49 protein-coding genes and 1 pseudogene are annotated in these 56,197 nt (G+C 42.6%); 43 read left to right on the forward strand and 7 right to left on the reverse strand.

All coding sequences use genetic code 11. The features are described 5' to 3' along the window. The first annotated feature begins 169 nt into the window (after nucleotides 1-169). From dapB to hemL, 9 genes are all read left to right on the forward strand, one after another. Nucleotides 170-970 (forward strand): 4-hydroxy-tetrahydrodipicolinate reductase, encoded by an 801-nt coding sequence (gene dapB, locus ICN31_RS00005; protein ID WP_216257460.1) that lies wholly within the window; start codon nucleotides 170-172, stop codon nucleotides 968-970. A 49-nt stretch (nucleotides 971-1,019) separates the two neighbouring features. Then, nucleotides 1,020-3,692, forward strand: coding sequence for a leucine--tRNA ligase (gene leuS, locus ICN31_RS00010; protein WP_216257360.1), 2,673 nt, complete (start codon nucleotides 1,020-1,022; stop codon nucleotides 3,690-3,692). A 14-nt stretch (nucleotides 3,693-3,706) separates the two neighbouring features. After that, nucleotides 3,707-4,234 carry an LPS assembly lipoprotein LptE gene (lptE, locus tag ICN31_RS00015; protein ID WP_216257362.1) on the forward strand — a complete coding sequence of 176 codons (528 nt, stop codon included), beginning with the start codon at nucleotides 3,707-3,709 and terminating at the stop codon, nucleotides 4,232-4,234. A 19-nt stretch (nucleotides 4,235-4,253) separates the two neighbouring features. Then, nucleotides 4,254-5,315, forward strand: a complete 1,062-nt coding sequence (gene holA, locus ICN31_RS00020) for a DNA polymerase III subunit delta (RefSeq protein ID WP_216257363.1) — start codon at nucleotides 4,254-4,256, stop codon at nucleotides 5,313-5,315. A 32-nt stretch (nucleotides 5,316-5,347) separates the two neighbouring features. Beyond that, complete coding sequence (locus ICN31_RS00025; RefSeq protein ID WP_216257373.1) at nucleotides 5,348-6,625, forward strand: glutamate-5-semialdehyde dehydrogenase; 1,278 nt, start codon at nucleotides 5,348-5,350, stop codon at nucleotides 6,623-6,625. 5 nt (nucleotides 6,626-6,630) lie between these two features. Beyond that, nucleotides 6,631-7,056: a CopD family protein gene (locus tag ICN31_RS00030; protein WP_216257375.1), complete on the forward strand. Its 426-nt coding sequence runs from the start codon at nucleotides 6,631-6,633 to the stop codon at nucleotides 7,054-7,056. Nucleotides 7,057-7,096: 40 nt separating this feature from the next. Next, nucleotides 7,097-8,560, forward strand: coding sequence for a class I SAM-dependent RNA methyltransferase (locus ICN31_RS00035; RefSeq protein ID WP_216257378.1), 1,464 nt, complete (start codon nucleotides 7,097-7,099; stop codon nucleotides 8,558-8,560). Between the two features lie 62 nt (nucleotides 8,561-8,622). Then, complete coding sequence (locus ICN31_RS00040) at nucleotides 8,623-8,793, forward strand: rubredoxin (protein WP_216257381.1); 171 nt, start codon at nucleotides 8,623-8,625, stop codon at nucleotides 8,791-8,793. A gap of 22 nt (nucleotides 8,794-8,815) precedes the next feature. Beyond that, nucleotides 8,816-10,108, forward strand: coding sequence for a glutamate-1-semialdehyde 2,1-aminomutase (gene hemL / locus ICN31_RS00045; RefSeq protein WP_216257462.1), 1,293 nt, complete (start codon nucleotides 8,816-8,818; stop codon nucleotides 10,106-10,108). 12 nt (nucleotides 10,109-10,120) lie between these two features. Here hemL and ICN31_RS00050 read toward each other — a convergent pair whose 3' ends face one another. Together ICN31_RS00050 and ICN31_RS00055 are read right to left on the reverse strand one after the other, a co-directional pair. Continuing rightward, nucleotides 10,121-10,960, reverse strand: a complete 840-nt coding sequence (locus tag ICN31_RS00050) for a symmetrical bis(5'-nucleosyl)-tetraphosphatase (RefSeq protein WP_216257383.1) — start codon at nucleotides 10,958-10,960, stop codon at nucleotides 10,121-10,123. Between the two features lie 35 nt (nucleotides 10,961-10,995). Next, the gene (locus ICN31_RS00055) at nucleotides 10,996-12,471 is read right to left on the reverse strand and encodes a deoxyribodipyrimidine photo-lyase (RefSeq protein ID WP_216257385.1); all 1,476 of its coding nucleotides are present in this window, start codon (nucleotides 12,469-12,471) and stop codon (nucleotides 10,996-10,998) included. A gap of 75 nt (nucleotides 12,472-12,546) precedes the next feature. Here ICN31_RS00055 and ICN31_RS00060 point away from each other — a divergent pair, with 75 nt between their 5' ends. The 5 genes from ICN31_RS00060 to ICN31_RS00080 all read left to right on the forward strand — a co-directional run bounded on the left by ICN31_RS00060 (nucleotide 12,547) and on the right by ICN31_RS00080 (nucleotide 15,889). Then, complete coding sequence (locus tag ICN31_RS00060; RefSeq protein ID WP_216257389.1) at nucleotides 12,547-13,347, forward strand: YdcF family protein; 801 nt, start codon at nucleotides 12,547-12,549, stop codon at nucleotides 13,345-13,347. A gap of 127 nt (nucleotides 13,348-13,474) precedes the next feature. Beyond that, a complete protein-coding gene (locus tag ICN31_RS00065; protein WP_240553843.1) occupies nucleotides 13,475-14,014 on the forward strand; it encodes a YqgE/AlgH family protein in 540 nt (179 codons plus the stop codon). Further along, on the forward strand, nucleotides 14,007-14,414 hold the full coding sequence (gene ruvX, locus ICN31_RS00070) for a Holliday junction resolvase RuvX (RefSeq protein ID WP_216257392.1): 408 nt from the start codon (nucleotides 14,007-14,009) through the stop codon (nucleotides 14,412-14,414). The genes ICN31_RS00065 and ruvX overlap by 8 nt, the downstream gene beginning before the upstream one ends. Nucleotides 14,415-14,432: 18 nt before the next feature. Then, nucleotides 14,433-14,936 (forward strand): bifunctional pyr operon transcriptional regulator/uracil phosphoribosyltransferase PyrR, encoded by a 504-nt coding sequence (pyrR, locus tag ICN31_RS00075; protein ID WP_216257395.1) that lies wholly within the window; start codon nucleotides 14,433-14,435, stop codon nucleotides 14,934-14,936. Further along, nucleotides 14,933-15,889: an aspartate carbamoyltransferase catalytic subunit gene (locus ICN31_RS00080; RefSeq protein WP_216257397.1), complete on the forward strand. Its 957-nt coding sequence runs from the start codon at nucleotides 14,933-14,935 to the stop codon at nucleotides 15,887-15,889. The genes pyrR and ICN31_RS00080 overlap by 4 nt, the downstream gene beginning before the upstream one ends. Here the strand turns inward: ICN31_RS00080 and ICN31_RS00085 are convergent. Beyond that, complete coding sequence (locus ICN31_RS00085) at nucleotides 15,869-16,792, reverse strand: glycosyltransferase 61 family protein (RefSeq protein ID WP_216257399.1); 924 nt, start codon at nucleotides 16,790-16,792, stop codon at nucleotides 15,869-15,871. The two genes, ICN31_RS00080 and ICN31_RS00085, sit on opposite strands and share 21 nt — an antisense overlap. A 135-nt stretch (nucleotides 16,793-16,927) precedes the next feature. On the opposite strand from ICN31_RS00085, the gene ICN31_RS00090 reads away from it, so the two are divergent. Genes ICN31_RS00090 through ICN31_RS00100 form a run of 3 tightly spaced genes read left to right on the forward strand, consistent with a single transcriptional unit; the run spans nucleotide 16,928 to nucleotide 20,090 of the window. Continuing rightward, a complete protein-coding gene (locus tag ICN31_RS00090; RefSeq protein ID WP_370624246.1) occupies nucleotides 16,928-18,259 on the forward strand; it encodes a hypothetical protein in 1,332 nt (443 codons plus the stop codon). Between the two features lie 11 nt (nucleotides 18,260-18,270). Beyond that, entirely contained in the window at nucleotides 18,271-19,170 is a 900-nt protein-coding gene (locus ICN31_RS00095) for a DUF6492 family protein (protein ID WP_216861377.1), read from the forward strand. After that, a complete protein-coding gene (locus ICN31_RS00100) occupies nucleotides 19,170-20,090 on the forward strand; it encodes a glycosyltransferase (protein ID WP_216257402.1) in 921 nt (306 codons plus the stop codon). The genes ICN31_RS00095 and ICN31_RS00100 overlap by 1 nt, the downstream gene beginning before the upstream one ends. On the opposite strand, the gene ICN31_RS00105 is transcribed toward ICN31_RS00100, so the two are convergent. Further along, nucleotides 20,087-21,115: a hypothetical protein gene (locus ICN31_RS00105; RefSeq protein WP_216257403.1), complete on the reverse strand. Its 1,029-nt coding sequence runs from the start codon at nucleotides 21,113-21,115 to the stop codon at nucleotides 20,087-20,089. The genes ICN31_RS00100 and ICN31_RS00105 overlap by 4 nt on opposite strands. Next, entirely contained in the window at nucleotides 21,112-22,125 is a 1,014-nt protein-coding gene (locus tag ICN31_RS00110) for a glycosyltransferase family 10 domain-containing protein (protein WP_216257405.1), read from the reverse strand. The genes ICN31_RS00105 and ICN31_RS00110 overlap by 4 nt, the downstream gene beginning before the upstream one ends. Before the next feature lie 7 nt (nucleotides 22,126-22,132). Between ICN31_RS00110 and ICN31_RS00115 the strand changes: the two genes are divergently transcribed. The 6 genes from ICN31_RS00115 to waaC are packed head-to-tail and all read left to right on the forward strand — an operon-like array spanning nucleotide 22,133 to nucleotide 27,663. Beyond that, nucleotides 22,133-23,074 carry a hypothetical protein gene (locus ICN31_RS00115; RefSeq protein ID WP_216257407.1) on the forward strand — a complete coding sequence of 314 codons (942 nt, stop codon included), beginning with the start codon at nucleotides 22,133-22,135 and terminating at the stop codon, nucleotides 23,072-23,074. Between the two features lie 24 nt (nucleotides 23,075-23,098). Then, a complete protein-coding gene (gene rfbB, locus ICN31_RS00120) occupies nucleotides 23,099-24,154 on the forward strand; it encodes a dTDP-glucose 4,6-dehydratase (protein WP_216257409.1) in 1,056 nt (351 codons plus the stop codon). A 17-nt stretch (nucleotides 24,155-24,171) separates the two neighbouring features. Next, entirely contained in the window at nucleotides 24,172-25,125 is a 954-nt protein-coding gene (rfbD, locus tag ICN31_RS00125) for a dTDP-4-dehydrorhamnose reductase (RefSeq protein WP_216257411.1), read from the forward strand. Between the two features lie 11 nt (nucleotides 25,126-25,136). Next, a complete protein-coding gene (gene rfbA / locus ICN31_RS00130; RefSeq protein WP_216257413.1) occupies nucleotides 25,137-26,063 on the forward strand; it encodes a glucose-1-phosphate thymidylyltransferase RfbA in 927 nt (308 codons plus the stop codon). Continuing rightward, nucleotides 26,063-26,629 (forward strand): dTDP-4-dehydrorhamnose 3,5-epimerase, encoded by a 567-nt coding sequence (gene rfbC, locus ICN31_RS00135; protein ID WP_216257415.1) that lies wholly within the window; start codon nucleotides 26,063-26,065, stop codon nucleotides 26,627-26,629. Before rfbA ends, rfbC begins: the two co-directional genes overlap by 1 nt. After that, nucleotides 26,629-27,663 (forward strand): lipopolysaccharide heptosyltransferase I, encoded by a 1,035-nt coding sequence (waaC, locus tag ICN31_RS00140; RefSeq protein ID WP_216257417.1) that lies wholly within the window; start codon nucleotides 26,629-26,631, stop codon nucleotides 27,661-27,663. Before rfbC ends, waaC begins: the two co-directional genes overlap by 1 nt. Here waaC and ICN31_RS00145 read toward each other — a convergent pair. Further along, nucleotides 27,655-29,280: a TolC family protein gene (locus ICN31_RS00145; protein ID WP_216257420.1), complete on the reverse strand. Its 1,626-nt coding sequence runs from the start codon at nucleotides 29,278-29,280 to the stop codon at nucleotides 27,655-27,657. The two genes, waaC and ICN31_RS00145, sit on opposite strands and share 9 nt — an antisense overlap. A gap of 120 nt (nucleotides 29,281-29,400) precedes the next feature. Here ICN31_RS00145 and ICN31_RS00150 point away from each other — a divergent pair, with 120 nt between their 5' ends. The 6 genes from ICN31_RS00150 (at nucleotide 29,401) to ICN31_RS00175 (ending at nucleotide 34,785) form a co-directional block, all read left to right on the forward strand. After that, nucleotides 29,401-30,246, forward strand: coding sequence for an undecaprenyl-diphosphate phosphatase (locus tag ICN31_RS00150; protein ID WP_216257423.1), 846 nt, complete (start codon nucleotides 29,401-29,403; stop codon nucleotides 30,244-30,246). Between the two features lie 43 nt (nucleotides 30,247-30,289). Continuing rightward, complete coding sequence (locus tag ICN31_RS00155; protein WP_216257426.1) at nucleotides 30,290-30,748, forward strand: DUF2721 domain-containing protein; 459 nt, start codon at nucleotides 30,290-30,292, stop codon at nucleotides 30,746-30,748. A gap of 36 nt (nucleotides 30,749-30,784) precedes the next feature. Continuing rightward, a complete protein-coding gene (locus ICN31_RS00160) occupies nucleotides 30,785-31,720 on the forward strand; it encodes a UDP-glucuronic acid decarboxylase family protein (RefSeq protein WP_216257427.1) in 936 nt (311 codons plus the stop codon). A 187-nt stretch (nucleotides 31,721-31,907) separates the two neighbouring features. Beyond that, on the forward strand, nucleotides 31,908-32,732 hold the full coding sequence (locus tag ICN31_RS00165) for an ABC transporter permease (RefSeq protein ID WP_216257429.1): 825 nt from the start codon (nucleotides 31,908-31,910) through the stop codon (nucleotides 32,730-32,732). Nucleotides 32,733-32,741: 9 nt separating this feature from the next. Next, a complete protein-coding gene (locus tag ICN31_RS00170; RefSeq protein ID WP_216257431.1) occupies nucleotides 32,742-34,037 on the forward strand; it encodes an ABC transporter ATP-binding protein in 1,296 nt (431 codons plus the stop codon). Continuing rightward, nucleotides 34,030-34,785, forward strand: a complete 756-nt coding sequence (locus tag ICN31_RS00175; protein ID WP_216257433.1) for a hypothetical protein — start codon at nucleotides 34,030-34,032, stop codon at nucleotides 34,783-34,785. Before ICN31_RS00170 ends, ICN31_RS00175 begins: the two co-directional genes overlap by 8 nt. A gap of 1 nt (nucleotide 34,786) precedes the next feature. Here the strand turns inward: ICN31_RS00175 and ICN31_RS00180 are convergent, their stop codons facing one another. After that, entirely contained in the window at nucleotides 34,787-35,578 is a 792-nt protein-coding gene (locus tag ICN31_RS00180) for an FkbM family methyltransferase (RefSeq protein WP_216257435.1), read from the reverse strand. A gap of 99 nt (nucleotides 35,579-35,677) precedes the next feature. Between ICN31_RS00180 and ICN31_RS00185 the strand changes: the two genes are divergently transcribed. The 14 genes and pseudogenes from ICN31_RS00185 to ICN31_RS00250 all read left to right on the forward strand — a co-directional run. Then, complete coding sequence (locus ICN31_RS00185) at nucleotides 35,678-36,862, forward strand: glycosyltransferase (RefSeq protein WP_216257437.1); 1,185 nt, start codon at nucleotides 35,678-35,680, stop codon at nucleotides 36,860-36,862. Then, complete coding sequence (locus tag ICN31_RS00190) at nucleotides 36,846-37,769, forward strand: glycosyltransferase family 2 protein (RefSeq protein ID WP_216257440.1); 924 nt, start codon at nucleotides 36,846-36,848, stop codon at nucleotides 37,767-37,769. Before ICN31_RS00185 ends, ICN31_RS00190 begins: the two co-directional genes overlap by 17 nt. 40 nt (nucleotides 37,770-37,809) lie before the next feature. Continuing rightward, nucleotides 37,810-38,580, forward strand: coding sequence for a class I SAM-dependent methyltransferase (locus tag ICN31_RS00195; protein WP_216257442.1), 771 nt, complete (start codon nucleotides 37,810-37,812; stop codon nucleotides 38,578-38,580). 7 nt (nucleotides 38,581-38,587) lie between these two features. After that, the gene (locus tag ICN31_RS00200; RefSeq protein WP_216257444.1) at nucleotides 38,588-39,748 is read left to right on the forward strand and encodes a glycosyltransferase family 1 protein; all 1,161 of its coding nucleotides are present in this window, start codon (nucleotides 38,588-38,590) and stop codon (nucleotides 39,746-39,748) included. Between the two features lie 152 nt (nucleotides 39,749-39,900). Next, nucleotides 39,901-40,620 carry an FkbM family methyltransferase gene (locus ICN31_RS00205; RefSeq protein WP_216257446.1) on the forward strand — a complete coding sequence of 240 codons (720 nt, stop codon included), beginning with the start codon at nucleotides 39,901-39,903 and terminating at the stop codon, nucleotides 40,618-40,620. A 45-nt stretch (nucleotides 40,621-40,665) separates the two neighbouring features. After that, on the forward strand, nucleotides 40,666-41,421 hold the full coding sequence (locus ICN31_RS00210) for a glycosyltransferase family 2 protein (RefSeq protein WP_255530847.1): 756 nt from the start codon (nucleotides 40,666-40,668) through the stop codon (nucleotides 41,419-41,421). A gap of 343 nt (nucleotides 41,422-41,764) precedes the next feature. Continuing rightward, nucleotides 41,765-42,889: a glycosyltransferase gene (locus ICN31_RS00215; RefSeq protein WP_216257448.1), complete on the forward strand. Its 1,125-nt coding sequence runs from the start codon at nucleotides 41,765-41,767 to the stop codon at nucleotides 42,887-42,889. Between the two features lie 85 nt (nucleotides 42,890-42,974). After that, nucleotides 42,975-44,006 (forward strand): hypothetical protein, encoded by a 1,032-nt coding sequence (locus ICN31_RS00220; protein WP_216257449.1) that lies wholly within the window; start codon nucleotides 42,975-42,977, stop codon nucleotides 44,004-44,006. A gap of 191 nt (nucleotides 44,007-44,197) precedes the next feature. Then, nucleotides 44,198-45,838 (forward strand): calcium-binding protein, encoded by a 1,641-nt coding sequence (locus tag ICN31_RS00225; protein ID WP_216257450.1) that lies wholly within the window; start codon nucleotides 44,198-44,200, stop codon nucleotides 45,836-45,838. Nucleotides 45,839-45,843: 5 nt separating this feature from the next. Continuing rightward, a complete protein-coding gene (locus ICN31_RS00230; protein ID WP_216257452.1) occupies nucleotides 45,844-47,250 on the forward strand; it encodes a tetratricopeptide repeat protein in 1,407 nt (468 codons plus the stop codon). Then, entirely contained in the window at nucleotides 47,243-48,742 is a 1,500-nt protein-coding gene (locus ICN31_RS00235) for a hypothetical protein (protein WP_216257454.1), read from the forward strand. The genes ICN31_RS00230 and ICN31_RS00235 overlap by 8 nt, the downstream gene beginning before the upstream one ends. Further along, nucleotides 48,739-50,181: an HlyD family efflux transporter periplasmic adaptor subunit gene (locus ICN31_RS00240; protein WP_216257456.1), complete on the forward strand. Its 1,443-nt coding sequence runs from the start codon at nucleotides 48,739-48,741 to the stop codon at nucleotides 50,179-50,181. The genes ICN31_RS00235 and ICN31_RS00240 overlap by 4 nt, the downstream gene beginning before the upstream one ends. 31 nt (nucleotides 50,182-50,212) lie before the next feature. Then, nucleotides 50,213-50,509, forward strand: coding sequence for a hypothetical protein (locus ICN31_RS00245; RefSeq protein WP_216257458.1), 297 nt, complete (start codon nucleotides 50,213-50,215; stop codon nucleotides 50,507-50,509). A 187-nt stretch (nucleotides 50,510-50,696) separates the two neighbouring features. Further along, nucleotides 50,697-56,197, forward strand: a pseudogene (locus tag ICN31_RS00250) (hypothetical protein); the annotation flags it as partial.

Raw genomic sequence — 56,197 nt, forward strand, 5'->3', positions numbered from 1 at the left:
CCAAAGTCGTCTGATGGTCAAACCGTAACGCAACCCGAAACCTTAGGACCTGGTGCGATGAATATTCCTCAGCCTACTGGGACTGGGACCAAACAGTAAGAATTAATTTTGTATTAATGACCATATATGTGGCTCTAACTACTTTTAATTAGAAGTGATGAACTAAATGATGAAAATTGCAATCGCTGGAGCAACTGGCCGCATGGGAAAGATGTTGATTGAGGCTGTGCTCAATACCCCTGACGCTCAATTAGCAGGGGCGTTAGAACATTCCTCTTGCCCTCAATTGGGTGAGGATGCTGGTTCTTTTTTGGGCAAAAAAACAGGTGTAATCATTTCATCCGATGTGGCTCAGGTGCTAGCAAATGCAGAGTTTTTAATTGACTTCACAAGGCCTGAAGGCACGATGGCTCATTTGGCTGCTGCAGAGAAGACAGGTACCAAAATGATTATTGGTACAACGGGTTTGAGTGGTGATCAAATTGCTAGCCTCAAAAAGGCCTCTACCAAGTTGGCGATTGTGTTTGCTCCTAATATGAGTGTTGGCGTCAATGCCACATTCAAGTTACTCGAGATTGCGGCAAAGATGCTCAATCAAGGTTATGACATTGAAATTATTGAAGCCCACCATCGTCATAAGGTGGATGCACCTTCGGGAACTGCGCTGAAGATGGGTGAGGTGATAGCCGGAGCTTTGGGTGAAAAATTAGACGACGTTGCTGTATATGCTCGTGAAGGCCATACAGGTGAGCGTAAGGAAGGCTCAATTGGATTTGCAACGATTCGTGGTGGCGATATTGTTGGCGATCACACCGTCCTATTTGCTGGTGATGGTGAGCGTATTGAAATTAGCCACAAGTCTTCTAGCCGCCAATCCTATGCACAAGGTTCATTGCGTGCCGCACGCTTCTTGCAAACCCAAAATTCTGGCCTATATGACATGCAAGATGTTCTGGGTTTGCGTAAATAGCATCCAGCATTCACTAATCACTAAAAATAGAAGAAAAGAGTTGTCTTGAATGAGTAAGGATTACGACTACCGCAAGATTGAAGCGGCAGCGCAGGCTGATTGGGAAAGTGCGCAAGTCTATCGAGTTTTTGAGAACGCTGTAGATATCTCTGGGAAGAAAAAACCAAAGTATTACGCTTGCTCTATGTTGCCTTACCCGTCCGGTAAGTTGCATATGGGACATGTTCGTAACTACACCATCAATGACGTGATGGCACGTCAGCTTCGGATGCAGGGTTATAACGTTTTAATGCCCATGGGTTGGGATGCCTTTGGGATGCCCGCTGAAAATGCAGCGATTCAGAATAAAGTACCACCAGCAAAATGGACTTACGACAACATTGCTTATATGAAAAAGCAAATGACTGCGATGGGTCTAGCCATTGATTGGTCGCGTGAAGTTGCTACTTGCAATCCTGACTACTATCGCTGGAACCAATGGCTCTTTTTAAGGATGCTCGAAAAAGGAATTGCTTACCGTAAAACCCAAGTAGTGAACTGGGATCCGATTGATCAAACAGTGCTAGCAAATGAGCAAGTGATCGATGGTCGTGGTTGGCGCTCTGGCGCGCTGGTTGAGAAGCGCGAAATTCCTGGTTATTACTTCAATATTACTGCGTATGCAGAGCAGCTTCTCTCTGGCTTGGATAACTTGGGCTGGCCTGAGCGTGTCAAAACCATGCAACAAAATTGGATTGGTAAAAGTCGTGGCGTGCGTTTTGCGTTTAAGCATGAGATTGCTGATGACCATGGCAACTTTATTCAAGATGGCCTACTTTATGTATTCACGACCCGTGCTGACACCATCATGGGCGTTACTTTCTGCGCAGTTGCTGTAGAACATCCATTAGCAACAAAAGCCGCTAAAAATAATCCAGCTCTCGCAGCTTTTATTGAGAAATGTAAAACGGGTAGCGTGATTGAAGCTGATCTAGCCACCCAAGAAAAAGAGGGGATATTTACAGGCCTCTACGTCACACATCCTTTAACGAATGAGTCAGTACCTGTTTGGGTTGGTAATTACGTGCTGATGTCTTATGGCGATGGCGCTGTAATGGGCGTGCCTGCCCACGACGAGCGCGATTTTGCTTTTGCACTCAAGTACGATTTGCCGATCAAGCAAGTCATTGCGCTAAAGGGTGAGTCACCAATCTTTAATGCAAGCCGCTGGGAAGATTGGTACGCCCAAAAAGAAGGCGTGATTTGCTTTAATAGCGACAAATATAATGGTCTTTCGCATGAAGAGGCTGTAAGTGCAGTTGCTACAGATTTGGAAAAGATGGGCATTGGCGAAATCAAAACCACCTATCGTTTGCGTGATTGGGGAATTTCTCGTCAGCGCTATTGGGGTACTCCAATTCCAATTATTCATTGTGGTGATGATGCAAATTCAGGCTGTGGTGCTGTACCTGTTCCAGAATCTGATTTGCCAGTGGTATTGCCAGAGGATTGCGTTCCAGACGGTAGCGGCAATCCATTAAACAAGCGCGCAGATTTTCTGAATGTGAAGTGTCCGAAGTGCGGCAAGCCCGCTCGCCGCGAGACTGACACGATGGATACCTTTGTAGATTCTTCTTGGTACTTTATGCGCTATACCGGCCCTAATGCCAAAACGATGGTCGATGAGCGCAATGAGTATTGGATGCCGATGGATCAATACATTGGCGGTATTGAGCATGCTATTTTGCACTTGCTCTATGCGCGCTTCTGGACCAAGGTGATGCGTGACCTCAAGCTTATTAGTTTTGATGAGCCGTTCCAGAATTTGTTAACTCAAGGTATGGTGCTGAACGAAACGTATTACTCTGAAGATGCCTCTGGTAAGAAAACTTGGCTCAATCCTTTAGATGTTGAATTAGATCTCGATGAAAAAGGTCGCCCGAAAGGCGCTAAGTTAAAGGGTGATACATCAAACACCGCTGTGATTATTGGCGGTGTTGAGAAGATGGCTAAAAGTAAGAATAATGGAGTAGATCCTCAAGCCTTGATTGACCAGTATGGTGCTGATACTGCGCGTCTATTTGTGATGTTTGCAGCGCCACCAGAGCAGCAGTTGGAGTGGTCTGGCGCTGGCGTTGATGGTGCTTCACGCTTTTTGAGACGCGTTTGGATGTATTCGAGCAGTCAAGCTGAGGCCATTCGTAACGCGCAAGATTCTGTACCCAATCACTTGAGTGATGCTGAAAAAGAACTGAGACGTGAAGTGCATACCATTTTGAAGCAGGCTAACTTTGACTATCAACGTCGCCAATACAATACTGTAGTGTCTGCGGCGATGAAGATGCTTAATGTGCTTGAGCCAATTAAATTAGGTCAAGATACCGCCATTAATGCTCCAGTGCTACGTGAGTGCTTAGGTATATTGTTGAGAATTCTATATCCAGTAGTGCCGCATTTAACCCATGTGTTATGGAAAGAAATGGGTTATGCCAAGACCTTTGGCCCTCTTCTAGATGCACCTTGGCCTGAGGTGGATGAAGCTGCATTAGTTCAAACTGAAATTACCTTGATGCTGCAAATTAATGGGAAGTTACGCGGTGATATTCGGGTACCAGCAGACGCTGGCAAGGAGCAGATCGAAATCTTGGCATTACAAAGTGAGCCGGCAACGAAGGCTCTCAATGGCGGCGTACCCAAGAAAGTGATTGTTGTTCCAGGTCGCTTGGTTAATATTGTGGCCTAAGTGAAAGCAAATATATGAGCGCAAATCATATTCGACGTGCATTACTCGGCTTAATTATTGCAGCCCCATTGAGTGGGTTAATTGCCTGTGGATATCGCATTCGTGGAATGGTTGATTTACCCTTTAAGGTGATTGCAATTACAGGCAATCCATCACCTCCGTTGCGAGGTGATTTACAAGCTGCCATTTTGACAGGCACGGATGTCAAGGTTGCAATTAATCCTAAAGATGCTGATTTAATTTTAGAGGTCACCAATGAAATTAACGGTCGGGAAATTTTGGCTTACAACTCTAATGGTCAGATCTCTGCATATCGCTTGACCATTCGGGTCTTCTTTAGAGTCTTCGATAATGCTGGCGGAGAGATTGTTCCTGAAAGTGAGCTTTATATGACTAGGGATATGGACTTCTCGAATACTACCGTGTTGGCAACCGATGTTCAACAGCAACAGTTCTTGACATTAATGCGTAAGGATCTGGCTGTGCAGATTTTGCGTCGTATCTCTGCTGCTGCAAAAAGTCCACAAGCAAGATCTTTCTAAAGATAGACAGAGAACTCGTATGGTCAAAGTTGATGCATTGCAAGCGCATCTCAAATCATTTAGTTCTGGCGCTGCTATGTTGCCACTCTATGTTTTTAGTGGCGATGAGCCTCTTTTGATGATGGAGGCAATGGATCAGCTTCGCTCAGCCGCCAAGAAAATGGGCTTTACTGATCGTGAAGTCATGGTGCAAGAGCGCGGGTTTGACTGGGGTGCCCTCATGAATGCTGGCCAAACGATGTCTTTGTTTGGCGACAAGCGCTGGGTAGAGCTCCGCATTCCAGCTGGGAAGCCAGGCCGTGACGGAGCAGACGCTTTAAAACAATTTTCTGCACAAATCGCTTCTCAGCAAGATGGCGCAAATGGTCCTGATACGGTGGTCTGCATTGTGCTGCCAAGATTAGATGGAAAAACCAAAACCTCTGCTTGGTTTGCTGCTTTAGATGATGCTGGGATGGCTATTCAGGTTGATACCTTAGATCGTAGCCATTTACCGCAATGGATTTCCGGCCGACTCAAGAAGCAAAGTCAAGAAGTCGAGGCTGGCCCTGAAGGTCAACGCGCTCTCGAGTTTATTGCCGACCAAGTTGAAGGCAATTTAATCGCTGCACATCAAGAAATTTTAAAATTGGGTTTGTTATACCCTGTAGGTAAGCTAACTGAAGAGCAGATTCGCTCATCTATTTTGAAGGTGGCGCGCTATAACGTTTTTGAATTAACCGAAGCCATGCTAGCTGGCGATTTACCAAGGTTAAATCGTATGTTAGACGGCTTAAAAGGTGAGGGCGAGCCTTTGGTATTGATTTTGTGGAGCGTAACCGAAGAGCTTAGGCTACTATCTAAATTAAAGGCTGCAAGCGATGCTGGGGAGTCAGTTCAGCAGCTCATGCGAGCCAATCGGATTTGGGGCAATAAAGAGCGTTTATATCCGGCTGCTATTAGAAGAGTACAACCCCTCAAGCTGCGCAGAGCAATGCAAGTTGCGGCAGGCTTGGACCGCCAGTCAAAGGGCCTGCATGCTGCGGAATTGCCGGCAGACCCATGGGATGGCTTACGTTTGCTTGGTAATTTATTGCGGTAATGGTTTAGAAAATTAGGAATATAGGTGTAGCGATGAGTTTGAATATTCAAGAGATGATGCAAGATATTGGCAAGCGGGCGCGTAGCGCATCGCAGGCGATGGCACGTGCTTCTGCTGAGCAAAAAAATCAAGCCCTCTTACATATTGCTAAGCTTGTGCGTCAAAAAGCAGCCGAGATTCAGAAAGTGAATTTACAAGATGTAGAGCGCGCAAAAGCAAACGGACAAGATGCTGCATTTGTGGATCGCCTAACGATGACCCCAAAGACAATTGAAACAATGGCTTTAGGTCTTGAGCAAATTTTTTCGCTGGATGATCCGATTGGGAAAATTTCGACTTTTCAAAAGCAAGCTTCTGGAATTGAGATTGGCCAAATGCGTGTTCCACTTGGTGTGATTGGCATCATCTATGAGTCACGTCCCAATGTCACGATTGATGCAGCAGCGCTTTGTCTGAAATCAGGTAATGCTGTGATCTTGCGTGGTGGTTCCGAGGCGATTGATTCCAATACTTTGTTAGCTCAAATTATTCAAGAGGGTTTAGCTGCAGCGAATCTACCTAAAGATGCCGTTCAGGTCGTTACCACGATAGACCGGAGCGCTGTTGGTGAGATGATCACGATGACTCAATATATTGATGTGATCGTGCCACGGGGTGGCAAGAGTTTGATTGCGCGACTCATGGCTGAGGCACGTGTGCCAATGATTAAGCATTTAGATGGCATCTGTCATACCTATATTGATGCAGATGCAGACATTGCGATGGCAGTGAAGGTCTGCGATAACGCTAAGACGCAGCGCTACTCACCATGCAATGCGATGGAAACCCTTTTGGTTAACAAAGAGGTTGCACAAAAAGTGTTACCAACACTTTGCAAAATCTATCAGGACAAAGGTGTGGAATTAAGAGTGGATGATTTGACTCGTAAAACGCTGGAGTCGAATGGTTTTCAGAATCTGGTAGATGCTACAGAAGAAGATTGGCACACAGAATACTTGGCTCCAATTCTATCTATTAAGACAGTCGCTAATATTGATGAGGCTATGAGTCATATCGAGCGCTATGGTAGCAAGCACACTGATGCAATTATTACTAATAACAAAGCTCAAGCAGATCGTTTCTTACGCGAAGTGGATAGTGCTAGCGTGATGGTGAATGCCAGCACTCGTTTTGCAGATGGCTTTGAGTATGGCCTGGGTGCAGAGATTGGTATTTCTAATGACAAGTTACATGCCCGCGGACCTGTTGGCTTGGAGGGTTTAACCTCCCTGAAATACATCGTCATGGGCCATGGCGAGATTCGTAGTTAAAAAATATGACGAACTCTTATCTCTGGATTAAAACTTTCCATATCGTCTTGATTACTTCATGGTTTGCAGGCCTATTTTATCTGCCGCGTATCTTTGTGAACTTGGCTGATGAGAAAAACCCTGATACTTATGCCCGTCTCTTGGGAATGTCTGACCGCCTCTTTCGCTTTATGACTATCTTGGCTGTACCGGCCGTATTGCTTGGGGTAACGCTCTGGCTTTACTTTGGTGTTGGCGCGGGCGATGTTTGGATGCATGCCAAGTTATTTTTTGTTCTTTTAGTCATTGGCTATCACCATGCCTGTTATGGCATCCTCAAGAAGTTTCGCACTGGCGTGAATACAAAGTCTGGCGTTTGGTATCGCTGGTTTAATGAAGTGCCAGTCATTCTGCTAGTGGTCATTGTTGCTCTGGTTCTTTTTAAACCCTAGGCATCCTCTTATTTTTTATCCTTTTTAGACTGTTAGCCCCATGAGATTTTTTGTTGTTTGTCCAGGCGGTTTAGAAGTACCGCTTGCTCAGGAGCTCGCAGAGATTGCTCAGCGCCCCGAGTCCAAAGCATTAGGGGTTTGGGTGATTGATCCAACCCCAACTAGCCCAACGGGTGGGATTGGTCTAGCTGGACCGATTTCTACGGCGATGGCTCTCAATTTACATTCCAGAATTGCTAGTCGTGTTTTGTTGCAGATGGCACAAGCGCCCTATAGGCAAGAAGAAGATCTTTATAAATTGGCTAGTGGCCTAGCTTGGGAAGATTGGTTTACTTCACAGCAAACATTGCGCGTGGATGTAACCGCACACCGATCCCCACTCAAGAGCTTAAATTTCGCCACTCTGAAGATTAAAGATGCCATCGTAGATCGTTTGCGAGATGTTACTGGCGATCGCCCTAGTATTGATACCGCCTTTCCGGATGTGCGAGTTCAGGCGCACTTAACTGCGACCCAAATAACGATTTACTTAGATACTTCTGGTGAGGCCCTTTTTAAGCGTGGTTGGCGCGATGAAAAAGGTGATGCTCCCCTGAAGGAAAATTTAGCTGCAGGTATTTTGTCGATCACTGGTTGGAAGCCAGGGCAGTCATTATTTGATCCGATGTGCGGTAGCGGCACTTTTTTGATCGAGGCTGCTCAGATGGCTTTATCTATCCCTCCTGGAGCGATTCGGGCAGGGATATATGGCGATGATGCTAAGCCCAGCAGACTGGCTTATCGCCCTCTTGTTACTTCTGCAAACGGCTTTGGCTTTCAGAGGCTTAAGCCCTTTAATGAAGCTGCTGAGCAAAAGCGCTGGGGTAATTTAAAAGAGGCTGCCCTTGCGCAAATGTTGGAAAAGCGTAAGCAATATCCAGACGTAGATTCCTTAAGAATCAGCGGTGGCGATATTAATGAAAAATTAGTCTCTATGTTCAGGGCTAATTGGCAGAGAGCACAGCTGCCAGAGCAAGCCCTTGTCCGTCAGGTTGATGCTCTAGCAACTAAGCCTCCAACAAATGCTCAAGAAGGTGTGATGTTGTTAAACCCACCTTATGGTGAGCGTCTTGTCATTAAAGGCGGCAGAGGGGGAGGTGGCCAGGATCATAATTCTCGTGATGTACGTGATGCTGAATATGGGGTTGAGCCAGAAAATCGCTTTGAGATGAATTTAGAGACAGGTCGTCAGAGTGCCAAGCGCTCTAGTCGTGAGTCTTTGAAGAAGCTTCAGGCAGAAGAAGAGCAGGATCCCAAGTTTGTCGAGTTCTTGCGCCAATTTGGCCAACACCTGAAAGATACTTTTGGTGGATGGAATGTTTTTGTATTGACTGCCGATATGGCCTTGCCTGGGCAGTTGCGTATTAAGGAGTCAAAGCGCACCCCATTATTTAATGGTCCTCTAGAGTGTCGTTTATTTAAGTTTGAGATGCATGCTAAGCGTCCTTCCTCCAGCGAAGGCTAAGCCCTTTAAAATAAAGCTACTATTAAAGAAATACATTGAGAAATAAAGCGGAGAGTAAGTAAATGGAATTTAAAACCTATATGTGTCTGATTTGTGGCTGGGTCTATGATGAAGCAGCTGGTCTACCTGACGAGGGTATTGCTCCAGGCACTCTCTGGAAAGATGTACCCATGAACTGGGCTTGTCCAGAATGCGGTGCTCGTAAAGATGATTTTGAAATGATGGCGATTTAATTAGGAGTTGACTGTGGCAAAAGTGAATCAAAACGAAGTTTTATTTGAGCGTGCACAAAAGACAATTCCAGGAGGCGTGAACTCCCCAGTACGAGCTTTTCGTCAGGTGGGTGGTACACCCCGTTTTGTTACAAAAGCCAAGGGTCCCTATTTTTGGGATGCGGAGAATAAGCGTTATATCGATTTGATTATGTCTTGGGGCCCAATGATTGTTGGCCATGCAAATCCAGAGGTAGTCGAGGCGGTACAAAAAGCAGCAGAAACCAGTTTTAGTTATGGTGCCCCAACAGAGGGCGAAATTGAGTTAGCTGAGCGTATTTGCTCCATCATGCCTAGCCTTGAGCAAGTGCGCATGGTCTCGAGTGGCACAGAGGCAACAATGAGCGCCCTCCGTCTTGCACGTGGCTATACCGGGCGAGACTTAATTATTAAATTCGAAGGTTGTTATCACGGTCATGCAGATAGTCTTCTGGTCAAGGCTGGCTCAGGCTTGCTAACCTTTGCTGACTCTACTCAAAACGCACCATCTTCTGGCGGTGTTCCGCAAGACTTGGTCAAGCACACATTGGTATTGCCCTATAACGATGTAGCTGCGATTGAGGAAGTCTTTAAGAAGCAGGGCGATCAGATTGCAGCAGTGATCCTGGAACCCATTGCAGGCAATATGAATTTAATTCAGCCTTCAAAAGAATTTTTATCAGCGATGCGCAATCTTACAAGCAAGTATGGCAGTGTTTTAATTTACGACGAAGTAATGACGGGTTTTAGGGTTGCTTTAGGTGGTGCTCAGTCTTTGCAAGGCATTACCCCTGACCTCACTTGCTTGGGCAAGGTCATGGGCGGTGGTATGCCTATGGCAGCTTTTGGTGGCAAAAAAGAAATCATGTCTAAGCTTGCACCTTTAGGTAGCGTCTACCAAGCGGGCACTTTATCCGGTAATCCAGTGGCTGTGGCAGCAGGCTTAAAGACTTTGGAGATTATTTCTCGGGAAGGTTTTTATGAATGCCTGACTGGTCAAACTAAAAAGCTGATGACGGGCTTAAAGCAGGCCGCCGATAAAGCAGGCGTCCCGTTTGCGGTTGATAACGTGGGCGGCATGTTTGGTTTCTACTTTGCTAATCAGGTGCCCACTTCTTTCGAGGCAGTGACTAAAACTGATATTGAGGCGTTTAAGAAATTCTTTCATTTAATGCTGGATGAGGGTGTGTATCTTGCCCCATCTGCCTATGAGGCTGGTTTTACCTCGATTGCGCATGACGATGAGGTGGTCAATGCCATTATTGCAGCAGCAGATAACTCATTTAAGAAGCTCTAAGCTAGGTTGCGATTACATTCTGAGTGGATGGTCGTAGCCATCCACCTGAATAAGCTCAAGGCTTTTTGAGTCTTTATTAGAGTTGGCGATTTCCAGGGCAGTGAGTTTTCCGCCCCAGACACAACCAGTATCTAGTCCAATCACATTGCTTCGTCGCAGCAGACCCAATGCAGACCAATGACCAAAGTAAACGAGGGTATCTGTGGTTTTACGCTTAGGTACATTAAACCAGGGTATATAACCCTTAGGACCATTCTCTAAACCTTCTTTACTTTCAAATTCCATCTGTCCGCTGGGGGTGCAAAAGCGCATACGGGTGAGTGCATTGGTAATAAGCCGCAAACGCTCATAACCCTTTAGTGAGTTACTCCACTTATTGGGAGTATTGCCGTACATATTAGCCAAGAAATCCTTATAGGATTTGCTACGCAGGGCCTTCTCAACTTCTTGTGCGCATTCAATGGTTTGCTGTAGGTCCCATTGTGGGAGAACGCCGGCATGCACTGTTAATATCTTGCCATTAGTCAGTGCCATGGGTCTTTTACGAATCCAATTGATGAGTTCTTTCCGATCAGGCGCTTTTAGAATTGCATCAACCGTATCTAAACCCTTAGTATTGCGCAGTCCAGCATCAATTGCTAAGAGATGAAGATCATGATTACCAAGAATACATTCAGCGCGACCAGATTCTTGTAGAGATTTAAGTTGCCTTAGGGCGCCAAGGGAATCAGGACCACGGTTCACTAAATCACCTAAAAAAATCAGATTAGATTTTTTAGGAAGTTTTTTGACGAGGGCTTTGAGAGAAGGACCGCATCCTTGGATATCCCCCACAGCATAGATTTTGCTCATACCCTATCTTAGCGGAAAAGAAGCTACCGAGCCTTTTACTCGCTGACTTTTTTGACTACGCTATAGCGCACCAAAGTTTTCTTGCGTGCCTCATCATGATCAACAATAGGCAAAGCGTAGTCTCTACCTAAGACTACGCCGGCAGCTTCAAGTTCAATATGCCCCGCTTTCCAGGGCGCATGAATCGATTTCTTGGAGAGTTTTTCAAGTTGAGGCAGATAGCGTCGAATAAATTTTCCCTCAGAATCAAACTTCTCTGATTGGGTGATGGGATTAAAGATGCGGAAATAGGGCTGGGCATCACAGCCTGAGGAGGAGGCCCATTGCCAACCACCATTATTGGATGAGAGTTCAAAGTCATTGAGGTGTTCAGCGAAATAGGCCTCACCCCAGCGCCAGTCAATACCCAAATCCTTTGTGAGAAAGCTAGCTACAACCATGCGTAGACGATTATGCATATAGCCACTCTGATTGAGTTGATGCATGGCCGCATCGACAAGCGGATAACCGGTTTTACCTTCGCACCAAGCTGCAAAGAGTTTTTTTGCATGAGCGCCACTTTCCCAGGCGATGTTGTCGTAGTCTGGTTTGAATGAGGCTCCTTTTGCAAGTCTTGGATGGTTAGCCAAAATCATGAAATAAAAATCACGCCAAATCAGCTCACTTAACCAAATCGTGGCACCCATGCTTCCGGCCAGCATGCGACGATGTGCTTCGCGAACCAGACCTCTAATAGAAAGCATGCCAAAGCGTAAATGCGTCGATAAATAACTCACACCTTTAATAGCAGGAAAGTCTCTACCGATTTGGTATTGATCAATGCGGGAAAGAAAGTCTTCCAAAAATGCTTGTCCACCCTCAGAGCCTGGCGGCAAATAGGCTTCAATACCAGTGGCACAAAAGCCCATCGATTCTAATGAGGGGAGGGGAGTATCTAGCTTTTTGGGAATGGGAGCAAATTGACCGGCTTTAGGCTTGCATTCATGAGCAGCTAAATCTTTTTCTTGCAGCGTTTTGAGCCAATTGTTTTTATAGGGCGTAAAGATCGAGAAAACAGTATTGGAGTTGGTAAGGATTTCTTTCTTCTCGAAAATCACTTGATCTTTAAAATCTGCAAACTGAATGTCGATTTTCTCCAAGGCTCTTTTGACAGACTCATCACGTGCTATAGCTGATGGCTCATAGTCATGATTGGTAAAGACAGCGTCAACGCCCATTTCTTTAGCAATCTGGGGAATACATTCAATCGGCTTACCAAAGCGAACAATGAGGCCTCCACCCATGGTGCGGAGCTCTTCATCAATTTGTTTTAGACCTTGCCAAATAAAATCAACACGGCGCTCGTGTTTTAAGCCTTTGGCATCTAATTCCCCCTGAATAAGCGGTTTTAGAATATCGGTATCAAAAATGAAGGTGAGCCAGACCTGTTTAGCCTCTTTTAGGGCGTGGGAAAGTGCAGCATTGTCATAAAGACGAAGGTCACGACGGAGCCAGACTAGAGCTTTTTGCATAGCCCCTATATTAGGGCTAATTTGAGTGTGCTGCTGAAGGGAAGATATCCAGACGGGTTAAGATCAATGCTAACCATGGATACGATCTTTTTTATTCTCTCGAAGGTAGTGCAGTTTTGCATTGAACCGCTCAACTGGGTCATTATTTTCGTCTGTCTAAGCTTGCTCTTTTTGGGCTTAAGAAAACCGCATCTTTGTAAACGGTTTTTAGTATTAGCAGTTCTGGATTTACTCATTGTCGGATGGTTGCCTGCTTCCGAGGTTTTTCTAAGACCGCTTGAGGATTCCGTTCCTAAGATAGATATTGGCAAATTAACGGTAGATCAGGTTGGCGGCATCATTATTTTGGGCGGGGCAATAGAAGGCGGAAAAATTGCGGTAGATCGCGGCGAGATTTCGATTTACTCTTCAGCCGAAAGGGTTACTAAGGCTTTTGAGCTCATCCGAAAGTATCCTAACTTGCCTTTCATCTTTAGTGGGTTCTCGGGGCGTATTACACCAAGTGGTATATCCGAAGCTGACGCATTTAAGCAGCTCATTCAAGAGCAAGGCTTGGCAGATAGAGCTGGACATTACGAAAACCAGTCACGCAATACCTATGAGAATGTGGTTTTCATGAAACCCATGATTGCTCAGATTGAGCAAGGAAAGACTGGAAAACCCTGGCTTTTAATTACCTCCGCAAGTCATATGTATCGATCGGTGAAGATTTTTCAAAAGCAGGGGGTAGAGATTATTCCCGTTCTCGTGGATTACCAAACGGCTAATAGTCTTCATTGGACAGCATTTGATTTAGTGGATGGGGCGCAAAACTGGAATAAGCTGATTCACGAAATAATTGGTCTTTTTGCCTACTGGATTACTGGAAAAATCTAGATATTCTGTAAAATAAACCCATATGACCTCGGCTAAAAAAGCACCCCCTGCTTCAGATCTAGCATCTGTGCCAGAGCCTTCAATTTCTTTTTCAGCCAGTCATTTGGCAAATCAATTTCTAATTGCCATGCCTGGCATGGTCGATCCTAATTTTGCGAGATCGGTGATCTATCTCTTTGAGCATACCGAGAGAGGTGCAATGGGTTTGGTTGTGAATCGACCAACTGAATTAGATCTAGCAACCCTATTTGACAAGATTGAGCTCAAATTAGAAATTGCACCTTTATTAGAGCAACCCGTGTATTTTGGCGGTCCGGTTCAAGTGGAGCGGGGTTTTGTCTTGCATGAACCCATCCCCAACCCATCCTATAGTTCTTCATTGATTATTCCCGGCGGCTTAACCATGACCACTTCTAAGGATGTTTTAGAGGCTCTAGCCATTGGAAATGGCCCACGCAAGTTTCTGATGACTTTAGGCTATGCGGGCTGGAGTGCGGGTCAGCTTGAAGAAGAGATCACCTTAAATGGGTGGATGAATGTGCCTCTTTCACGCCAACAAATGATTGACATTATTTTTGACACTCCCTCGAGTCAGCGCTACGAAAAGGCAATGAGTCATTTGGGCTTTGATCCTTCCCACTTATCTGGAGAGGCAGGGCATGCCTGATCCGATCAAGAAGCCGATGACGATACTGGCTTTTGATTATGGAACGCGTCGGGTTGGCGTGGCAGTGGGAAATACAGAGACAAAGGCAAGCCAGGCATTAAAGATCATTGCCGCTCCAAATACAGATGGACTATTTCGAGAAATTGAGAGCCTTTTAAAAGAGTGGCAGCCAGATCAGGTTGTTGTGGGGCTTCCCACTCACCCTGATGGTGCTGAGCATGAGATGACTATCAAGGCACGACGTTTTGGCCATCAGATTCAAGGGCGCTTCAATTTACCCGTAACTTGGGTGGATGAGCGCTATACATCGGCAGTTTTGGAGGCTGATCCTCAGATGTACGACAATCTAGATGCGCATTCTGCCGCGCTCATTTTGGAGCAATATTTTGCAGAATATTAATAAGCACCGGAATTAAAAATGAATGCTGAATCCTTATACAAAAAATTACTAGAAAATTTACATAGCAGATTGCAATGCGGGACTTTTGAGCTGGCTGGCTTAGCTATGGGTGGCGCATGGATTGCGGAGCGTTTGGCCCAAGATTTAAAGCTACCTCACTTTGGTGTGATTAACGTCGCCTTTCATCGGGATGATTACGCAGAAAAAGGAATGACTGCATTGAGAACGGCAAGCACGATGTCTACTCAGTTACCTTTTGGTGTGAACGGGGCAAACATTATTCTGATTGATGATGTCTTGCTTACAGGTAGAACCGTGAGAGCAGCTCTGAATGAATTATTTGATTTTGGTAGGCCGGCACAAGTTGAATTAATGGTCTTGGCCGATCGGGGCAAGCGAGAATTGCCAATCACTGCAAATTTTGTGGGGGAAGTCATCCAAGTTCCAGATCAGCAAATCTTAGTATTGGAAAAAGATGCGACTGGCAAGTTCAGCTTTGTCCTTGAGGAGCGTGAATCATGAATCCCGTAAATCAATTTAATACAGCTGGCGAGTTAACCCATCTTCTGACCTTAGAGGGCCTACCCAAAGAGCAAATTCTGCATATTCTGGATACCGCTAAGCAGTTTGTCAGCGTTACTGATCCTTCTAGAGAAGTTCGCAAAGTGCCTTTACTGCGGGGTAAGAGTGTTTTCAATCTTTTCTTTGAAAACTCCACGCGTACAAGAACTACTTTTGAGATTGCGGCAAAACGCTTATCTGCTGATGTCATTAATTTAGATATTTCCACTTCTTCAACCGCTAAAGGCGAAAGTCTGCTCGATACGATTGATAATTTAGTTGCGATGCAAGCGGATATCTTTGTAGTACGGCACAGTGTTTCTAAAGCGCCAATTGAGATTGCGAATCATGTCCCACCGCATGTACACGTTGTCAATGCCGGAGATGGTAGCAACCAACATCCCACTCAAGGTCTTCTAGATATGTATACGATGCGTTACTTTAAGCAGAATTTCAAAGGCTTAAAGGTCGCGATTGTTGGCGATATTGTTCATAGTCGTGTAGCTAAATCTAATATTCATGCACTGACCACATTGGGCTGCGAGGAGATTCGCGCTATTGGCCCTGAAAGCCTGCTACCAAGCAATCTAGACATGCTGGGTGTCAAGATTTATCACAGCATGGAAGAGGGCCTCAAGGATGTCGATGTGGTGATGACATTACGCATTCAGAAAGAGCGTATGGAAGCTGGGCAAGTGCCCGAAGGAGATGCCTTCTTTAAGCAGTATGGTTTAACTCCTGCGCGTTTGGCCTTGGCTAAACCAGATGCGATTGTGATGCATCCTGGACCAATGAATCGTGGAGTTGAAATTGATTCAGCAGTAGCTGATGGACTTCAATCCGTTATTTTGAACCAAGTAACCTTTGGTATTGCTGTGCGTATGGCTGTGATGTCAATTGTTGCCGGTAACTAGGGATTTGATAGCTGCTTCAATTTGAGTATCAAAGTAAACATGGCTATCTAGTACGGCCTCGTCTTGAGTCGCGGCACTTGAGTTAGCAAGGTTGTTGCTAATGACCACATTAAATTGACATAGATTACTCAGGCCAAACATCTGTGCCCATGAGTTATTTCTGTAGGGGTTAATTTCTAAAACTTTGACGCTAGAGTCCAAGAACAGTAAATTGAAAACACCGGCACCGACCATATAGGTAAAAGTTTCTGCTTTAGCTAGAGTGTCTAGATAGTCTCTTAAGCTCAATTTCGATAAGAAAACTTGCTCGATATTATTTGCTTGCAAAAATTGCTGATCAATATCCAGGAGATTTTTGCGGCTTAACTCATTTCTGCCATAGATTAAATTCTTATTTCGAGCTTCGACAATATGATGTTTTGTAAAGCAGGTATTTTTGATTTCTCGGCAGATATTCAAATACTCAGGATATATTTTGAGATCTCTCCCTTCGGGCGTAATGATGAGATCAGAGAATGAATAGGCGGTGTTGTAGTCTAAAAAGATCAAATCCTGAGGATCAATAACAGATTCAAGAAATTCTCTTTGAAAGTGATCCCCTTTGATAGAAACGCATACACGTTTCTTATTTTTTCTCCACTCTACATAAAAGGGAAAGAAAACATCATGAAAAAAATGGGCAATATTATTGGTATGAATTAACAGTAAATAAAATTGCTCCCCTTTAAGTTCTTTGGTATTTAGCTTAAATGGGAATGTAATCCAGCGCCTAATGAATCGGATTCGGTCATGTTTGACTGTAATGGCGTGCTTACTGAATAACTGATTCTGATAGAGAAGGTAGCTTTCATTCGCCGATAGACGAAACAACAGCTTTTTAATGAATTCTTGAATTTTATTCATACCTAATCTTTATATAATCTACCAACGCGCGACCACTATAATTTGCTTATTAATAACAGTTTAACGACCATTTTACGTATTCACCATTTCTATAGTATTTAGCTTTATCCCACAGAAGGAAGTTGATTGAAATCCGTGTCGATCCAGAATCAGAAAAATTGGCTTTTGCTATCGCACGCTTTCAATATGGATGGTCGTGCTGCTAGTTTGACGATTACCGATAAGATCCCCTATTTTTTAGAGGCGGGCGTTCAACCTATCGTCTTGAGCGCCATTACCGGCTTGAAAGATCAGCGCTTTCAGCATGAGCAGTTCTTAGCTTGGGGCCCTGCGGCATTCCGTTTTGATTTTCGTCATTGGATTGCAAATAAGTATGGCCGTGGCTTTATTTATAAGTTACTCACGCGCACCGTATCTATTTTGTTGGCACCCTTCATTGCTATTGAAAAACTACTCCTCGGCTACTCGAGTCAATGGTCATGGGCAATCCCAGCATTTATTCGTGGTTATATTCTGATCCGTCGTGGCAAGGTAGATGTTATCTATTCCATCGGCAGCGCATGGTCGGCGCATTTGGCTGGTGTGTGGTTAAAGAAAGCTACTGGCCTTCCGCTGATATCTGAAGTTCATGATCCCTTGGTGATTCGCAAAGATCAAAATGATCAAGGTTTTGAGAAGCCAAAAAATCGGGATGCACGCTTTCGCCACTACTTAGAGGCCCAGCTGTGTAAGTATTCCGATTATGTATGGTGGTTTACTCAGGGCGCTTTGCATTACGCTAAAGTTCGCAATCCCAATTTAAATACGCATGGTAACGCCGTTGGATTTGTAGTGATACCTGGCGCTAATCCGCCAGGAACAATCGACAAAGCAGATGCCCATCAATACAGTGAGCATTTAAACCTTTGTCATTTTGGTTCTTTAGCTAATGACCGCTCACTTTCCATGATTTTGAAGGCGGCAAATAGTCTATTTGCTAAATATCCAGACGCTAGGAAGCATCTTCGTGTTCATGCCTATGGTGCGCCCTTAGACTCTTTATCTCATGATGCGATTAAGCAGTATGGCTACTCAGATGTTTTGTTAGCTCATGGAAGGTTAGAGCGTGATCCCCTAACCGGAATGTCTGGTCGTGAACAGGTTGCGCAAAAGATGCAGGAGGCAGATGTATTGATTCTCTTGCATGGTAATGATGAATGGTGTGCCGAGTACATCCCATCAAAATTCTATGACTACTTATGGTCTGGCCGTCCAATCTGGGGTATCACCCACCGTAACCCACAACTAGATCAAATGCTGTTAGATCGTAAGTCTTATTTGAGTGCTGACGGTGATGAGTCTGGTATTGCGATGGCACTTGAGCGAATTTGGTTAGATTGGCAGCAAAAGCAATTAATTAAGCCGGTCTGGGAGCCAATTGGCGTAGACCAAGCCGTTAGCAGTATCCTGTCACATATTGCTTCATAGAAGGCCGCATCTTGAAAGATCTCGTTCTTTACTGCAAATCTTATCGTAAAGATTTCTTGCGCTTAAGGCGCTTGCTCAAATCTATCTCGCAGCACAATATCGATCAAATTCCTTTTTACATTTCAACCCCGACTGCAGATCGAGAATTACTCATTGAGCTCGTTGGCTCTCAGGGTTATGAATGGGTTTCTGATGAGTCTATTATTGATGCCAACCCCCTGGTACCTAGCGGTATTGCAAATACAAAATCTGGCGGACTAGCCCAGCAAGTTGTTAAGTCTGAATTTTGGCGTTTGGATTTATGTGCCAACTATGTTTGTCTTGATTCGGACTGTATTTTTATCAAAGACTTTTATGGCGCAGAATTCTTGACTGATGATGGAAATCCCTATACGGTGATTTATCAGAATAAGGAATACTTTCAGCTAGCAATTGATCGCGGCTATAGCAAGGCACCCGTACACCTCAAAGCAGAAGGTGATCGCGTAAAGGCTGTGTTTGGGCGCCAAGGACCGAACTACTATTGCCCTTGCCCCCCATTTATATGGTCTGCTGCGGTATGGAAGTCATTGGATGAAAACTACCTTAAGCCAAAAGGGCAAACCTTATGGGATCTGTGCACTCCAGAGCATCCAGAAACCTTACTGTATTTGGAGGCCTTATTAAACTTTAAGGCCATCCCTTTGTATCCGATTGAGCAGCTCTTCCGAGTTTACTACTACGACTGGCACTACTATCTCTTGCGAAGACTGGGTGAAACTCCTGATAAGTTGAAAGATAACTATTTAGGTTTGATTTATCAATCTAGCTGGGACTTAGGCTTGGACTATGGAGGAAGCCAGAAGTCGATCCTTTCAAGAGCCTTGAAAAAACTCAAACGATTTGCTCGTTACCTACAAAGCTTTATCTAATGAAAAATACACCGTTAGTTAGCGTGCTCATGCCCGCCTATAACTCGGAGCTATATATTGCAGAGGCTATTCAGAGCATTCTGAATCAGACATATCAGAATATTGAATTGATCATTTTTGATGATGGTTCTTCTGACAAAACAAGACAGGTAATTGAAGGTTTTACAGATTCACGCATTATTAAAATACTCTCCGATCAGAATTACGGCGTAGTACGAGCTCGCAATGAGATGATTGATAGGGCTAGCGGTCAGTACATTGCCTTAATGGATGCAGATGACATTGCAGATCCATTGCGTCTAGAGAAGCAGATCAGTATTCTTGAGAGCGGGCAGTATGATCTTTGCGGTAGCGCCCAGTGGGTATTAGATGAGGGTACTGGCCAGATCAAAAAATCAAAAGATAAGTTTTCAGATGCAGATCTTCGGGCGCTTTTATCTGTTTATTGCGGTTTATGTAACTCCGCTATGACAGGTAAGGCAGAAATCTTTAAACGTTTTAAATATGACACTTCAATTTTGACTTCTGAGGACTATTATCTTTGGGTGCAAATGGCTGCAGCCAGATCTCGCTTCTTAAATCTTCCTGAGCGTTTAATTACTTATCGTCGTTATCCTGCCCAGACTAGCTCTGTCCATTTGGAAAAATTCAAGCTAACCACGATTGAAGTACAAAAAAAGTATCTCGAGCTATTAGGAATCAATCCTGATTTCTATCCACGCCATCTTCCCTTTAAGCAAAGGTTGGTTAACGGTATTGGGCTCTTGCGAGAACTCAATCGCAGATTTCCTGGGGTATCACTGAAGGCGAATGCTGAGATCTATGCAAGATTTCAGTATCGAAGAAATGGTGTCTACACGCCATTTACTCGTCTCGAGCGCCTTTTGGTTGCCCTATGGGCAAGCTTGCTAGTTTCTTAACGCAGGTTTAGCTTGATGTGGCTGGCAATAGTTTGTTGATCGATATCGCCTATAGAGCTGGGTAATTCAAGTAATTTATTGGCGCCCCTATAGGAGTGCCACATCTGGGGCATGAGTTTTACCTGATCGCCCAACATCCCTGCAAGATGACTCATGCCACTTTTAGATCCTATTAAGACATCTGCATGAAGTAGGTGATGAAAGGTGCCCATGAAGTCGCTATCAATATGCTCATGGACTTCATACCCCGTGTTCTGAAAGCGCTCTTTCCAGGAGAATGGCGCTCCAGTTTCGGAACGGTATTGGCCATCCTTACCTTCGCTATAAATATGAATAGCTACTGAGCGTGGCGAATGATTCAAAATCGTATTGAGTATTTCTAGGTACCAAGCATCGGGTAGCATTCTGGAAGAGAGGTCTGAGAATTGCCTGCCTGGGAGAAGATCACCCCTTCTGATATGAACAGCAATGTTGATCTTCTTTGGATCAAACATCAGGGGAATTGGAAGATGTTCGCGGGCTTGTGTGTAGGCCTTGATAAACCAGTCACGGCTTGGGCCATATTCGTAATCACCAAATCGATTATTGCTAATCTTAAAGGCAATATTTGGGCCTGGATGCTGCTGAATAAATGCATCCACTGCCTTATAGATTTCATCATCGACTTGATCATTCGTCGGAATGTGAATTTCAAATTCGGGTAACTCAATGACCTTGACTTCACCCTTTTTAATCTTTTGCTCAAGATCCTCTCGGCTAGTGAGAATCCTTTTGGGATCCAGCATCCGATTTAAGTCATCCCCAATATTATGGGTTTCGTTCGCACGTCTACCTCTTAATTTACGTAGGGATTGCTTTAAATTCCATCTAAAGGACTGCTTATGTGATTTTTGAAGTTGCTTTTCTGAATACGCAAATTGCAAATTGTTTCTTGCAGCAATTTTGATGGCACGATTCATGATTCCCATCGAGTGCCCAATCCCCGCATCAGGATTGTCATAGTCAATTAAAAACCGATTATTCATCGTTGCAGATCTTGAAGAACTTTATTGACAATGGTTGATGCATAGCTACTTGTGTCAAATTCCATTGCCTTAGGACTCGCAAGGAATTTCTGTATATTGTCCTGGTATTGCTGGTATTGATCGGCATCGATAGTTAAAAGAAATTGGTGTACTTCGCCCGTACTCTTAAAATTTCGTCTATCGATATAGCATGTGCTAGGAATATGTTCTTCAATAGTATGGGATCCCCAGTAGACAGGAACACAGCCATTCAGTAGGCAATCAAATATTTTTTCGCTAATGTAGTCCGGTAGATTAGCCACATTCTCATAGCAATAGGCAAACTTTGCTTTTTGATACACGCTCCCTTTATCTTCAATTTCACCGACATAGCTTGGGAAAGGTTTGTATCCAAAAATTTGGGATGCCATACGTTTTAAGCGTCGAGTGATTTTTTCAGTGGAAGTGAAAGCGGGTTCGGGCTTACTCCAGCCCAATCCATACAATGAGAAATACTCAGGAGCATTTCTTTCGTACCAGCGAATGACATTGATGCGCTCTTTATATAAATCATCATCCATGGGCTTAGGAAATGCCTTATTAGCATTGATAAGGCATGCAAATATAGGGCGATCTTTGAAGGCTGGTGTCTGCTTTATTTGAATCTGATTTGGTATGAATAAGCCAATAGCATTTGGAAGATGTAGTAAGTCTTTATTCCAGGTAAAGACTCCATCAAAAGTACTTAGATATGCCTCGCTCCTATTGAGAGGGCAAATATAGGGGTTTTCGGTCGCAATTAGGTATTTTGGACTTGGAATATGGTCTATTGCTTGCCCATCGTGCAAAATACTAAAGGCAATCTCTCGACCTTGATTGACATCGGGATTGTTTAGCTCAATACCGTGTTTTAGAAATTCAGATCTGAGTAATCGGTTGGTAAAAGTTGGGTTGTAGGTATGATGTCTATCAATTTCCTCAAAAGAGGCATTTTTCACTCTATCTTGTTGATAGTAATTAGCAAATAACATTATTTATATGGCTCTATTTAAATCTCAGAAGTTAGCGCGGAAATCGATTGTAGATTCCAAAATACTGCTGGCTGGTCCAGTTAGAAATGTAGCGCACACGATTCAGAATGAGGTTGAAACCCTAGTAGCAAGTCTTGGCAACTTTAAAGAGATTTATTGCTTTGTGGTTGAGAGCGATTCTAGTGATGATACCCTGAAAAAATTAGAAGAACTACAGGGTGTCATTAGAAACTTTTCTTATGTGAGTGCGGGTAATTTGAGTGAAAAGTACCGCCGGCGTACCGATAGAATTGCCCTGTGTAGAAATCTCATTATTGATGAGGTTGCAAAAAATCCGCTTTTTGCAGATATTGACTATATTGCCATGGCTGATTTAGATGGTATGAATGGCTTGGTCACCCCGGCAAAGATTGCGCAATGCTGGGAGGTGGATGAGCCATGGGATGTCATTACCGCTAATCAGCTGGGCGAATATTACGATATCTGGGGATTAAGCCATCCCTATTGGAATCCAATAGATTGTTGGGAGCAAAAGCGCCAACTGGAAAATATTCTCGGCAATGATATGGCTCAAGATATTGCGGTGACCTGTAAGCAATCTCCAATAGATCCACGAGCAGACCTGATAGAGGTAGACTCAGCTTTTGGCGGCCTGGGTATTTATAGGCGCGAGGCTTTTCTAGCAGGTCGATATGCTGGGACAGATGATTTAGCTGGTGGCATTGATGTGGCTGATCACACGCCATATCACAGAGAGTTACGCCAAAAAGGCTTTCGTATTTTTATCAACCCCGCCTTAATTAATTGCGATAAGTCTACACGCGATATTGCCGAAGGCGCTCCCATACCCAAGGCTAGCGGCGCATTAAAATTATTAAAGAAGCTAGGAATTTTATTATTTGGTAAGAAGCGATTTAATAAGTATCTGCAAATGATGCAGACTCCTTAATCGCATATTTGATAGATCAAGAACATGATATTAGTGACTGGTGGTGCTGGATTTATTGGCGGTAACTTCGTGCTGGATTGGTTAGCCGATTCTAGCGAAGACATTGTTAATTTGGATAAGTTAACGTATGCCGGAAATTTAGCTACCCTGGACTCTTTAAAAAATGATCCGCGTCATATTTTTGTTCATGGCGATATTGGTGATAAAGAGTTAGTTACTAAATTATTAAAAGAGTATCAACCGCGCGCCATCGTCAATTTTGCTGCTGAGAGCCATGTAGATCGCTCGATTCATGGGCCGGCCGAGTTTGTACAAACCAATATTATGGGTACATTTAATTTATTAGAGTGTGCTCGTGAATATTGGAATAGTCTTGAGGATGTTGCTCAAGAAAAATTTCGCTTTCATCATGTTTCAACTGATGAGGTCTATGGTTCTCTATCTGCAAGCGATCCTGCATTTACTGAAACCAACCCTTATGAGCCTAATAGCCCATACTCTGCCTCCAAGGCAGCCTCTGATCACCTAGTTCGCGCCTGGTTTCATACTTACGACTTTCCAGTCGTGACAACCAATTGCTCTAATAACTATGGCCCTTACCACTTTCCTGAGAAATTAATTCCTTTGGTGATTCTCAATGCCTTAAATGGCAAGCCTTTACCTATCTATGGCGATGGTCAGCAGATTCGCGACTGGCTCTATGTAGGCGATCATTGCTCTGCAATTCGTGAAGTACTGGCCAAGGGAAAATTAGGTGAGACCTATAACATCGGCGGCTGGAATGAAAAAGCCAATATTGATGTTGTGAAAACGATTTGCCGCATTCTCGATGAATTAAAGCCTCGCTCAGATGGAAAGCCCTATGCTGAGCAAATTACTTTTGTAAAAGATCGCCCTGGCCATGATCGTCGTTATGCAATTGATGCGAGTAAAGTAGAGCGCGAACTTGGCTGGCGTCCTGCCGAAACATTTGATACCGGCATTCGTAAAACGGTGCAATGGTATCTAGATAATCCAGTTTGGATCGAGGGTGTAGTCAGCGGCTCTTATCGAGACTGGTTACAAAAGCAGTACAACTAGATTCAATTAAAGAACGAATGAATATCCTTATATTTGGCAAGGATGGTCAACTGGGAAAGGCATTTCAAAACCTTTTTCAGAAAGCGCCGCTAGCCTTCGAGATCAGCATTCAATATATTGGCCGCAATCAATGCGACTTAAGTAATGCCGCAGCTTTAAGCGATCTCCTAAATTTGTCCAAGCCAGATCTCATCATTAATGCTGCTGCCTATACGGCTGTGGATAAGGCGGAGACTGAGCAAGACTTGGCATTTGCAATCAATGCTAAAGCGCCTGAGATGATGGCGCAATATGCCACAAAACACGGCAGCACTCTCCTGCATTACTCAACAGACTACGTATTTGATGGTAGCAAAGATAGCCCCTATATTGAGAGCGATCCTCGCAAACCAATCAACATTTATGGCAAGAGTAAGGCTGCAGGCGAAGAAGCTATTGAAAAAGTTTTTGCCAATCGCTCCTCAGGTCAATACGCTATCTTTCGCACAAGCTGGGTATATGGTGATGGCGCCAACTTTATTCGCACCATTTTGCGTCTAGCCAAAGAGCGTGAGGATCTGAAAGTCATTTCTGACCAGTATGGCGTGCCAACGAATGCCGATTGGTTAGCCCAAGTTAGCTTAGACTTGGTTCTAGATTCACAGTTCAGGCTCAGAAAATTCACCTCAGGCATTTATCATGCGGTTCCCTCTGGGAAAACCAACTGGCATGAGCTGGCGGTATTAGCTGCGCAGGCAGCACTGGATGCCAATATTGCTCTGAAGCTAAAACCACATGACATTGTGTCGATCCTAACTGCGCAATACCCAGTAGCAGCTCCTAGGCCAGCCAATTCATGTCTGGATAACTCCAAATTGCGCCTAGCTTTAGAAGAGGGTGGCGATATGTCAAAATTGCAGCATTGGAACAAGGCTTGGACAACAGAAGTTCAGTCTTATGTTGCTGGTCTTGCAAGAGACGGACTTATTTAAGGGTTAAATGTATGGCAGTAAATCGGAAAGGCATTATTTTGGCAGGTGGATCGGGCACACGTTTATATCCGGTTACCCAAGCGGTTTCAAAGCAACTCATGCCTGTCTACGACAAGCCTATGGTCTACTATCCTTTAAGTACTTTGATGCTCGCTGGCATTCGCGACATTTTGTTGATTTCTACGCCACATGACACCCCTCGATTCTCTGAGTTACTTGGTGATGGCTCGCAGTGGGGCCTTAATATTGAATACCGTGTACAGCCTTCCCCCGATGGTTTGGCGCAAGCGTTTACCTTAGGCAAAAACTTTGTTGGCAATAAGCCAAGCGCTTTAGTGCTCGGTGACAATATTTTTTATGGACATGAGCTAGTAGATCAGCTCTATAGTGCAAATGATAGAAGCACTGGCGCCACTGTGTTTGCCTATCACGTGAATGATCCAGAGCGCTATGGTGTTGTAGAGTTTGATAAAGCTTACAAAGCACTTTCGATTGAAGAAAAGCCTAAGCAGCCTAGAAGCAATTACGCAGTGACTGGCTTATATTTTTATGACAATCAAGTATGTGATATCGCAGCCTCGATTAAGCCGAGTGCTCGTGGCGAGCTTGAAATCACTGATATCAATCGGGCTTACTTGGCAAAAAATGAACTCAGTGTAGAAATTATGGGTCGCGGTTTTGCTTGGCTCGATACCGGCACGCATGATTCATTATTAGATGCAGCTGGATTTATTGCCACCTTGCAAAAGCGCCAAGGTTTGATGGTGGCTTGTCCTGAAGAAATCGCCTATCGTCAGGGCTGGATTAGTGCCGAAGTAGTACAAAAAGTTGCCGCTCAATTAAGTAAGAATAGCTACGGTCAGTACTTGAATAAAATTTTGAATGAGCTCAACAGTTCTGCCCAACCCATTTCCTTATCTGCAAAGAAGGCGGGTTAATGACTGCAAACGCTAAGCTGCAGGTAACGCCTACGGCGATTCATGATGTATTAGTCATTGAGCCAAAAGTATTCGGTGATGAACGTGGCTGGTTTACAGAATCTTTTAATGCAGGGGATTTTTCAGCTGCCACAGGCTTAGACGTCGAGTTTGTCCAAGACAATCATTCATTCTCCCGCCAATGGACTTTGCGTGGCCTGCATTATCAGTTAGAAAACATTCAAGGCAAGTTAGTGAGAGTGGTAGCAGGAAGTGTTTTTGATGTGGTGGTCGATATTCGTCAAGATTCGCCAACGTATGGCAAGTGGGTAGGTATTGAGCTAAGCGCTGAAAATCATCAGCAATTGTGGATTCCACCAAAGCTGGCTCACGGCTTTTTAGTGCTTTCAGAAACTGCTGAGTTTTTATACAAAACAACGAATTACTATCATCCGCAAAGTGAAGCCTGTCTTGCTTGGAATGATTCAACTGTAGGGGTGAAGTGGCCTTTACCAGCAGGTATTGCGCCTAATATGAATGCCAAAGATTTGGCTGGCCTCTCTTGGGAAAAAACGCCAAAGTTTTAATGGCTATTCAGAGCTCATCTCCCAAAATATTGTTGGTAAAGCTATCCTCGCTCGGGGATATTCTGCACAATTTGCCGCTAGTTTGGGATTTGCGTGCCCGTTTACCGAATGCTCAAATTGATTGGGTTGTAGAGGAGGGCTATGTACATCTTCTGGAGCCTCTATTAAGCAGAGAGGGTTTTAAAGGTATTGATCACATCATTCCTTTTGGCTTACGTCGTTGGAAAAAAAAGATTTTTAGCCGCAACTCTTGGAAGGAGCTCTTTGCTTTTAAAAAGCGCCTTCAAGATTCTTCATACGACATCGTGATTGAAACTCAAGGCTTGCTGAAATCTGCCTTAGTCTGTTTTCTGGCAAGGAAAAATCCTGATGCCGTTATTGCGGGCTTAGCAAATGCAACCCAGTACTCTGGCTATGAGCCCCTCGCCAGATTATTTTATAAGCAGTGTGTTCAGGTTCCCATTGATTGCCACGCGGTTGATCGTTCCCGCTGGGTGATGTGCTCCGCATTGAATTGGCCGCTAGTGGGAAGATCCACAACCCCTCAGTTTTATCCGCAAAAATTTATAAATAGTTTGCCTGAAAAGATTCTGCCGGGATTACAAAAGCCCTATGTACTGTGTTTTCATTCCACTGCTAGAGAAGCAAAGCGCTGGGCTAATGAGAACTGGGTTACTTTAGGAAAAGAGCTATCTCAGCGTGGATATCATCCAGTTTTTCCTTGGGGTAGCCCGTCTGAAAAATTAATTAGTACTCAGTTGGCTAGTCAAATTCCTGGCGCAATAGTTCCCCCTGCATTTTCAATTGAAGAGGCGTTTTCAGTGATTGCGGGCGCAGCACTGACTGTGGGTGTCGATACTGGCCTAACTCATCTAGCTGCAGTTTTAGGTAAGCCTACGGTAGAAATTTATTGTGACTCACCTCGATGGAAAACTGAGGGCTATTGGTCAGAATCTATTCGCAATGTGGGGGATATTCAAGCGTCACCCAATGTAGCAGAGGTTATTAAGGCTTCTTTCGAACTCTTAGCGTAGCAGGCTATTAATCGCAATCAGATCTTCGTCAGTTAATGCTGCTGCATGTGCTTTGAGCTTAACCGCATTCAGGATGGTGTTGTAACGGGCTTGCTGAAGCTGTGATCTAGTGGTGATGAGGGTATCTAAAGCAATCAAAACATCAATATTGATTAAGGTACCCACCTGAAATCCAAGCTTGCTAGATTCTAGGGCAGAGCTAGATGAGCGCTCCGCTGCCTCGAATGCTTTGACGCTCGCTAAGCCACCATAAAAGCCTGTAAATGCCGTGCGCGTGCTTTGAGCAGCTGTACGCCGTGCATTGTCATAGTTCGCCTTTGCTTGATCCACCAGCGCAGCATTTTGACGAATCACTGAGCTACTAAATCCGCCAGATACCAGTGGAATAGTCATTTGTAAGGCAACAGTATTGTTGTAGATATTCGTGTTTGCTGGGGAGTAGCTATTCGGCGTTCCATTTGAAGTGTTATAGCCACTTGTGCCCACAAAGTTTACCGAAGGATAATTGAGCGCCTGCGCTGCTCTGAAAGTGCTCTCAGCTAAATTGACAGTGAGCTGTCCAGCTATGACGTTAAAGTTTGCAGCTTCAGCTTGATTAATCCAATCATCTAAAGTTTGCCCTGGAGGTAGTTGTGGATTAACGGACTCAGCAATCGGAATACCCTTGGCATCTTTATTTTTAGAGCGAGGATCCTTTAGAACGCCATCAATTTTTGCTTCCTTCAACAGAGGCTTCAGAGGGCCCACTGGACGCCCCGTTAATTGCTCTAAGACTCCACGCTTCACGATCAGATCTGCTTGTGCAGCAATTTCTTGCGAGTTAGCCAGATCCAAGGCGGCCTGCGCTGTATTGACATCAACAATAGTAGCAAGTCCAGCATCAAACTTTGCTTGGGCAATATCGAGTTGCTGCTTGATCAAACCTTTTTTATTGCGATATAGCTCAACATTGTCTTGGCTAGTGAGTGCATCAAAGTAAGCTTGCGAAACCCGAATGATTAAATCTTGCTGCGCTAAATAAAAGCGCATGTCTGCAATTTTGGTATTGAGGTCGCCTTGCTTGAAGGCTTCAAGGGCGCTAACGTTAAATACGGGTTGCGTTAAGGTGACGGTATAACTCTTTTGATCAAATACGCGTGAGTTACCCGGCGAGTTAGATACCGTCGTGGGACCAGCCCCATGTTGGTAATAACGAGTGCCGGTAGGAGTTGCATTAGCCTGAGGCAGCAACAGCGAAAGACCTTGCCAATAAAGCTCTTTGCTAGCTTGATAGTTAAAGCGAGCTGCATTTAACAATGGATCACTGAAAGCGGCCTCTTGGTAAAGCTGAATTAAATCGACCAACTGTCCTTTGACATCACTAGCTTTATTACCTGTCACATTTGAGGGTGCCGACGCGCTTGGTAGCGCTGCCTTTGTTGGAGGCATCACAAACTGTGGCGGTTGCTCTAGGCCAATGAGGGTAGAAGTGCTTATTGGAGTTGGTAATGCAGGTCTTGTGGCTTCTTTTGGGCTTTGGGCAGAAACGCTGGTGGACCAAGAAATGAAGCCGAGCGTCTGGCTCAGGATTAAACCAATTGTGGTTATCTGAAAGCGTTTAAAGCGGGCTTTTGTCATCTAATTCGGATACTGTTCAATATGCCATGCAGTTTAAGGCTAATTTATCAAGAATGCCTGTTTAGGGGGCTATTTTGCCAAATACTCAAAGATTTATAGGGATGCCTATAAAATTTGCCTATGGATCTATTTTTGTTACTTAAGGCAGTCATTCTGGGGGTGGTAGAGGGTGTAACTGAATTTTTGCCGATCTCCAGTACTGGCCACCTCATTTTGGTCGGCGACTTATTAAATTTTAATGATGAACGGGGCAAGGCCTTTGAAGTCATTATTCAGTTTGGCGCAATTTTGGCTGTCTGCTGGGAGTTTCGGGAAAAGCTTCTCAAGGTTGCCCTATCTTTTACCAGTAGCCCAAATTCTCGTCGTTTTGTCTTAAATCTTCTAATTGCCTCTATTCCCGCAATGGGCTTGGCACTTTTATTTGGTAAATATATTAAAGAAGTTCTTTTTGCGCCTATTCCAGTTGCCAGTGCCTTCATTGTTGGTGGCCTCATTATTTTTTGGGCAGAGCGTCGTCAAGAAAGAGCGAGTTTGGCAAAGAGTCATATTCATTCGGTAGATGATCTTTCGCCATTAGATGCATTCAAGGTAGGATTGGCGCAGTGTGCTGCTTTAATTCCTGGCACTTCGCGATCAGGCGCCACTATTATCGGCGGGATGTTATTTGGTCTGCCACGCACGGTAGCAACTGAATTCTCTTTCTTCTTGGCCATCCCTGTGATTGGTGGTGCAACGGCTTATGAGTTATTAAAACTTTGGAAAAATCCCGTAGCGATCTCCGGTGAATTTAGTCTTGCCATTGCCGTTGGTTTTATATCAGCCTTCATTTCTGCATTTATATGCGTGCGCTGGTTAATTCATTATGTCGCTCACCATAATTTCGTTCCATTTGCGTGGTACCGCATTGCCTTCGGACTTTTAGTGTTAATTACCGCCTATAGTGGTTTGATCGCCTGGTCGCACTGATGGACAGATTTAAGAAAACAATAAGAGAAAGTTAGTCACCTATATGGATGTATCAATTGATGCGATTACCAATAATATTCAGCTGGCATTGGCACCTGTTTTTTTATTAACCGCAGTAGCCACCCTGATTAATGCAATCTCAACTCGCCTTGCTCGATCTGTCGATCGCATGCGCAACATTCAAGAAGCAATTCATCGAGGCAATATCAAGGATGAAGAAACTATCCGGTACATGCACAAAGAAGCCAACGAAGCTAAGACGCGCGGCCGTTTATGTACAGCAGCTATTTTCTTTAACGTGCTCAGTGGGATTTTCATCTCCCTAACTGTATTAGAGCTTTTTTTCTTTCAGGCTGGTGCAGTGCGCTCTTTGCAGGCAACCTATGTCATTTGGACCTTTGTCTTGGGTCTGATATCCTTTATGACATCTTTATCGATTGTGCTCGCCGAAGTGGTTTATGCATACCGCTCGGCCGGCTGGAATTCTCCTAAACATTATTAATTTCAATACCAACTCTTCGTTTAAAAAAGTTTAACTATGAATAAAATCCTAATCACTGGTGGCGCTGGTTTCTTAGGCTCTCATCTAACTGAGAAGCTTCTCAAAGAAGGTAATGATGTTTTGGTGGTAGATAACTATTTCACTGGCACAAAAGAGAACTTAGCGCATTTATTGCCTAATCCCCGTTTAGAGCTCATGCGCCATGATGTGACTTTCCCGCTTTATGTAGAAACCAATCAGATCTATAACTTGGCTTGCCCAGCCTCCCCGGTGCACTATCAATATGATCCAGTGCAAACTACCAAGACCAGTGTGCATGGCGCCATCAATATGCTCGGCCTTGCTAAAAGAACCCGGGCTCGCATTCTGCAAGCCTCTACGAGCGAAGTGTATGGTGATCCAGAGGTCCATCCTCAGCCAGAGGAGTATTGGGGCAAAGTAAACCCAATTGGCATTCGCTCATGCTATGACGAAGGTAAGCGCTGCGCTGAAACCCTCTTTTTTGATTACAACCGTCAGCACAACTTAGATATCAAAGTCGTGCGTATCTTTAATACCTATGGCCCCCGTATGCACCCCAATGATGGCCGGGTTGTGAGTAACTTCATTGTTCAGGCTTTACAAGGCAAAGACATCACCATTTATGGCGATGGCCAGCAGACCCGAAGCTTTTGCTATGTCGATGACTTAATTGATGCCATGGTGAAGATGATGAACTCAGAGCAAGGATTTACGGGCCCAGTTAATATTGGCAACCCTGGTGAGTTCACCATGCTCCAATTAGCAGAAACTGTGCTCAAGCTTTCCGGTAGTAAATCAAAAATCATTCATCAGCCATTACCTTCCGATGATCCGAAGCAGCGTCAACCCAATATCGAGCTAGCTAAGGCAAAACTGGGATGGCAGCCTAAGGTTAATCTAGAGGATGGCCTGAAAGAGACGATTGCTTACTTTAGGAAGGTCGTAGCTTAAGTCTATTACGGAGATTTTATTCATCTGAAGAATTGTATGGAGGCATTGGCGGTAAAAATATCGAATGAGTTTTTGAAAATGATATTTACCTATTAGTGCCTATGAATAAATTTAAATATTCATCATAGTTATCGTTTACACTAAATTAGCCTGCTGTAAAATATGACGAAAATTTAATTAATAGATTATGCATAATAAAATTATAATAAGATCTGATAACACTAGTTATCAATATTGGTTAGAAATTTGGCGATTTCGTGAATTATTTTTCGTACTCGCTAAAAGAGATATTTTAGTTAGGTATAAACAGACAATTATAGGTTTGAGTTGGTCAATACTGAGGCCACTTCTTACTGCTAGTATCTTCACAATTGTTTTTAGTAATATTGCTAATTTACAATCCCAAGATGGAGTCCCTTATTTTCTTGATGTATTCACTGCCCTGATACCATGGCAATTTTTTGCGACTGCAATTGCCGAAGCCTCCAATTCAGTAGTTACAAATTCAAACTTAATAACAAAGGTTTACTTTCCCAGAATCATCGTGCCTCTTTCAGCAATTGCTGTTGCGCTAGTTGATTTTGTAATTAGCCTCGCTATCTTATTTTTTATCGCTATGTTTTATGGGCACACACTAGGCTTCGAAATATTATATTTGCCATTTCTTGTGATTTTACTAGTGCTTTTAAGTATTGGCCCAATTCTTCTAATTTCATCCCTGAATGTGAAGTATAGGGATTTTAGATATGTGATCCCTTTTTTAATCCAGATAGGTTTTTATATCTGTCCAATTGGTTATATGTTTTCGGCAGTTCCAGATCATTGGAAATTTCTATATTCCGTAAATCCAATGGTGGGAGTTATTAATGGATTCAGGTTTTCAATAACTGGGTTTAACTCCAATTTTTTTTATACAAGCCTTTTTTTTAGTGTGGCCGCTGCTATTGTTTTGCTTTTAGTCGGTTTTTACACTTTTAGGAAATTAGAGCGAGATTTCGCAGACATTATTTAGGATGCTTTTATGAGTCATGATGTTGCTATAAAGATAAATAATTTATCTAAATCATATTTGCTGCAGCAAAATTTAGCTCACTCAAGCTACAAGTCTATTGCAGAAACACTTACGCAAAGCGCTTTCAATATTTATAGTCAGGCTAAGTCTATCCTTAAAGAGAGAGATATTGATTCCGAAAGTTATCGGACTAAACAAAAGTTTTGGGCTCTTGACGATATTTCTTTTGAAGTTAAGTGCGGCGATAAAGTTGCAATTATTGGTAGAAATGGTTCGGGAAAATCTACATTGCTTAAAATATTGAGTCGCATTACTCGTCCCACAACTGGTGAGATTATGATTAATGGTCGTATAGCCTCCTTGCTTGAGGTTGGAACGGGATTTCATCCTGAGCTCACTGGTAGAGAAAATATTTTTCTGAATGGAGCAATTCTTGGGATGCTTAGAAAAGAGGTTAATCTAAAGTTTGATGAAATAGTTGAATTTTCTGGCGTTGAGAGATTTCTAGATACTCCCGTTAAGAGATACAGTAGTGGCATGTATGTTCGACTAGCATTTGCTGTGGCTGCTCATTTGGATCCTGAAATCTTGCTTGTTGACGAGGTGCTTGCTGTGGGGGATGCTGATTTTCAAAGAAAATGTATTGCAAAAATGTCTGATATTGCTAATCAAGGTAAAACAGTTCTATTCGTTTCCCATAATCCCATGGCTGCTAAGCAGTTATGTAATTATGGAATTGAGCTTTGCAATGGAAAGATAGTCTACGCTGGAGATGTCCAGGCAACTTTAGATCACTACTCTTCTTCTATGGCTTTGATAGGACATCAAGGGATTCGAGAGCGCATTGATCGAAAGGGTCGGCAAAATCTCAAATTCACTGAAGTTAAGATATTTGATACCGACGGTCAAGAAAGGGATTATGTGAAAAGCGGGGATGATGTATTTGTTAGGATGTATTACGATGCGACTAATGTATTCAAGAATGCTAGAGTTCTAGTGGCATTTAATGTTATCTCTCCCAATGGAAATGTAATTACAAATATTAACAACGTTGACAGTTGTGGTGTCTCGTTAGATATTCATCGGAGTGGCTACTTTGAGTGTAGGTGGCCTAATATTAACCTAAGATCTGGTGATTTTCGTTGTACGATTTTTGTCTCGGTGAACGAAGAGATAGAGGATTGGATTGAATCTGCTTTTGTTTTAAGGGTTGAGGATGGTGACTTCTATGGCACCGGAAAGTTAGTTGATCGTGCTCAAGGCGATATTTTAGTTAATAATTCATGGCGTAGCGTAAATGTATAATTTTCTTAATCTTAAAAAAGTATTTAATAAGTTTCGCTATAGAGTTAGTAGAATTATTAATTGTCAATTCTTCAGTTTATGGCGAAAGATTAAAGCAATCGGAATTACTCGTACTTTATGGCTAATAGAGTATTCGGAATGGCAGCAGGGCGGCTTAAACTCAGCACAGGGCCGCGGTCCATTGGACGGTTTTGGTGACGCCTCTCCATGGTACACATATCCCGCGATTGAATATTTAAAGCAATTAGATTTGACGGATGCGACTCTATTTGAATATGGCTCTGGTAATAGTACTAATTTTTGGAGGTCTAGAGTTAAAGAGATAGTTAGCGTGGAATCAAGTCCGGAATGGTTTTCGCTGGTAAGTGGTAATCAAACTCTAAATCAAAAAATTATGCTTAGAACGGAGAAAGCAGAATATATAAATAGTATTAAAGAGGTAAATGCCACTTACGATATTATCGTAGTTGATGGTGAATATAGACAATTGTGCGCGATATCTGCCTTAGATTTTTTAAAGAAAGATGGAATGCTGATTCTCGATAACTCTGATTGGTTTACTGATATTACCGGCGAGCTTAGAAGCCGTGGATATATGCAAATAGATTTTATCGGGCAGGGTCCGATAAACTCCTATGCTTGGAGTACCTCCATTTTTATAAAAGAAATTAGTAAATATAGCCGTCAGTTTTTGAATGGGTCTATTGATGTTGTCGGAGGAATTACAGAAGATGGCATCAGAAAATAATCTAACTTTTATTGATTGGCTGAAATATTACGCTATTGCCAGTCTTGGAATACGGGTAGAAGCCAACACTTTTTAAGAAGCTTACAACTTCATTATTTTGTAAATTTAAAATATTCGATTCTGAGCATTCCACCACTAAATATTCAGGTCTGAATTTAATCCAGTCGTTTGATTCTAAAACTTGTAAATCATAGCCCTCGGCATCAATTGTCATAAAAGCGAATTTCTTGTTCTTAGGGGCATTCTTTTCTAAAATGGACGAAAGACTATCTGTAATTATGTATTTTACCTCCAGTAACTTATAGTTTTGCAACCCATTTCGCAGGTTGGCAGTTTCAGCATCAAAGGTATTAAGCGCCGCTTCATTGAACATGTAGTAAGGGAGAGTTGAAGGCTCCTTGGAAACGCCGCACTCTATGAAAATGTCTCTTGGTCTAAACTTTTCAAAAAGAATTTTTGTTTCGGGGTTCGGGTCTATGCATATCCCTGACCATGAGTTTTTATAAAAAATATAAGAATTAGAGAGTCTAAATGGATGATGTGCTCCAACGTCGACGTAAAAGCCTTTCTGAGTCGATTGAACATCAATAAATTGAGATAGAATCAAATCCTCCCCCTCTTGTGAATAACTTTGGCGATGAAAATCATCCGAGGGGTCTATTGCCTCTAGCAATTTTCGAAGCACTTTTTTTGTAAGATTTTTCATTTCTTTTTTGTCTGGATGTAAGTATCTTTTAATCTTTATATGGAAACTAGCAAACAAATTATAGTCTTTAACCCAATCTCCAATCATGGACACCTTGATTCGTGGAATTACTTTTTTATAAAAATACTCCTAAAAAATGGTTACGAAGTTTTCGCGGTAACTGAGGATGTAACTAGCCTAGTCGCAATGTTTAAGAGTGAGGAAAACTCCTTAGGGGAAAGCCTGAAAGTTTACCCAATAGTAAGCCTAAAAAACAAGCTTAAAACTATATATAAGAGATACCTATCTCCGGATATCTTAAGAGACGAATCTTTTAATTTGTCTGTAAATAATGATGTAGAAGTTAAGCTATCTGAAGGAGTGCCTGCTTGGATAAGTAAAATAAAGAAACTTATTAATTTTTTTTTAAAGGATAAAGAGTTTAAGGACTTTACATCATCAATTAAGAAGATAGTTAAAGATAATTCGTTGAGGCCAAAAATAGCAATTAATATGTTTTTGGATATGTATTCCTACAACGCTAAAAGTATAAAGTCCCTAGAATCAGTTGGAATTCAATGGGCTGGTATAAGTTTCTTCCCAAATTTTACTAGAGATAAAATTCTTTATGAATCTAAAAATTTAAAGGGCATATTTCTCCTTGATAGCGTTATTAGAAATAATCTTAGCGAAATTTTTCCCAATAAAATATTTGGCTTGCTACCTGACATAACTAATCATAGCTTATTCAATGAAAGGCCAGATTTAGTTCTGAAGATCCTATCAAAAGCGAAACGCAGAAAAATTTTATTTTTAGGAGGGTCGATCGGACCTCAAAAAAATTTATCTGCGTGGTATTTTGCTATTAAGAGCTTACCTAAGGATGAATGGTTCTTTTTGATGGTCGGTGAGGTTCACGCTGCATCATTAAGTGAGAATGAGCTAAAGATGTATATGGAAAGTCTTGATAAACCAATTGATAATCTATTTATCTATAATCGCTATATCAAAGATGAAAAATTATTTAACGAGTTGATCAATTGCTCCGATTATATTTTTGCTGTTTATAAAAATTTTTTTGGGAGCAGCAATATGATTTCAAAAGCTTCATGTTTCAAAAAGCCAATATTAGTTTGCAATAACGGCATAATGAATAAAGTTGTGGAAAAATATCGTATTGGATTTTCTGTTGATAGCGACTCAGAAGAGCAAATTGTTGAGGGTTTACTGCGCTTACGAGAAGGGGAGATCCCCGCAAATCACTTTGAGAAATATCTACTAGATCATAATATTGACTCAATGGAGCTTGCTATTTTAGATTTTTTAGGTAAATCTGAAGCCTGTCGCGCTACTAGTGCAACAAAAAAAGGGGACTATGAAGACCGAATTTGAAACCCCAATTGCCTTTTTTATATTTAATAGGCCAGAAACTACGGCACTAGTCTTTAATGAGATTAGAAAAATTAGGCCCAAAAAATTACTAATTGTGGCAGATGGCCCAAGGCTAAATGTACTGGGGGAGGACTTGAGGTGCTCCAAAACAAGAGAAGTGGTCGACGCTGTAGATTGGAATTGTGAGGTTTTAAGTAATTACTCTGACGTTAATATGGGCTGCAAGGCCAGAATGTCCACTGGAATAGACTGGGTTTTTTCTGAGGTAAGTGAGGCAATATTTCTTGAGGATGATTGCTTACCTGCACTTTCATTTTTTCGTTTTTGTGAGGAGATGTTGAGTAAATATAGGCTTGACCAAAGGGTAGGGATGATAAGTGGAGATAACTTTAATATGGGCGTTAAAGTTACAAATGCTAGCTACTATTTTTCAAAGAATACGCATATCTGGGGTTGGGCGTCATGGGCAGATAGGTGGGTATCAAAATATGATGTTGAAATGAAAAGCTGGCAAGCCATAAAAGAGCAGGGATTGTTTGAGAGTTTAACGGGGGGACTTTCTTCTCTTAGCCCCTTGAAAGAGGCCTTTGATTTAACCCATAGTGGATTATTGAATACATGGGATTATCAGTACGCCTTTTTAAATTTAATCGAAGGAAGGCTCAATGTTATCCCAGAAGTTAATTTGGTAAAAAATATCGGATTTGGTTCTGATGCAACACATACAAAAAAAATAACAAACGAGGCAAATCTTGATTCTTATGAGATGGAATTTCCTATAACTCACCCAGTTGGCATGTTCCAGATTTTGGGATCTAATGATCTTCATGGAGCCAATCAGGGATTATTTTTTAAGGTAGCTCGGAGCCTCAAAAAATATTTATATTTTGTAAAAAATTTATTTTAAGGAAATCTTAAAGGTGAGCTGTCCAATTTGCAACAAAGTAATGCGCTTAGCCTTTGAGGCCAAGTTGTTGAGAAAATTTAATGCGAAATTTGAGGTTTGTGAGGGTTGTGGATTTTTACGCACCCCAAATCCTACTTGGTTAGTGGAGGCATACGATAATGCAATTGCAGATGCCGATACCGGTCTAGTTATGAGAAATTTTTTAATATCTCGTAAGGTTGCATGCATTCTTTATTTTCTTTTAAATTTTCGATCTAAGGCAGTTTTCTTAGACTTTGCTGGAGGTTATGGGTTACTAGTGCGATTAATGAGGGATATAGGGTTCAATTTTTTTTGGAGGGACAGGTATTGTAAAAATATTTTATCCTCTGGATTTGAGTATGAAAAATCTACGCATGGGCCTTGTAATGCAGTTACAGCGATGGAAGTTATGGAACACATTGAGGATCCAATGACTTTCATTGCGGACATATTTAAGGAGACTAATTGCACTGCACTGATTTTTTCTACCCAGCTTTATGATGGGCCTCCTCCAGACCCTAATACGTGGTGGTATTATGTTTTTAATACTGGGCAACACATAAGCTTTTACCAGAAAAAAACCTTTGACAAAATTGCATCAAATCTTGGTTTGCATTTTTATACCGCCAATGGTATCCATCTCCTCTCAAAAGAAAGAGTTAACATTCGCTTTTTGCCTTTCATAACACATGATATTTTTTGTAGGATTTTTACAATTTATATTGCTTCCAGGTTGGGTTCGAAGACTATTAACGATCATTTGCAAATTTTGAATAAATCAAGCCCATGAGAAGAAAATGTATTCAAAAATAAAGGTAGCATTTGATTCTCAAATATTTAGTGCGCAAACATACGGAGGAGTGTCGAGATACTACTATGAGTTAATAGGCGAATTAAATAAAAAAAAGTCATTTTCTGCAATTTTAGTTGCCCCATTTTTCATTAATAAATACGTTAAAAACATTATTACGGAGGGATTTTTCTTTCCATCCATTTGTCAACGACTCCCGCTAAAATTTTTTGGTATAAACAGGCGATATTTTATTAACTTTGAAAGGTTAATAGGCATCTTCCTAAGCTACGTCTACCTTTCTGTGAGTCGGCCAAAAATTATTCACGAGACGTACTATTTACCATTTGGGATTGGTTTTTCAAGTGCAATTAGAGTGCTTACAATTTATGACATGATTCATGAGATATTTCCTGAGCTATTTGGTGATCATGACTTAACTTCTTCCTTTAAGAGAATCGCCGTTAATAGGGCTGATCACATAATATGTATTTCAAAGGCTACAAAAAATGATCTAATGAAATTTTTTGGGATTCCCGAGGAAAAGATTTCGGTAGTATATCTAGCGCCATCAACAAATTCTTTGAGAGTTTTCAGCAATGAAGTTCTAAGACTTGGTACTAGACCCTATCTACTTTATGTCGGTTCAAGGAGGGGGTACAAGAATTTCATTAATTTTTTAAATGGCTATATTCGCTCCTCTTTTTTAAAGGACAATTACGGGATAATTTGTTTTGGAGGAGGGGAGTTTGATTTTGAAGAACGTAAAATTCTAAATCAGTATGGTCTTCTGAGTGATATGGATTCTAAAGTGAAGCATATTTCTGGAGATGATCTCTTGTTGGGGAGTTATTATAAAAACGCCTCTGTATTTGTGTATCCTTCAAGGTATGAAGGATTTGGGTTACCTCCGCTTGAGGCCATGTCTCACGATTGCCCAGTGGCTTGCAGTCAAGCAAGCTCAATTCCTGAAGTTGTAGGCAATGCGGCTTCGTACTTTGACCCGGAGAATGTAGAGGAAATAACTAGTGCAATTGAAAAAATCCTAATTGAGCCAGGCTTTAGGGAAGAGTTAATCAAAAGGGGTAGACAGCGATTAAAGCACTTTTCTTGGGAAAAGTGTGCGACGGAGACTGAGAATGTATACGCTAATCTATTAAAAGATTGACGATTTTGGTGCTCCAATAAGTATAGTCAATAATGCTTATGAAAGCGTATTGCATATAAGCGATAACTGACCGTAGTACTTTCAATTTTTATTTTAGCAAATCATTCGCCTATATCGGGATCAAAATTTGCCTCTTTTATGAAAAAATACATATGAAAAAAATTGTTCAAAAATTTTTTAATTTATTTGGGTTCAAGTTATCTAGACTTTCTACCGAACCTACCGAATTGTCCCTCAAGATGCTAATGCAGTCATTTAAAATTGCTCAAATTGACTTGGTAATAGATGTTGGGGCTAATGCTGGCCAATACGCACAACGATTAAGGTTTGGCGGCTACCGGGGAAAGATTATATCAATTGAACCCTTGAAGTCAGCCCATGAGCAACTTCTCGTGGCCTCGAGAAATGATCCAAATTGGGATGTTTTGCCTCGATGTGCATTAGGCGCAATAAATGGTGAGATTGAAATAAACATTTCAAAAAATTCAGTGAGTAGTTCGATATTACCAATGATGTCTGCCCATCTGGATTCAGCTCCAGAGTCTATATATATTGGTAAGGAGTTTGTCCCAATGTTTACCCTCGATGATCTTCTAGGAGATTTGATTCGGGGCCACAAAGGTATTTTTTTAAAAATTGATACTCAAGGTCTTGAGTGGGAGGTGCTGAATGGCGCATCCCAAATTTTGCCTGTAATCAAAGGTATCCAGCTCGAACTTTCCTTTTTGGAGCTATATGAAGGACAGCGTTTATGGCATGATTTTATTGACTTTTTGAGTAACCTTTCCTTTAATTTTTGGAGTATGGAGCCAGCTTTTATAGATCATGAAACAGGTAGAACAATGCAAGTAGATGGAGTTTTTTTTAGATAAATTTGAGGTACTCCGAGTGCGTATCCCTGTCTTAAGGCGATCAAGATGTTAATGAAAGTTAGTATAATTACGGTGGTGCGCAATGGGGCGAGTACGATCTCCCGCTCAATTGAATCTGTGCTCTCTCAAGATTATCCATCAGTTGAGTATATCGTTGTCGACGGCGCTTCAACTGACTGCACCTTAAGCATTATAAATTCCTATGGCTCCAGAATAAATGTAGTGATCTCTGAGCCAGATGATGGCATATACGATGCAATGAATAAAGGCATAATGCGTGCTACAGGGGAAATTATTGGAATCTTAAATGCAGATGATTCATATTCTAGTTGCCATGTTTTATCTGAGGTTGCCGCTCTTTTCCAAATTCGCGATATTGATGCCTTGTATGCTGATTTAGAGTACTTCTCGGCGGAGAGACCAAATCATGTGTATCGACTTTATCGCTCCAAATATTTTTCGCCAAATCGTTTGCAGTTTGGGCTTATGCCGGCGCATCCAACACTTTTTTTGAGGCGATCCGTTTACGAAAATTATGGGCTTTTCTCCAGCGCATATAAGATTGCCGGGGACTTTGAATTTGTAGCGAGGATTTTTAAGAATGACGTCTTGAAATATTACTATCTGCCGAAAATTTTAGTGCGGATGCAATTGGGTGGTGTTAGTACTAGCGGGTTTTCGAGTGCAGTTATTTTAAATAAAGAGATATTAAAAGCATGCTATAGCAATAATATTCCGTCAAACTACCTTAAGCTACTCCTTAGGTACTCACTTAAACTAATGGAGCTTATAAAAAAATAAGGATTATTTGCATCATATCCACACCATAAATTTAATAGTTTGTTAATTTAGCTTTTATAAAAAAGTATATTTAAATGCAGGCCAAAAGCCTTATCACCAAAATATTTCGAGTAAATTACTTACTGCGACATTAATGGTCATGATAGCGGCCCCTTAAAGGTAAAAAAGTTATGGGCCCTAAAACCGCAGCCTTTTTAGTATCTAGGGTTTTTGGCATACCATCAAATTAGACTCTTTTGACGGTATGTTTTAAATCAAGTTCTCCATTGTAGGTAGTTTTGACCCTTAATGATCTTTTCTATCTGCAAATGTAAAAGTCAATTTCTACGCGTAATATAGCATTATGACCATTCTAATTATTAGCTTTCTCTCATCTTTATTAATTTCGCTATTAATTCTGCGCTCTAAGCATCTTCATGCTCGATTTACAGCTGATTCTGATTTATCCGGAGTGCAAAAATTTCATGCAATTCCCGTTCCCCGAATTGGGGGCCTTGCTGTTTTCTTGGGTGTCTCCATATCTCTCTATTATTTTTACTTTCAAAAAACGGCTTTTGGCTCTTATGGGTTAGTTCTACTTGGTTGTTCTTTGCCAGCATTTATATTTGGCTTAATAGAGGATTTAACTAAGAGCGTTGGGATACGTCTTCGGTTAACAGCTACCGTTGTATCTGCATTGCTGACTGGCTTTTTTTTGAATGCCTGGTTAAGTAGCCTACAGATTTTTGGAGTTGATAATCTGATGCTTGCTTATCCTGTTTTAGCAATTATTATGACTTGCATTGCAGTTGCTGGAGTTGCTAATGCATTCAATATTATTGATGGATACAATGGCTTATCCTCTATGGTTGCCGTAATTATCCTATCCGGTATAACCTTTGTTGCTTTTAAAGTTGGCGATTATCCAATAATGATATCCGCTCTAGCAATGATTGGGGCATTGCTAGGATTTTTTATATGGAATTATCCTTATGGTCGAATTTTTTTGGGTGATGGTGGTGCTTATCTAATTGGCTTTTGGATTGCAGAGCTCTCTGTTTTATTAACTGCACGTCATCCTGAGGTTTCAAAATGGTTTCCACTTCTTTTGTGTGCTTACCCTATTTTTGAAACTCTTTTCAGCATTTATCGGCGTCTTATTTTAAAAGGAAAGCATCCTGGTATGCCTGATGCTACTCACCTACATCAGTTAATTTATAGGCGGCTTGTAAGGTGGTTCATTGAATCTAAGCATCCCTCATTAAAAATACAGCGAAATTCACTTACCTCCCCGTATCTATGGCTACTTAGTCTATTGGCGGTTATCCCAGCCATTTTATTTTGGCGCAATCATATTCTTCTAAAATTATGCTTCTTCCTTTTTGCTATAACTTATATTTGGTTTTATAGATCTATTGTTCTTTTTCGAGTCTCTGATCTTCTTATACTTAGAAATCATCCTTCTGACAATTTAAATCAGAATGACTAAGGTGCTGTACTTTTTTGCATTTTGTTTGAAAGTACCAATCTTGTTCTTTACTATAGTGGCTAATTCCTAGAGATCTGGAGATGGCATGGCTATAAAGAGCCGGGCTGGTATTGGCGGTCCTAAAACTCAAGAGGGAAAAGTTCGCTCCGCGCAAAATTCCTTTAAACATGGTTTAACTTCGAGCACCCCTAGCAGTGAGAATGAGGTTCAATTCATCACATCTTTGACTAAAGAGCTGGTGGACTACTACAAACCACAGTCCCCATTGGAGCTTTTACAAATCGATCGTATTGCTATTTGCAAAGCCAAGTTATCTCATTTGTATGCAGTAGAGCAAGTAAAGCTTGCGCTAGCCCATAAAGAGCTTGATTTGCATCCTGAAAAAATATTAGAAAAAATATCTGGTGCGGTTGGCGTGACCAAGCTTATGGCTTTAGAGATGATTCAAGAGGGGAGGATAGTTTCTCCTTACGGGCTCACTATTCCGATACTTGCTCCCATTGTTGCTGAAACTCATATGTTCAGTGGCGTAATTACTGGTGTCCAGCAGTTTAAAAAGACTTTCCCCTTATTGATTCAAAACCTGAATTCATATTCTGTAACTGGTTTAAATGATGAGAAGCAATTACCAGAAAAATTTTCTGCAATTGCGCAAAGAGTTGATCAGTATTTGAATCTAGATGAAAATCTGGATGGCAAACTCGAGCAATTTATCTATTACCAAAATATTGGCGTGAAGTATGAGGCCCTATTTAATAAGTATGAGAATACGGGGTTTGATAAAGAGATTGAGGGGTATCAGAAAGAATCTCGCATGCGGTATGGTTTGCCAGAAAAAGACCTGACTCAAAAATTCATTCGACAAGGTACACCTGATTTTTTATCGACTAAAACGCTCAATGCCTATTTTCGGGTTTTTGAAAATCTATTAAGACATATGAAAGAAGCCGAAAAAGTAGCCACTCAATTTTTTGAATTAAAAGCTTTGATGGCGCGCTCCATCACCTTGCCTGCATCTGAATTGAGCTTATTGATGCGTTATCAGACTACTTTTGAGCGCCGTTTATCGTCGGCGATCCGAGAATTGCTGGAATTGCAAAAAAGGGCAGGTAGGTAGTTTTTTCTTCTCATATTTTTTGCGAAACGAACTAAAAAGCCCTTTTTAGCCCTAAAAATGTCTTAATTGCTTCTGAAAATAGCAAAAATCCCTTTAAAATTAAGCACTAACCTCCTTAGGGGTCCGCTACTACCTTGTTTTAAGGGGTATTTGGCCCGATATGGGAATAATTGCAAAGATGGGTTTACGGTATGGCTCAGATTAATGCGCTAGTAAATGCAGCCAGGGCAGTAGTTCAGACTACTAGCTCAGCCGTAGGTGTATCTGCAGCCAATGCCAATTTAGTGGCAGTAGCCGGCGCATTATCCGGAATGCAACTATCTGGCTATGAGGTCATTAGCCCGCAGATGTTTGTGAGTGTGCCCAGTCCTGATGATGCGATGGGTTTGCCTGGACCAATGGCGGGTGGGAATTCTCGTTCTATTCCAAGTCCATTTCAGTATCCAGGGGCAGATCAAAATATTTTTGATAGCTTGGTTGATCCCAACGCAACTTTAGATTTTCAAAATTTCTTTTTTGCACAGCCTACTTTTATTGCTGCAGCAGAAGAATTTAACGTTGGTGATTATTTATTAGAAAGCAATAGTCTTTATGATCCCAGCCAGCCTGATGGCTCTGCGGGTCCAGATGCTTTCGAAAACCACAATGCCAATAAAAAAGCAGATGCAGCGGCTGAGGGTGGGGGCTCTGTTGTTGATTCATCACAGGGCGATATCGCGAGTGGATTTAATTCGATTCTGAGTAATACGCAAGGCGGTATTGCTAAGGCGGCTGGCACTGCTGCATCGGGGATTAACTACGCTTCATCCGCTTCAGAATATGGCTATGGTGCTGGTTCAGGCTTTTTGGTAGAACCTAATGGTTATATCTATGCCAGCCATGGTAGTGGGGACGTAGTTCAGGGTAGCGCCTATGCAGATACTTTATTTGGCTCGACTGCTGGTGGCGATACTCTCATTGGTGGCGCCGGTAATGATACGTATGCAATCTACGCAAGTACCACCCAAATGATTGAAGTAGCTGGCGGCGGTTCTCACGATACAGCTTATATCGGCGTAGATAATTACCAGGGCACTAGTGGTGTTGAGCGCATCATTGCTTTAAATACGCAGTCTTATTTAGATCATGCTGCTACGAGTGGCCCCTACCTTGCTGGTATTGATTCAGGTTGGCATATTAATGGCTCGGTTGATGCGCAGACTTTAGTTGGCGCTTACGGCGCGGACATTCTCAATGGTGGCGGAGGCGCTGATTTATTGATTGGTGGTGCCGGCGATGATGTTTATATGTATAGCGGTAGTGAAACTATTGTTGAGCAGAGCAATCAAGGCCGCGATATTGTGAAGGCTTCTACCAGTGTGGCACTTGCTAATAATATCGAGGTAGGTTTGGCTGATAGTGCCGCAGGGGATTTAAATATCATTGGCAATGACCTAGATAATTTATTAGTGGGCAATAGTGCTGCAAATAACTTAAGTGGTGGATCTGGAGCCGACACCTTAGTTGGCAATGGTGGTGACGACATTTACTCGGGCGGCATCGGTGCTGACACCTTTATTCTTAATAGCCAAGACAGCTTTATGGGTGAAATTACAGACTTCCACTCTGGAGAGGATCATCTTGGCCTAATCAATAGCGATCCAAGCATTACCTTATCCATGGCACCAAATACTGGCTTTACTGGAGTTGCAGGTGAGATCTTGTTGGTAGATGGTAGTTTGCAGGTCGACTGGAATGGCGATGCCATGTTTGACTCGGTATTGCTCATCAATGAAGCGCCAACCTTGGCTGATATCAGCATCATTGATCCTAATCACACTTATCACTTCTAGACTGTATGACAACCCAAGGTCTTCAAGTGCCAGAAACACAAAACAATCAAACTCTCTACCAAAAGGTGGCGCAGCTCATTGGTAAGGGGCAGCATACTCAAGCGATTCAAGAATTAAGTGCGATAGATAAAAAAGTTTTGTTATCTAGCCATGCGCTTCTCAATGCTTTTGGTGTGGCATTACGTAGCACCGGAAAATCTGAGGCTGCTATTCAGATGTATCACTTGGCTCTCAAGCTCCACAATACACAAGGCGGTACCTGGTCCAATTTAGGCAATGCTCTAAAGGACGCAAACTATCCTGGTGCATCCATTGTTGCCCACCGCCATGCTTTAGATCTGGCTCAAAAGCCCGAAGGCAAACTTTGGCATAACTACGGTATTGCATTAGCTATGGCAGGGCAGCATCAAAAAGCTATCGAAGCCTTAGAAACCGCCTTAAGTATCGAGCCCCAAAAACAAGGGCTGCGCTGGGATCTGGCGCGCTCGCAATTGGCTCTCAAAGATTACCGCAATGGTTTTGAAAACTATCAATATCGTTGGGATATGGAAGAGGCTCCGCCTAAAAGGGTGTCTGGAGCTGAGTGGGCCGGCCAACAATTAAAGGATGAGATTTTATTTGTGTATGCCGAGCAGGGATTTGGCGATTACATCCAATGCGCCCGCTACCTGCCGATGCTGCTTAAAAAAGCACCCAAGATGGTTGTCGAAGTCAAACCAGAGTTACGTGTACTGATGGAGCATTCCTATCCACAAATTACTTTTGTGGAATTTATAGACCAAAAGATAGAGCGCAAAGCAGGATTGATTGCTTCCTTGTTAGATGCCCCCCGATATTTTCCGGGCGAGGATATTCCTTCATTTGATGCTTACTTAAAGCCTTTGATTACTGAGCATCGCTATGAGCCCCGCTTAGAACAGCGCTTAAATGATCCTAAAGCGCTCAAGGTCGGCATTGTTTGGTCTGGGAGTTTAACTTTTAAGCGCAATAACTATCGCTCTGCACCAGTCGAGTGGTTCTTTAACAATTTTGTACTGCCAGGCGTTAACTTATTTTCTTTGCAAATGGGGCCACGTGGCGATGATTTGAAAAAACTCCCGCTGCCGATGATTTCAAATGAATTAATACCGCATATTCAGAACTTTAATGACACCGCACAAATACTACAAAAGCTTGACTTAGTGATTATGACTTGTAGTAGCGCTGCCCATTTATGTGGCGCGCTCAACATCCCTTGTTGGGTATTGTTAGACAGCTCTCCACACTGGCTTTGGGGTATGGATGGAGCTAAGTCAGACTGGTATCCAAGTTTGACTTTGTTTAGACAGCAGTCGCCAGGAGATTGGAGATCAGTTTTCGATCATGCCGGCTCAGAGCTAATTTCTTTAGGGATGCAGAAAAAACATGACTGATTCACCTATTGTAAAAATTATGCGCAATCCTTTGCTCTCGCGCACGATTACTGCCGCAGTCGTTGCCGATGGCCTATTACTTTTGCCATTCTTTTTTACCTCCAATTTATTTAGCAAAATACTGCCTTCAGGCAACCTATCTTCATTAGTAGTGCTATTGGTTTTTTCTTTAGTCGCATTGCGCCTGAGTAATAACTATGATCGCTTAAGAACTGCAGGGCTTCTGTTGATTCGTCGCCGCATGTTAGAGGTCTTGGCGCCGCAAGAGGGTATTTTGTTATTTGCACGTGGGCGTGAACTCACGCCGCATATTCGTCTTTTACAGTCGATCATTATTTCTTTGCGCTCGGGTGATTTTGTCGCAGTAGCGGGCGCAGCACTCCAGGTCTTTTTCCCCATTGCGGTATTGATACTGACCTTGTTCATCAGCTTTAAATTATTTCTACTTATTCTGATCTTCTTGCTGTGCTATGGATATGTCTTTCAATTCAGAATGGCTCAGCAAGCCAAAGGGGTTCAGACTGACCGTATTGCTGGCGTACGACAAAGTTGGTTTTATCGCTGGATGGGATCATCGCCCCGCAGAATGCGTTTTTATTTTGCAAGCCCAAAGCTGACCTATTCGCCATGGGAGGGCGCTGCTGATGCTGCAAGAATGGGCAATTTTAGATACTCTTCCTCACTATTGCTGCTCTCATTAGCGGCATTTTTAATTATCGCTGACAACTTACCAACAGGTTTTTTACTGCCAATTTCATTTTTCTCTCAGCGCTTGTTGCAGCCTGCAGAGCGTATTCGCCAAATTTCAATCATTTTTAAAATCTTTACCTTGGCCGCTGCTAACCCACCTAAATCAACCTTGATTGTTGCTACCGAGAAGGGGGCTAAAAAAGGTACTGGTATAGTTATTGCCGATTCGGTTGAAGATAAAGAGCCTGCGCCAATTGATCCTAAGAAGAAGGTCGATAGTCTCCAGTTTGTGGCGCCACTAGAGATCCATCAAGGTGAATTGAAAGTAAAGCTAGCAGAGTCTTTTGAGATTCCTGCTGGCCAAATTTGCGTAGTGTCTGCTGGGGTAGGGCAAGGAAAGACTTTGTTGCTCGAATCGATTTTGGGATTACGTCCAATGCAAACGGGTCGCATTGATTTGAAAACACAATATTCTCAGCCATGGGATTTGATTCGTTATATGAATCAAGCTGAATTCTATGATCCTAGTGAGCAGCAGTCCTATTACACAGTACGCTTGAGTGATATTAAAAAAGTGCTCGCTGAAACAACGGGACAGCTTTTAGTAATTGACGACCCGATGATGGGAATGGATGCGAGAGCCCGCAATCTGGTAGTGCAGGCCTTAACTGAAGCTAAAGCTGCGGGGGCTACGATGGTGATTGCATCAAATGATCGCCAGTTAGTGGATATCTCTGATTGTTGGCTCACCATTAATGACTCAGGTGAAATGCAACTGCGTAAGAAGGAAGCAGGCGCTTGAAGTTAAAGCAGCCTTTTTGGCGTTTTCTCTCTGGGCTATTCTCGGTCATCGGGAAGTTATTTCATCATGCTCATGTTTTGGTCAATCGCTATCTCATTACCCCAAAAAGACATAAAAAGCTGTTGCGACTGGTTGCAAGAAGCAATATTTTTTTAAAGCAATTTAACGAGGGATCCAAATCTTTTTTAGCGATTCGCAGAAACCGCAATCTGGTCACGATGGGTTTATTTTTGGCGGTTCTCTTGGTGCCTTTAAGCTCTTCTGTGAACTTGGTAGGTCAGCTAGGGTTTGTACAAAAGAAATTACCGGTTGAGACTCTGGAGGGTGGCATCATTCTCGAGGTGAATGTTACCGATGGGCAGCTGGTAAATAAGGGCGATGTTTTGGCATTACTAGATGAGCCCCGTATTAAGTCAGAGTTGACCTCACAGCTCAATAGTGCTGCCGCAAAGGCTTGTAAGTTAGAGCGTTATAAAGCGATTGTGGAGCTCACGGACTTTCAAACCCCTACTAATCTAGATCTCATTCCCGAGCAGTATCTTGAGCGCTACTGTGCGCAAGAGAAAAAAGTGGCAGATGGTTTTGTGGCTAGCTATAAGTCCCGAATTGCATTAGCTCAGGGTCAACTAAATCACACCAACCAAGATGTACAAAGATTAGAAAAATCAGTTTCCAATGAAGAGCGGCGTTTGCAAATCCAACGTGAAATTTATACTAAGAAAAAAGAATTGGTAAAGCAAAATTTTTACGCTGAAGCTGCTTTGCTGGATCAAGAAAACCAAGTCATTAATGCTAAACAGAGCTTTGAGAGTAAAAATATTGAGCTCTCTGATCGTAAAAACAAACAACTCGATTTGCAAAGACAGATACTTGATATTCGCTCTGAGTTTGGTGATAAGAATCGCTCAGACTATGCCGCTCTCATTTCTGAATTTGAATCTCAGTATGCAGCCCTGAAATACACCTATCGCTCTAGTCAAAATTTGCGCATTACTGCACCACAGACTGGTTACGTCAGTAATTTGAAAAAGTTGCGCCCCGGCATTTTGTTGGCGCCGCGTGAACCTTTATTAGAGATTGTGCCAACTGGAGAAGATTTGGTAGCGATTGCTAGCTACAAGCCGGCTGATCATTCAAATATTTATGTCGGGCAAGAAGCGGTAATCCGATTGCAAACCCACAATCAAAGTCTTTCTCCTGAATTTCATGGCAAGGTTATTTCAATTACGCCAGATGTTGCTCAAGAAAACCCCAATATGCCACCGATGTATGAGGCGATTGCGGCATTCCCATGCGATGTATCTTGCCGTAAACAGGGTTTTTTAACTGCCGGAATTCCGGTGGATGTGTATGTGTTGGGGCAAAGACGCTCTCTGCTATCCTATTTGATCAGTGCAATGTATCGAACCGGGCGGGCAGTGTTGTCTGAGCCAAATTAATGTTAACCAATTGATTTAAAAAGGAAAAATCATGAGCTTAGAAGGCGCAGATGTATATATTGATGGCATTGGAGCCATTTTCTTTAATGGTCAGGTACTCAAGGTTGACTTGGTAACCTTGTATCCAGATCCCAAAGAAGCAAACAAAATGAATCCGCGATTGGCAGGCCGCTTGGCAATGCCTATTAATGCTGCAGTGCAGCTAAGGGATGGCTTAAACCGTCTTGTGGCTGATTTGCAGAAGGCCCAGGAGCAAAACCAGAAGAATAATCCTGCTGCACAGGTATCTGCCCCTCCAGAGGAGACGGACAAGAAGTCTAAAAAGTAAATAATACTCAATAAAGTCAATAGCTTATAAAATTAACTTTCTTTTTTTAGACGCATTCTGATGTAAATTAATTCTAATTATTTTAATTAGTCAGTACTTTTTTTCAATAAATACTAAAATTGTGCACAATAAGTGCATGTATCTAATTACACTAAATTTTTAGCCATTTTTTGAACTAAAAGAGTCTATGCCCACAACACAAAATACTGCCCCAAGTTTTCTAAATATTGGGGATGGAATCACTGGGATCCAGTTTGGTGGGCAAGGGGTTTATTCCTACGCAACAAGTTTGGCAGTTCTGCCAAATGGCTACATTCTCTCAGCGTTATCCACGAATAGCACTACCAATCCGCCAATAGGTGTCGCGCTTTTTGATGTTAATGGTAATTTAGTTAATGGCTTTGGTACGAATGGCGTGGTGACGATGCCAACCACAGCGTATGCAGGAGATTTCCCAAGGATTGCGGTTGACGCGACTAATGGTAAGTTTGTTTTGGCTGGCTATCAGTCCGTCACAAAATACAATTTTGATGGCACAAAAGATACTAGCTTTGCTACTGCAGGCACTCTTACAGAGAATCTTGGATCCACTTGGAATGATATTTCCTCTGTTCAATTTGATTCGGTTGGTCGGTTATTAGTTACCAATAGCAACGGTACGATTGCGCGCTTTAATTCAAATGGTGCAGTCGACTCTGCTTTTGCAAGCAGTGGAGTTTTGTCAGCTAACGTCAAAATTAGTGGCTTGCAATCTGATGGCAAGATCTTGGCCGCCAATTGGAGTGGTGCCTTATCTCGCTATAACCAAGATGGAACTCTTGATGCTACTTTTGCTTCCACTACAGTAGCCGCCACTCGTATTTCTTCGTTGTTGAGCGGTGGTTACTTTAATCCGTCCGCATTATTACAACAAGCCGACGGGAAGATTTTAATTAGCGGTACCGTCAGTAGCTCTTCCAGCTCAACCTACACATCTCAATTTGCGATTGCTCGCTTTAATGCTGACGGTAGTTTGGATACTGGTTTTGATGGTGATGGTATCAAGGGCATACCTTTTGCGAACAATAATTATGCTCAAGCTACTAGTTTAGATATTCAGCCTGACGGCAAGATCTTGATTGGTGGAATATCAAATGGTGTAACACTTGTTCGATTGAACACTGATGGATCACTTGATAGTGGATTTGGTGCCGGTGGCACTGCTAACGTTTCATATAACGTAGGCATTAATCGTTCATGGGATATTGCTCTGCAGCCGGATGGCAAGATCATCGTTTCTGGTGATGGTGGCTATGGTTCTGAGGTAATACGACTCACATCAAATGGCACGCTTGATACTACCTTCAGCGCTGTTCCTATCGATGCTAATGCTCAAATTAGTGATGTCACTTATAAGGCGCTTTCTAATCCAGTCCCACTTGCACCATCTGGGCTTATTGTTAGCGATGCTGGTTTGGCGGCCCAAGGAAATTACGGCGGCGCAAGCATTGCCTTAGCTAGACATGGTGGCGCAAATTCACAAGACGTATTTTCTGCATTTGGTGGACACCTATCAGCATTAAATGCTGGTGCACTTTCTTTGGACGGCGTCAATATTGGTACGGTCACCAATAACTCCGCTGGATCACTAGTAATTACCTTTAATAATTCAGCCACTCAAAGCCAAGTTAATAATGTTCTGAGTTCGATTGCTTATTCAAATAATTCATCATCTGTTTCCGGAAACATCCAACTTGATTGGACTTTCTCTGATGGTAATACCAATGGCACGCAAGGTTCTGGAGGTGCGTTAAGCGCAAGTGCTTACAGTATTGTTGAGGCTACCTCCTCATCGAGCGTCTCTCAGATTTATGTTGATTTAGCGCTCCAGCCTGGTAATAGCGATTACAACTCTTCGTCAACCTCAGTTCGTGGCGGTCCAAACGGTTTTTACTATAACGATTCAGATCACAGTTGGTCCTCACAGTATTACCGTTGGCCTGATCCACTCTATCCTTCACAGACTACCAATCGGATCACTCTAACAGCGGACGGCAATACTCCGATTCTGCCTCCAGCTAGTCAGTTGCAGGCAATTGGTGAGCCTTTGTATTATGGGTATTGGACTACTGTCACAGTAGGAACAGGTAGTAGTGCCCATACTCAGTGGTATCAGGTGCCTGCGGTGCATGACACCAATGCTGACCTGGGTCTTTTAAGAATTAAATCTAATGGAAACTATGCTACTGCTCAGCTTGATTTTGCGCCTTGGGTGGATGCAGCAACTAAGCCGACCTATTTTTCATTAAGCGCTACTGGCGCACAGCAAACGCAAAATTGGATAAATCTTCCGTCTGTTTACGACTATGATCCGGTTTCACAAACTAATTCACAGATCACTGGCTTAAAAGCTAAGGTGGTAGCTGATGGAAGTTCTGGTTACTACAACCTGTTGATTGGACATTTTGATACTGCTGGTAATTTGGTTAATAACCTGACCGGTTATCAGATGACCGAAATATTGCAGCAAATTAATCTGGTTGATACCAATACCGCTCCACATCAGTCCGCATATTCTTACACTGTTGATGTCAGCAATAACGCACAGGTAAATAATTTATCTGCTGCAACCTGGTATGGCGCTTCTGCAAGCAATCAGGCTGGATCTAGCACGGTGTACTTTGATAGCCTGCCGCCAGCACCGAGCACGCTATATGTAGCGCAAAATAGCGTATTCCTGGCCATGAATGGTGCGGGTAGTTCTAATGGTAATAACCCTGGAAATACTGCCCAGCATCAGTGGCAAGGCGTGGTGGATTCAAAATTACTCGCGAACTTTACTGCTACTGTAAATGGTAATCAAGTTCAAATTCTGAATATTGAATCCTCCTGGAATGGATATGAGCTTGATTTGGCAAGCCCAGTCGGTGTCGGTCAGACTGTTACGCTTACTTACACCCCTCCTGCCGGCACTGTTGGTATCAATCAAATTGATGGCGTTGTTCAGGATGAGGCTGGTAATGATGCAGCTGCTTTTACTATTTCTGGCACATTAACTTCTACAAATGGTGGCGTAGTAGTTAATGCTAGTGTGTTGTCTTATACCAATGATGACCACCTGAACTCCGCATCCCATTATTTTAAGAGCTTGGGCGGAGATGTTAATACTGCTTCCAGCGTAAAACTGGTTTCTTACTCTGTATCAACTTCAACTGCAGTTTTTCAGTTTAATTTTCCCTCTTTAAGTATTGGCGACCCCGCCCTAGATGGTCTAACTGCTACTGGACCTTTATCTAGTGCAACTACCATTGCGCAGCAGTTTGAGGCACAAGTCGAGTTTAAGCCTGGCACCAGTCCATTCACTCCTGGCTTCTTTACAGCTGCCAATCAGACACTTTACGCAAGCAGCTATTCAAATGGTCTGAGATCATACCTAGATACGATCAATGACAATCTCTTAAGCCTTAATCAATTTACAAGTAGGGCGATTGGTGATAACGGTGGTCAGCTCACTATTGGTACAGAAAACTTTTACGGCTCGGCCGGAAAAGCACCAGCTGATAATTTATCTAATCTCGCAGGATTAATTGGTAACGATACTTTCTTTACCGGCAGCGGCAACGATACGATATGGGGCTATGGAGGCAATGACACATTCTTCTCTGGTGCTGGTAACGACACCATAGATGGTGGTTATGGATCAGATACAGTTTCGTTCTCAGGTGTTACTGCAGTTGCAGGCATTCAAGTAACACTTGGAAATTTATCGGGCTCTAATGGAACTGCAACAGGCGCTGGTTTAAATACCACCTTGATTGCAATTGAAAATATCGCTGGCACTACTTATAGTGACACTATTACAGGTAATGATGCCAACAACATCCTTGATGGCGGCAGCGGTGGTCAGGATACTTTGTATGGCGGAGGTGGTAACGATACTCTCATCGCCAGTTCATCCGGTGATGATACTTTATTCGGCGGCACTGGTTCAGATACTGCGGTGCTCACTGGTGATTCAACGCAATGGGTCTTGTACTCCTACACTCAAGATCAAGTTGTCATGTCAAAAAATGGTGGTCAGCGCATTACCATTAAAAATGATGTAGAAAGTATTGGCTTTACTAACCAGACTTCTGGCGCATCAATTTATTATGATGTGGCCAGCATCATTCAAAGCGGTCGGCTTCCAACATTTCAGCCGCCAACTCCTGGGTCACAAAATACTTTTGTTGGTACTTCTGGCAATGATTACTTATATGGTAACGACCAGGGCGATACGATGTGGGGCATGGCCGGTAATGACACTCTTCGTAGTGGCACTGGTAATGACACCCTGATTGGTGGCAGTGGCAACAATGTGTTGATTGGTGGCGCAGGAAACGATACTTATACCGTTAACTACGCCTCCTCATATACCGTCAATGGAATACAAGACTCAACAGCATTTACCGGGCTTTTTAATACCGGCAGTAATCTATCCTCGCAAGCCATTATTGATAGTGCTGGTATCGATACACTGAATGTTACAGTTAGCAATCCGAATGCAGTTGGTCAACCGAGTTCAAACGCCTATTTAAATGTTCGCCGTGGTGGTGTCAATGGCGCAGATTTCTATCTTGGTATTCGGGATGGAATCAATTCGTTGGCTGGTCAGGATGCTTGGTTTGGCAAAGTGACTATTGCTGGCCAGTACGAGTGGAATGGCCTTGCTTACACAGGCAATAACACAATTGAAAATATCACAATCAATGGTTTTGGAACTGCCAATATTGCGCTAGGCGCCGGCTCTACACAAACTGTTTTATACGGTACTAGTGGCGTAGATTATCTTGCAGGATTTGGTTCTGGTAGTACTATTTATGGCGGCGATGGCAATGATATCTTGGCTGCAAGTCGACTGGATACTCAGGAAGACTTAACTCTTTATAACCAACGAAATGGTTTGAGTGGCTCCAATCCAGTTACCTTAGATACAACTACTTCAACAGGTGTGATGGCCCGCTCTAATGCAGGCGAATTGTTTGGCGATACTCTTTTTGGCGGTTCCGGCAATGACTCTTTAGAAGGTTATTACGGCAATGATTATTTAGATGGCGGTACAGGTATTGACACCTTAACAGGTGGGCGCGGAAACGATACCTACGTTATCGATAACACTGGCGATATCATTCAAGAATATGCCGGTAATGGTATTGATACTATTATCACCAATCTGAGTTCATTGGATTTGCGCAGTGCTCAGTATGCCAATATCGAGAATTTAAGCTCCAACGCTTTATCTGGAACAAACAACGCTTTATACGGTAATGCTGGCAATAACATCATTACTGGTGGCGCAGGCAATGACACCATTGATGGCATATCTGGTACCGATACCTTGCGCGGTGGCGCAGGTAATGACACCATTATTTTGCATAGCTTGGGCAGCACAGTTGATGGTGGCGATGGCGTAGATACGTTGCAGCTGGCTAATGACTGGAATGCATCAGCTTCACTTGCTTTAAGCACTGGCTATATTAGTAATATTGAAAATGTGAGCTACTCTGGCACGGGTAATCTCACCTTAACCGGTAACGCCGGTAACAACACCCTCACCACTGGCTCTGGCAACGACTCCTTAGATGGTGGTTTAGGTGATGACACCTTAATCGGTAATGGCGGTAACGATACCTACACCATGACCTTTGGGGTCGATTCTGTGATTCGCAA

Origin of the sequence: Polynucleobacter sp. UB-Piko-W3 (assembly GCF_018881635.1) — a bacterium.
In the GTDB taxonomy this organism is placed as follows: Bacteria; Pseudomonadota; Gammaproteobacteria; order Burkholderiales; family Burkholderiaceae; genus Polynucleobacter.

Coding starts and splice junctions, on each gene's coding strand:
- dapB (WP_216257460.1), top strand. CDS start 170: ATGAAAATTGCAATCGCTGGAGCAACTGGCCGCATGGGAAAGATGTTG.
- leuS (WP_216257360.1), top strand. CDS start 1,020: ATGAGTAAGGATTACGACTACCGCAAGATTGAAGCGGCAGCGCAGGCT.
- lptE (WP_216257362.1), top strand. CDS start 3,707: ATGAGCGCAAATCATATTCGACGTGCATTACTCGGCTTAATTATTGCA.
- holA (WP_216257363.1), top strand. CDS start 4,254: ATGGTCAAAGTTGATGCATTGCAAGCGCATCTCAAATCATTTAGTTCT.
- ICN31_RS00025 (WP_216257373.1), top strand. CDS start 5,348: ATGAGTTTGAATATTCAAGAGATGATGCAAGATATTGGCAAGCGGGCG.
- ICN31_RS00030 (WP_216257375.1), top strand. CDS start 6,631: ATGACGAACTCTTATCTCTGGATTAAAACTTTCCATATCGTCTTGATT.
- ICN31_RS00035 (WP_216257378.1), top strand. CDS start 7,097: ATGAGATTTTTTGTTGTTTGTCCAGGCGGTTTAGAAGTACCGCTTGCT.
- ICN31_RS00040 (WP_216257381.1), top strand. CDS start 8,623: ATGGAATTTAAAACCTATATGTGTCTGATTTGTGGCTGGGTCTATGAT.
- ICN31_RS00050 (WP_216257383.1), bottom strand. CDS start 10,960: ATGAGCAAAATCTATGCTGTGGGGGATATCCAAGGATGCGGTCCTTCT.
- ICN31_RS00055 (WP_216257385.1), bottom strand. CDS start 12,471: ATGCAAAAAGCTCTAGTCTGGCTCCGTCGTGACCTTCGTCTTTATGAC.
- ICN31_RS00060 (WP_216257389.1), top strand. CDS start 12,547: ATGGATACGATCTTTTTTATTCTCTCGAAGGTAGTGCAGTTTTGCATT.
- ICN31_RS00065 (WP_240553843.1), top strand. CDS start 13,475: ATGCCTGGCATGGTCGATCCTAATTTTGCGAGATCGGTGATCTATCTC.
- ruvX (WP_216257392.1), top strand. CDS start 14,007: ATGCCTGATCCGATCAAGAAGCCGATGACGATACTGGCTTTTGATTAT.
- pyrR (WP_216257395.1), top strand. CDS start 14,433: ATGAATGCTGAATCCTTATACAAAAAATTACTAGAAAATTTACATAGC.
- ICN31_RS00080 (WP_216257397.1), top strand. CDS start 14,933: ATGAATCCCGTAAATCAATTTAATACAGCTGGCGAGTTAACCCATCTT.
- ICN31_RS00085 (WP_216257399.1), bottom strand. CDS start 16,792: ATGAATAAAATTCAAGAATTCATTAAAAAGCTGTTGTTTCGTCTATCG.
- ICN31_RS00100 (WP_216257402.1), top strand. CDS start 19,170: ATGAAAAATACACCGTTAGTTAGCGTGCTCATGCCCGCCTATAACTCG.
- ICN31_RS00105 (WP_216257403.1), bottom strand. CDS start 21,115: ATGAATAATCGGTTTTTAATTGACTATGACAATCCTGATGCGGGGATT.
- ICN31_RS00110 (WP_216257405.1), bottom strand. CDS start 22,125: ATGTTATTTGCTAATTACTATCAACAAGATAGAGTGAAAAATGCCTCT.
- ICN31_RS00115 (WP_216257407.1), top strand. CDS start 22,133: ATGGCTCTATTTAAATCTCAGAAGTTAGCGCGGAAATCGATTGTAGAT.
- rfbB (WP_216257409.1), top strand. CDS start 23,099: ATGATATTAGTGACTGGTGGTGCTGGATTTATTGGCGGTAACTTCGTG.
- rfbD (WP_216257411.1), top strand. CDS start 24,172: ATGAATATCCTTATATTTGGCAAGGATGGTCAACTGGGAAAGGCATTT.
- rfbA (WP_216257413.1), top strand. CDS start 25,137: ATGGCAGTAAATCGGAAAGGCATTATTTTGGCAGGTGGATCGGGCACA.
- rfbC (WP_216257415.1), top strand. CDS start 26,063: ATGACTGCAAACGCTAAGCTGCAGGTAACGCCTACGGCGATTCATGAT.
- waaC (WP_216257417.1), top strand. CDS start 26,629: ATGGCTATTCAGAGCTCATCTCCCAAAATATTGTTGGTAAAGCTATCC.
- ICN31_RS00145 (WP_216257420.1), bottom strand. CDS start 29,280: ATGACAAAAGCCCGCTTTAAACGCTTTCAGATAACCACAATTGGTTTA.
- ICN31_RS00150 (WP_216257423.1), top strand. CDS start 29,401: ATGGATCTATTTTTGTTACTTAAGGCAGTCATTCTGGGGGTGGTAGAG.
- ICN31_RS00155 (WP_216257426.1), top strand. CDS start 30,290: ATGGATGTATCAATTGATGCGATTACCAATAATATTCAGCTGGCATTG.
- ICN31_RS00160 (WP_216257427.1), top strand. CDS start 30,785: ATGAATAAAATCCTAATCACTGGTGGCGCTGGTTTCTTAGGCTCTCAT.
- ICN31_RS00165 (WP_216257429.1), top strand. CDS start 31,908: ATGCATAATAAAATTATAATAAGATCTGATAACACTAGTTATCAATAT.
- ICN31_RS00170 (WP_216257431.1), top strand. CDS start 32,742: ATGAGTCATGATGTTGCTATAAAGATAAATAATTTATCTAAATCATAT.
- ICN31_RS00175 (WP_216257433.1), top strand. CDS start 34,030: ATGTATAATTTTCTTAATCTTAAAAAAGTATTTAATAAGTTTCGCTAT.
- ICN31_RS00180 (WP_216257435.1), bottom strand. CDS start 35,578: ATGATTGGAGATTGGGTTAAAGACTATAATTTGTTTGCTAGTTTCCAT.
- ICN31_RS00185 (WP_216257437.1), top strand. CDS start 35,678: ATGTTTAAGAGTGAGGAAAACTCCTTAGGGGAAAGCCTGAAAGTTTAC.
- ICN31_RS00190 (WP_216257440.1), top strand. CDS start 36,846: ATGAAGACCGAATTTGAAACCCCAATTGCCTTTTTTATATTTAATAGG.
- ICN31_RS00195 (WP_216257442.1), top strand. CDS start 37,810: ATGCGCTTAGCCTTTGAGGCCAAGTTGTTGAGAAAATTTAATGCGAAA.
- ICN31_RS00200 (WP_216257444.1), top strand. CDS start 38,588: ATGTATTCAAAAATAAAGGTAGCATTTGATTCTCAAATATTTAGTGCG.
- ICN31_RS00205 (WP_216257446.1), top strand. CDS start 39,901: ATGAAAAAAATTGTTCAAAAATTTTTTAATTTATTTGGGTTCAAGTTA.
- ICN31_RS00210 (WP_255530847.1), top strand. CDS start 40,666: ATGTTAATGAAAGTTAGTATAATTACGGTGGTGCGCAATGGGGCGAGT.
- ICN31_RS00215 (WP_216257448.1), top strand. CDS start 41,765: ATGACCATTCTAATTATTAGCTTTCTCTCATCTTTATTAATTTCGCTA.
- ICN31_RS00220 (WP_216257449.1), top strand. CDS start 42,975: ATGGCTATAAAGAGCCGGGCTGGTATTGGCGGTCCTAAAACTCAAGAG.
- ICN31_RS00225 (WP_216257450.1), top strand. CDS start 44,198: ATGGCTCAGATTAATGCGCTAGTAAATGCAGCCAGGGCAGTAGTTCAG.
- ICN31_RS00230 (WP_216257452.1), top strand. CDS start 45,844: ATGACAACCCAAGGTCTTCAAGTGCCAGAAACACAAAACAATCAAACT.
- ICN31_RS00235 (WP_216257454.1), top strand. CDS start 47,243: ATGACTGATTCACCTATTGTAAAAATTATGCGCAATCCTTTGCTCTCG.
- ICN31_RS00245 (WP_216257458.1), top strand. CDS start 50,213: ATGAGCTTAGAAGGCGCAGATGTATATATTGATGGCATTGGAGCCATT.